General features: G+C 40.5%; 59 protein-coding genes and 1 riboswitch (1 of these 60 running past the window's edge). Of the genes, 30 read left to right on the forward strand and 29 right to left on the reverse strand.

From position 1 onward, the window contains the following. Window positions 1-187 precede the first annotated feature (187 nt). Genes ACFO3P_RS11205 through thrB form a run of 3 tightly spaced genes read left to right on the forward strand, consistent with a single transcriptional unit; the run spans window position 188 to window position 3418 of the window. Window positions 188-1483, forward strand: a complete 1296-nt coding sequence (locus ACFO3P_RS11205) for a homoserine dehydrogenase (protein ID WP_368901514.1) — start codon at window positions 188-190, stop codon at window positions 1481-1483. A 1-nt stretch (window position 1484) separates the two neighbouring features. Further along, a complete protein-coding gene (thrC, locus tag ACFO3P_RS11210; protein WP_042532064.1) occupies window positions 1485-2546 on the forward strand; it encodes a threonine synthase in 1062 nt (353 codons plus the stop codon). Next, window positions 2543-3418, forward strand: a complete 876-nt coding sequence (gene thrB / locus ACFO3P_RS11215; protein WP_379542416.1) for a homoserine kinase — start codon at window positions 2543-2545, stop codon at window positions 3416-3418. Before thrC ends, thrB begins: the two co-directional genes overlap by 4 nt. A gap of 46 nt (window positions 3419-3464) precedes the next feature. On the opposite strand, the gene ACFO3P_RS11220 is transcribed toward thrB, so the two are convergent. The 3 genes from ACFO3P_RS11220 to argF all read right to left on the reverse strand — a co-directional run bounded on the left by ACFO3P_RS11220 (window position 3465) and on the right by argF (window position 6829). Next, window positions 3465-3848 (reverse strand): hypothetical protein, encoded by a 384-nt coding sequence (locus tag ACFO3P_RS11220; protein ID WP_052484982.1) that lies wholly within the window; start codon window positions 3846-3848, stop codon window positions 3465-3467. A 51-nt stretch (window positions 3849-3899) separates the two neighbouring features. Next, window positions 3900-5411, reverse strand: coding sequence for a BCCT family transporter (locus tag ACFO3P_RS11225; protein WP_379542418.1), 1512 nt, complete (start codon window positions 5409-5411; stop codon window positions 3900-3902). A gap of 458 nt (window positions 5412-5869) precedes the next feature. Beyond that, window positions 5870-6829 (reverse strand): ornithine carbamoyltransferase, encoded by a 960-nt coding sequence (gene argF, locus ACFO3P_RS11230; RefSeq protein ID WP_042532058.1) that lies wholly within the window; start codon window positions 6827-6829, stop codon window positions 5870-5872. Between the two features lie 314 nt (window positions 6830-7143). Between argF and ACFO3P_RS11235 the strand changes: the two genes are divergently transcribed. The 3 genes from ACFO3P_RS11235 to ACFO3P_RS11245 all read left to right on the forward strand — a co-directional run bounded on the left by ACFO3P_RS11235 (window position 7144) and on the right by ACFO3P_RS11245 (window position 11018). Next, window positions 7144-8325 carry a hypothetical protein gene (locus tag ACFO3P_RS11235; RefSeq protein WP_379542420.1) on the forward strand — a complete coding sequence of 394 codons (1182 nt, stop codon included), beginning with the start codon at window positions 7144-7146 and terminating at the stop codon, window positions 8323-8325. Window positions 8326-8440: 115 nt separating this feature from the next. Continuing rightward, a complete protein-coding gene (locus ACFO3P_RS11240; protein WP_052484980.1) occupies window positions 8441-9376 on the forward strand; it encodes a hypothetical protein in 936 nt (311 codons plus the stop codon). Window positions 9377-10109: 733 nt separating this feature from the next. Further along, on the forward strand, window positions 10110-11018 hold the full coding sequence (locus tag ACFO3P_RS11245; protein WP_379542421.1) for a glycine betaine ABC transporter substrate-binding protein: 909 nt from the start codon (window positions 10110-10112) through the stop codon (window positions 11016-11018). A gap of 97 nt (window positions 11019-11115) precedes the next feature. Here the strand turns inward: ACFO3P_RS11245 and ACFO3P_RS11250 are convergent, their stop codons facing one another. Genes ACFO3P_RS11250 through ACFO3P_RS11265 form a run of 4 tightly spaced genes read right to left on the reverse strand, consistent with a single transcriptional unit; the run spans window position 11116 to window position 13712 of the window. Then, entirely contained in the window at window positions 11116-12300 is a 1185-nt protein-coding gene (locus tag ACFO3P_RS11250; RefSeq protein ID WP_341172576.1) for a class I SAM-dependent rRNA methyltransferase, read from the reverse strand. 10 nt (window positions 12301-12310) lie between these two features. Next, on the reverse strand, window positions 12311-12889 hold the full coding sequence (locus ACFO3P_RS11255) for a GNAT family N-acetyltransferase (protein ID WP_042532052.1): 579 nt from the start codon (window positions 12887-12889) through the stop codon (window positions 12311-12313). A gap of 28 nt (window positions 12890-12917) precedes the next feature. Then, window positions 12918-13190 carry a DUF3219 family protein gene (locus ACFO3P_RS11260; RefSeq protein WP_193064000.1) on the reverse strand — a complete coding sequence of 91 codons (273 nt, stop codon included), beginning with the start codon at window positions 13188-13190 and terminating at the stop codon, window positions 12918-12920. Between the two features lie 12 nt (window positions 13191-13202). Then, window positions 13203-13712, reverse strand: a complete 510-nt coding sequence (locus tag ACFO3P_RS11265) for a GNAT family N-acetyltransferase (protein ID WP_042532047.1) — start codon at window positions 13710-13712, stop codon at window positions 13203-13205. A gap of 136 nt (window positions 13713-13848) precedes the next feature. On the opposite strand from ACFO3P_RS11265, the gene ACFO3P_RS11270 reads away from it, so the two are divergent. Then, window positions 13849-14295, forward strand: coding sequence for a YaiI/YqxD family protein (locus ACFO3P_RS11270; RefSeq protein WP_042532045.1), 447 nt, complete (start codon window positions 13849-13851; stop codon window positions 14293-14295). 70 nt (window positions 14296-14365) lie between these two features. Here ACFO3P_RS11270 and ACFO3P_RS11275 read toward each other — a convergent pair whose 3' ends face one another. From ACFO3P_RS11275 to ACFO3P_RS11285, 3 genes are read right to left on the reverse strand one after another with little or no spacing between them, the layout of a single operon-like run. After that, window positions 14366-15376: an NAD(P)/FAD-dependent oxidoreductase gene (locus ACFO3P_RS11275; protein ID WP_379542422.1), complete on the reverse strand. Its 1011-nt coding sequence runs from the start codon at window positions 15374-15376 to the stop codon at window positions 14366-14368. Window positions 15377-15401: 25 nt separating this feature from the next. Beyond that, window positions 15402-16424: a FecCD family ABC transporter permease gene (locus tag ACFO3P_RS11280; RefSeq protein WP_042532041.1), complete on the reverse strand. Its 1023-nt coding sequence runs from the start codon at window positions 16422-16424 to the stop codon at window positions 15402-15404. Then, window positions 16421-17437 carry a FecCD family ABC transporter permease gene (locus tag ACFO3P_RS11285; RefSeq protein WP_042532039.1) on the reverse strand — a complete coding sequence of 339 codons (1017 nt, stop codon included), beginning with the start codon at window positions 17435-17437 and terminating at the stop codon, window positions 16421-16423. Before ACFO3P_RS11285 ends, ACFO3P_RS11280 begins: the two co-directional genes overlap by 4 nt. 201 nt (window positions 17438-17638) lie before the next feature. On the opposite strand from ACFO3P_RS11285, the gene ACFO3P_RS11290 reads away from it, so the two are divergent. From ACFO3P_RS11290 to ACFO3P_RS11315, 6 genes are all read left to right on the forward strand, one after another. Beyond that, window positions 17639-18601 (forward strand): iron-hydroxamate ABC transporter substrate-binding protein, encoded by a 963-nt coding sequence (locus tag ACFO3P_RS11290; RefSeq protein ID WP_193064003.1) that lies wholly within the window; start codon window positions 17639-17641, stop codon window positions 18599-18601. 202 nt (window positions 18602-18803) lie between these two features. Further along, window positions 18804-19694 (forward strand): ABC transporter ATP-binding protein, encoded by an 891-nt coding sequence (locus ACFO3P_RS11295; protein ID WP_084612916.1) that lies wholly within the window; start codon window positions 18804-18806, stop codon window positions 19692-19694. 116 nt (window positions 19695-19810) lie between these two features. After that, window positions 19811-20095, forward strand: coding sequence for a YesK family protein (locus ACFO3P_RS11300; RefSeq protein WP_193064004.1), 285 nt, complete (start codon window positions 19811-19813; stop codon window positions 20093-20095). Window positions 20096-20923: 828 nt separating this feature from the next. Continuing rightward, entirely contained in the window at window positions 20924-22513 is a 1590-nt protein-coding gene (locus ACFO3P_RS11305; RefSeq protein ID WP_332093867.1) for a Vga family ABC-F type ribosomal protection protein, read from the forward strand. A 75-nt stretch (window positions 22514-22588) separates the two neighbouring features. Further along, window positions 22589-23332: an ABC transporter ATP-binding protein gene (locus tag ACFO3P_RS11310; RefSeq protein ID WP_332093868.1), complete on the forward strand. Its 744-nt coding sequence runs from the start codon at window positions 22589-22591 to the stop codon at window positions 23330-23332. Then, window positions 23329-24096, forward strand: a complete 768-nt coding sequence (locus ACFO3P_RS11315) for an ABC transporter permease (RefSeq protein ID WP_379542423.1) — start codon at window positions 23329-23331, stop codon at window positions 24094-24096. The genes ACFO3P_RS11310 and ACFO3P_RS11315 overlap by 4 nt, the downstream gene beginning before the upstream one ends. Window positions 24097-24125: 29 nt before the next feature. Here ACFO3P_RS11315 and ACFO3P_RS11320 read toward each other — a convergent pair whose 3' ends face one another. Then, the gene (locus ACFO3P_RS11320; protein WP_193064009.1) at window positions 24126-24290 is read right to left on the reverse strand and encodes a hypothetical protein; all 165 of its coding nucleotides are present in this window, start codon (window positions 24288-24290) and stop codon (window positions 24126-24128) included. 247 nt (window positions 24291-24537) lie between these two features. Here ACFO3P_RS11320 and ACFO3P_RS11325 point away from each other — a divergent pair, with 247 nt between their 5' ends. Beyond that, window positions 24538-24981 (forward strand): MarR family winged helix-turn-helix transcriptional regulator, encoded by a 444-nt coding sequence (locus ACFO3P_RS11325; protein WP_319022550.1) that lies wholly within the window; start codon window positions 24538-24540, stop codon window positions 24979-24981. A 24-nt stretch (window positions 24982-25005) separates the two neighbouring features. Then, complete coding sequence (locus ACFO3P_RS11330; RefSeq protein ID WP_042532024.1) at window positions 25006-25605, forward strand: alpha/beta hydrolase; 600 nt, start codon at window positions 25006-25008, stop codon at window positions 25603-25605. A gap of 27 nt (window positions 25606-25632) precedes the next feature. On the opposite strand, the gene ACFO3P_RS11335 is transcribed toward ACFO3P_RS11330, so the two are convergent. The 3 genes from ACFO3P_RS11335 to ACFO3P_RS11345 form a co-directional block, all read right to left on the reverse strand. Then, the gene (locus tag ACFO3P_RS11335) at window positions 25633-26583 is read right to left on the reverse strand and encodes a calcium/sodium antiporter (protein ID WP_193064011.1); all 951 of its coding nucleotides are present in this window, start codon (window positions 26581-26583) and stop codon (window positions 25633-25635) included. 87 nt (window positions 26584-26670) lie between these two features. Further along, window positions 26671-27528, reverse strand: coding sequence for a VOC family protein (locus ACFO3P_RS11340; RefSeq protein ID WP_193064012.1), 858 nt, complete (start codon window positions 27526-27528; stop codon window positions 26671-26673). A gap of 127 nt (window positions 27529-27655) precedes the next feature. After that, window positions 27656-28093, reverse strand: coding sequence for a hypothetical protein (locus ACFO3P_RS11345; RefSeq protein ID WP_379542424.1), 438 nt, complete (start codon window positions 28091-28093; stop codon window positions 27656-27658). Between the two features lie 196 nt (window positions 28094-28289). On the opposite strand from ACFO3P_RS11345, the gene ACFO3P_RS11350 reads away from it, so the two are divergent. The 5 genes from ACFO3P_RS11350 (at window position 28290) to ACFO3P_RS11370 (ending at window position 32485) form a co-directional block, all read left to right on the forward strand. Continuing rightward, a complete protein-coding gene (locus ACFO3P_RS11350; protein ID WP_193064013.1) occupies window positions 28290-29132 on the forward strand; it encodes an ABC transporter ATP-binding protein in 843 nt (280 codons plus the stop codon). After that, window positions 29065-29844: an ABC transporter permease gene (locus tag ACFO3P_RS11355; protein WP_193064014.1), complete on the forward strand. Its 780-nt coding sequence runs from the start codon at window positions 29065-29067 to the stop codon at window positions 29842-29844. Before ACFO3P_RS11350 ends, ACFO3P_RS11355 begins: the two co-directional genes overlap by 68 nt. Window positions 29845-29861: 17 nt before the next feature. Continuing rightward, window positions 29862-30848, forward strand: a complete 987-nt coding sequence (locus ACFO3P_RS11360; RefSeq protein WP_193064015.1) for an ABC transporter substrate-binding protein — start codon at window positions 29862-29864, stop codon at window positions 30846-30848. A 195-nt stretch (window positions 30849-31043) separates the two neighbouring features. Beyond that, window positions 31044-31088, forward strand: a riboswitch (PreQ1 riboswitch). Between the two features lie 8 nt (window positions 31089-31096). After that, complete coding sequence (locus tag ACFO3P_RS11365; protein WP_042532008.1) at window positions 31097-31579, forward strand: QueT transporter family protein; 483 nt, start codon at window positions 31097-31099, stop codon at window positions 31577-31579. Between the two features lie 129 nt (window positions 31580-31708). Next, window positions 31709-32485, forward strand: coding sequence for a DUF3891 family protein (locus tag ACFO3P_RS11370; protein WP_226894937.1), 777 nt, complete (start codon window positions 31709-31711; stop codon window positions 32483-32485). 88 nt (window positions 32486-32573) lie between these two features. Here the strand turns inward: ACFO3P_RS11370 and metA are convergent, their stop codons facing one another. Further along, on the reverse strand, window positions 32574-33488 hold the full coding sequence (gene metA, locus ACFO3P_RS11375; RefSeq protein ID WP_332093872.1) for a homoserine O-acetyltransferase MetA: 915 nt from the start codon (window positions 33486-33488) through the stop codon (window positions 32574-32576). Between the two features lie 345 nt (window positions 33489-33833). On the opposite strand from metA, the gene ACFO3P_RS11380 reads away from it, so the two are divergent. Then, window positions 33834-35432 (forward strand): catalase, encoded by a 1599-nt coding sequence (locus ACFO3P_RS11380; protein ID WP_042532002.1) that lies wholly within the window; start codon window positions 33834-33836, stop codon window positions 35430-35432. Window positions 35433-35480: 48 nt separating this feature from the next. Here the strand turns inward: ACFO3P_RS11380 and ACFO3P_RS11385 are convergent, their stop codons facing one another. Both ACFO3P_RS11385 and ACFO3P_RS11390 read right to left on the reverse strand, forming a co-directional pair. Further along, the gene (locus ACFO3P_RS11385) at window positions 35481-35975 is read right to left on the reverse strand and encodes an SRPBCC family protein (RefSeq protein ID WP_042532000.1); all 495 of its coding nucleotides are present in this window, start codon (window positions 35973-35975) and stop codon (window positions 35481-35483) included. A gap of 89 nt (window positions 35976-36064) precedes the next feature. Continuing rightward, entirely contained in the window at window positions 36065-36670 is a 606-nt protein-coding gene (locus tag ACFO3P_RS11390) for a TetR/AcrR family transcriptional regulator (protein ID WP_042531999.1), read from the reverse strand. Window positions 36671-36841: 171 nt separating this feature from the next. On the opposite strand from ACFO3P_RS11390, the gene ACFO3P_RS11395 reads away from it, so the two are divergent. Then, entirely contained in the window at window positions 36842-38548 is a 1707-nt protein-coding gene (locus ACFO3P_RS11395; RefSeq protein ID WP_379542426.1) for an FAD-dependent oxidoreductase, read from the forward strand. A 482-nt stretch (window positions 38549-39030) separates the two neighbouring features. Here ACFO3P_RS11395 and aroD read toward each other — a convergent pair whose 3' ends face one another. Genes aroD through ACFO3P_RS11410 form a run of 3 tightly spaced genes read right to left on the reverse strand, consistent with a single transcriptional unit; the run spans window position 39031 to window position 40908 of the window. Then, window positions 39031-39801: a type I 3-dehydroquinate dehydratase gene (gene aroD, locus ACFO3P_RS11400; protein ID WP_379542427.1), complete on the reverse strand. Its 771-nt coding sequence runs from the start codon at window positions 39799-39801 to the stop codon at window positions 39031-39033. 41 nt (window positions 39802-39842) lie between these two features. Beyond that, window positions 39843-40205, reverse strand: coding sequence for a hypothetical protein (locus ACFO3P_RS11405; RefSeq protein ID WP_042531992.1), 363 nt, complete (start codon window positions 40203-40205; stop codon window positions 39843-39845). A gap of 34 nt (window positions 40206-40239) precedes the next feature. Further along, on the reverse strand, window positions 40240-40908 hold the full coding sequence (locus ACFO3P_RS11410; RefSeq protein WP_379542428.1) for an MFS transporter: 669 nt from the start codon (window positions 40906-40908) through the stop codon (window positions 40240-40242). A gap of 467 nt (window positions 40909-41375) precedes the next feature. On the opposite strand from ACFO3P_RS11410, the gene ACFO3P_RS11415 reads away from it, so the two are divergent. From ACFO3P_RS11415 to ACFO3P_RS11435, 5 genes are read left to right on the forward strand one after another with little or no spacing between them, the layout of a single operon-like run. Then, complete coding sequence (locus ACFO3P_RS11415; protein WP_042531990.1) at window positions 41376-42254, forward strand: ATP-binding cassette domain-containing protein; 879 nt, start codon at window positions 41376-41378, stop codon at window positions 42252-42254. After that, window positions 42251-42946: a hypothetical protein gene (locus ACFO3P_RS11420; RefSeq protein WP_042531988.1), complete on the forward strand. Its 696-nt coding sequence runs from the start codon at window positions 42251-42253 to the stop codon at window positions 42944-42946. Before ACFO3P_RS11415 ends, ACFO3P_RS11420 begins: the two co-directional genes overlap by 4 nt. A gap of 30 nt (window positions 42947-42976) precedes the next feature. After that, window positions 42977-43354 (forward strand): GntR family transcriptional regulator, encoded by a 378-nt coding sequence (locus ACFO3P_RS11425; protein ID WP_042531986.1) that lies wholly within the window; start codon window positions 42977-42979, stop codon window positions 43352-43354. Continuing rightward, on the forward strand, window positions 43351-44232 hold the full coding sequence (locus ACFO3P_RS11430; protein WP_193064022.1) for an ATP-binding cassette domain-containing protein: 882 nt from the start codon (window positions 43351-43353) through the stop codon (window positions 44230-44232). Before ACFO3P_RS11425 ends, ACFO3P_RS11430 begins: the two co-directional genes overlap by 4 nt. Next, window positions 44229-44936 (forward strand): hypothetical protein, encoded by a 708-nt coding sequence (locus ACFO3P_RS11435; RefSeq protein ID WP_193064023.1) that lies wholly within the window; start codon window positions 44229-44231, stop codon window positions 44934-44936. The genes ACFO3P_RS11430 and ACFO3P_RS11435 overlap by 4 nt, the downstream gene beginning before the upstream one ends. A 76-nt stretch (window positions 44937-45012) precedes the next feature. On the opposite strand, the gene ACFO3P_RS11440 is transcribed toward ACFO3P_RS11435, so the two are convergent. Beyond that, window positions 45013-46746, reverse strand: a complete 1734-nt coding sequence (locus ACFO3P_RS11440) for an ABC transporter ATP-binding protein (RefSeq protein WP_289584797.1) — start codon at window positions 46744-46746, stop codon at window positions 45013-45015. Continuing rightward, window positions 46747-47559, reverse strand: coding sequence for a MerR family transcriptional regulator (locus ACFO3P_RS11445; RefSeq protein ID WP_042531980.1), 813 nt, complete (start codon window positions 47557-47559; stop codon window positions 46747-46749). A 385-nt stretch (window positions 47560-47944) separates the two neighbouring features. Here ACFO3P_RS11445 and ACFO3P_RS11450 point away from each other — a divergent pair, with 385 nt between their 5' ends. The 3 genes from ACFO3P_RS11450 to ACFO3P_RS11460 are packed head-to-tail and all read left to right on the forward strand — an operon-like array spanning window position 47945 to window position 50096. Further along, entirely contained in the window at window positions 47945-48397 is a 453-nt protein-coding gene (locus tag ACFO3P_RS11450; protein ID WP_139089064.1) for a helix-turn-helix transcriptional regulator, read from the forward strand. Then, the gene (locus ACFO3P_RS11455; protein ID WP_042531976.1) at window positions 48394-49311 is read left to right on the forward strand and encodes an ABC transporter ATP-binding protein; all 918 of its coding nucleotides are present in this window, start codon (window positions 48394-48396) and stop codon (window positions 49309-49311) included. Before ACFO3P_RS11450 ends, ACFO3P_RS11455 begins: the two co-directional genes overlap by 4 nt. After that, window positions 49311-50096 carry a hypothetical protein gene (locus ACFO3P_RS11460; RefSeq protein ID WP_193064025.1) on the forward strand — a complete coding sequence of 262 codons (786 nt, stop codon included), beginning with the start codon at window positions 49311-49313 and terminating at the stop codon, window positions 50094-50096. The genes ACFO3P_RS11455 and ACFO3P_RS11460 overlap by 1 nt, the downstream gene beginning before the upstream one ends. A gap of 137 nt (window positions 50097-50233) precedes the next feature. On the opposite strand, the gene ACFO3P_RS11465 is transcribed toward ACFO3P_RS11460, so the two are convergent. From ACFO3P_RS11465 to ACFO3P_RS11495, 7 genes are all read right to left on the reverse strand, one after another. Further along, window positions 50234-51445, reverse strand: a complete 1212-nt coding sequence (locus ACFO3P_RS11465; protein WP_193064026.1) for an MFS transporter — start codon at window positions 51443-51445, stop codon at window positions 50234-50236. 223 nt (window positions 51446-51668) lie between these two features. Beyond that, a complete protein-coding gene (locus ACFO3P_RS11470; RefSeq protein ID WP_052484976.1) occupies window positions 51669-52598 on the reverse strand; it encodes a prenyltransferase in 930 nt (309 codons plus the stop codon). Window positions 52599-52712: 114 nt separating this feature from the next. Next, entirely contained in the window at window positions 52713-53330 is a 618-nt protein-coding gene (locus ACFO3P_RS11475) for a DUF6944 family repetitive protein (protein WP_052484975.1), read from the reverse strand. Window positions 53331-53614: 284 nt separating this feature from the next. Next, window positions 53615-53866 carry a hypothetical protein gene (locus tag ACFO3P_RS11480; protein ID WP_042531969.1) on the reverse strand — a complete coding sequence of 84 codons (252 nt, stop codon included), beginning with the start codon at window positions 53864-53866 and terminating at the stop codon, window positions 53615-53617. A 381-nt stretch (window positions 53867-54247) separates the two neighbouring features. After that, window positions 54248-55918, reverse strand: coding sequence for a dihydroxy-acid dehydratase (gene ilvD / locus ACFO3P_RS11485; protein ID WP_042535996.1), 1671 nt, complete (start codon window positions 55916-55918; stop codon window positions 54248-54250). 380 nt (window positions 55919-56298) lie between these two features. After that, complete coding sequence (locus ACFO3P_RS11490; RefSeq protein WP_042531967.1) at window positions 56299-56610, reverse strand: hypothetical protein; 312 nt, start codon at window positions 56608-56610, stop codon at window positions 56299-56301. Between the two features lie 272 nt (window positions 56611-56882). Further along, window positions 56883-57671, reverse strand: the 3' portion of a protein-coding gene (locus ACFO3P_RS11495; RefSeq protein WP_042531965.1) for a CitMHS family transporter. It continues 549 nt past the right edge of the window; only the last 789 of its 1338 coding nucleotides appear in the window; the start codon falls outside the window, past its right edge; it ends in the stop codon at window positions 56883-56885.

The following is a 57671-nucleotide window of genomic DNA, read 5'->3' on the forward strand; positions in this document are numbered from 1 at the left end:
CACCAAGGGGAACAAGCGATAGCGCGTTAGTCTAGGCAAGTGTACATTTTGATAAGACCTGAAATATTGGTGGGAAAACTATGTCGAGAAAAACTTGACACATACTTCTAAAAATTCGCTATTGCCTTACTCTCTTTTTCATGTTTAAATAAATTCAATATACAATAGGAAGCGTAGAGGTGGTAAGATGGAAGAGAAGGTTTCAGTAGGTTTATTAGGTCTTGGTGTCGTTGGATCAGGAGTTATTCACTTGATTGAAGATCATCAGGAAAAATTAGCCCATCAATTAGGCTGTAAAGTCGAAGTGGATAAAGTACTTGTGCGTAATATCGAAAAGGCTCGGAATATTGATGTGGATCAAAGCCTTTTAACAACCAACCCCGATGATGTTCTGGAAAACCCGAATATCGATCTTGTTATTGAAGTAATGGGCGGTATTGATCATACAAAGGAACATATTTTAAAGGCCTTTTCCAATAAAAAACATGTTGTTTCAGCTAACAAAGACTTAGTGGCTGTTCATGGTCCTGAGTTACAGGCGGCTGCAGTAAAAAATAATTGTGATTTTTATTATGAAGCCAGTGTTGCCGGTGGCATTCCTATCCTTCGCGGAATTAACGAGGGTTTATCCTCTGATCATATTCAAAAAATTATGGGGATTGTCAATGGAACAACAAACTATATCCTGACAAAAATGGACGAAGAAGGCGTAAGCTATGAGGATGCACTTGCAGATGCACAGCAGCTCGGTTTTGCTGAAGCAGATCCGACATCTGATGTAGAAGGCTTAGATGCAGCCCGAAAAATGGCTATCCTTGGCCGGCTGGCATTCTCTACACCTGTTGATTTGCAGGACGTGGAGGTAGAAGGTATCCATGGCATTGAATTAAAAGATCTTCGTTATGCTGCACAGTTGGGATATACTATGAAGCTTATCGGATTTGCAAACTTTTTCGACCATGAATTAGAAGTAAGTGTCGAACCTACCCTGCTGGCGAAAAATCATCCGCTGGCAAGCGTTAAAAATGAATATAATGCAGTATACGTGTATGGTGAAGCAGTTGGGGAGACCATGTTCTATGGCCCGGGCGCCGGCAGCCTCCCGACAGCGACTGCTATTCTATCCGATGTTATCGCAGCTATCAAAGCGATGCGTTTAGGCGTGTCAGGAAAGCAGTTAAATGACATGCAGTTTCCAAAAACATTACGTCCAAAAGAGAAACAGCATGGTCAATATTATGTGCGCCTATGCGTGGAGGACAAAACGGGGGTATTCTCAGAAATCTCATCGATTTTCCATGAACAGGATATCAGCTTCCAGCGTATTTTACAGACACCTGTGGATGAAAAAGATTCTGCAGAGATTGTGCTGGTTACACATGATACACCATACTCTCATTTTGAAGAAGTACTGAATCAATTAAAATCATTTGATGCAGTAAACGAGATAAAAAGCTATTACAAAGTAGAAGGAGATGCGTAAGATGGCTTGGAAAGGGTTAATTGAAGAATATCGTGACTTACTTCCTGTCACAGATAAAACACCCGCTTTATCATTATCAGAAGGAAATACACCACTTTATCATTTTCCAAATCTGTCAAAGGAATTGGGAATTGAATTATACGGGAAGTTTGAAGGCTTAAACCCGACCGGCTCATTCAAAGACCGCGGCATGGTCATGGCTGTTGCCAAAGCCATAGAAGAAGGCAGTAACTCTGTTATTTGTGCTTCTACCGGAAATACCTCTGCATCGGCAGCAGCTTATGCCGCTCGTGCAGGTCTGCGGGCGATTATCGTTATCCCTAAAGGAAAGATTGCGCTTGGAAAGCTGGCTCAGGCTGTCATGTATGGAGCAGAAATCGTAGAAATTGAAGGCAATTTTGACCAAGCGCTGCAGCTGGTTCGTAAAATCAGCGAAAAATCGCCTATTACTCTAGTAAACTCTGTGAATCCATATCGTTTGGAAGGACAAAAAACAGCAGCCTTTGAAGTTTGTGAGCAGCTTGGAGAAGCTCCTGACATCTTAGCAATCCCGGTCGGCAACGCTGGAAATATCAGTGCCTACTGGAAAGGTTTTAAAGAATTTAATGCATCCAAAGGTACAGCCCTTCCAAAAATGTTTGGTTTTGAAGCTGAAGGTGCAGCAGCTATTGTCAGAGATGAAGTAGTTGAAGATCCGGAAACGGTAGCAACAGCCATTCGAATTGGTAACCCGGCGAGCTGGGATTTAGCAGTTCAGGCAAGAGAAGAATCAGGCGGAATGATTGGTTCTGTCACAGATGATGAAATTGTATCTGCATTTAAGCTTCTTCCGCGTAAAGAAGGTGTATTTGCAGAACCGGGCTCAGCGGCTTCCATTGCTGGCGTTATCCAACAGGTAAAAGCAGGTAAAATTCCACAGGGAAGCAAGGTTGTAGCTGTATTGACAGGCAATGGCTTAAAAGATCCGCAAACAGCTATTGACCAGCTGACCATCGACCCTGTATCCCTGCCAAATGACGAAACGGCTATCCTTGAATATTTAGAGAAGATGATTACGTCATGATGCCGTTTCGCATCTCTGTACCGGCAAGCAGTGCTAATCTTGGCCCTGGTTTTGATTCCATGGGCCTTGCATTAGGTCTGTATATTCATTTGGACGTAGAAGCTTCTGATCATCATGCATTTTTCGCACACGGCTCTGAAAAAAACCAAGAAAATCATTTTATTTGGAACATTACAGAGCAGGTAGCTGCACGATACGGGACTGCCTTGCCTCCCTGCAAGGTGCAGGAGGTCAGTGAAATACCGCTGGCCAGAGGTTTGGGCAGCAGTGCTTCTGCGATTGTTGCAGGAATTGAACTGGCTAATCAGCTGGGAAACCTGCAGTTAACAAATGAACAGAAATTAGCATTTGGGACAGAAATCGAAGGGCATCCTGATAATATTGCCCCGGCTTTATTTGGAGGATTAACGATTTCTACTATGCTCGATGATGATATTCCTTCTGTCCGGCTTCATGATATTGAATTAGATTTAATTGCGTATATACCAGAAGTAGAGCTGAAAACAGAAGTTGCCAGAGATTGTCTGCCAGATACATATGAACGTAACTATGCAGCAAGAGCTAGTGCAATGAGCAACCTGGTTGTTGCTGCACTCTATTCCAAGGATTATCCATTGTTTGGGAAAATGCTCGAGAACGATTTATTTCACGAGCCTTTTCGTAAAACACTCATACCTAATTTTGATGCTATTCGTGAAAAAGCGAAAGAGCTTGGAGCATTTGGTACAGCTTTAAGCGGCGCCGGACCAACCATGCTTTCTTTTGTAGCAAAAGGAAATGGGGAAACAGTGAAAGAAACGATGGCAAAACAACTTGAAGGGTATCAAGTAAAGGTTTTAGAGATTGATACAAAAGGGGTTTCGATTTCTTAAAATAGTAAAAATGTGCAAGCGCGGATGGGAGACGCTTGCACATTTTTTATATGGTTTCATTATAGATCAGACCATTATCATTTTGAATATCAATGATTTTTAAGCGGTTATCGTCTTTGACAAAGATGGTTTTATAGTATTTCTCTCCATCGATTTCATAAAACATTACACGCGTTCCTTTATTATCTGTTTCGACAACCACATCATAGTCTCCCTCATCAATCTGTCCGCCAATGACTTCCTGCTCTTCATATTCATAGGAGGTGTCTGTATTATTATCAGCGGAAGTGCCGGTATCTGATTCATTCTCTTCTGTCGTCTCTTGATTCTCATCAGCATTATTATTTACTTCCTGCTCTGTATCAGCTTGACAAGCACTGACAATAAATAGTATACACAGCAGACCAATGATTTGTAATGTTCTTGTCATTTTATCTCCTCCTCCTCTTTTTTATTTCCTTTATCCAGTCATCTAAAACCCCTAGCCTTCTTTCTTTTTCGTTTGCTTTTTCCAGTAAACTTGTTCCTGGTGGGCCGATTTAAAAAATGAAACACCCATGAGGATAACTACGATGGAGAACGGAAGCGCCGCAATAATCAGCATATTTTGCAGACCTTGCGTACCGCCGAAGTAAACAATAATTGCTGCAACAGCTGATTGCATCATTCCCCACATAATTTTAACAGAATTGCGCGGATTAATAGTTCCTCCCGTACTTAACATTCCCAGTACAAACGTAGCCGAGTCAGCAGATGTAATAAAGAAGACGGCTACTACAATTATGGTAATGATAGACATCATCATTCCAAATGGATATTCATTTAAAACTCCAAACGTGGAGGTTTCCAATGCAAATTCCGATATTTTAGCAATTCCATTCTGTTCCAAGTTTAAAGCGGAAGCACCAAAAACAGTAAAGAAAATAAAACAGACAATAGCTGGAACAAATAACACGCCCAGCATAAATTCCTTAATCGTTCTCCCTTTAGAAATGCGGGCAATAAAGATGCCCACAAATGGCGACCAAGAAATCCACCATGCCCAATAAAAGATCGTCCAATCATCAATCCAGCCTCTCTGTTCTGCATTCTGAGGAGCCATTCGCAGACTCATCTCAAAAAAGTCTGATACATAGCTTCCTAATGTATGTGTGAACATATTAAGAATGTATAAGGTAGGTCCAATGATAAATAGCAGGAGTAATAATACAAATGCCAGACCCATATTAAAATTACTTAAGTATTTTATTCCTCTGCCAATCCCGGACCAGGCTGAAACAATAAACAGGACAGTTGCTATGACTAAAATGAGCAGCTGCACTGGAAAAGTTCCAGGTGTACCAAATAAATAGGATAGCCCGCCATTAATTTGCGCAGATCCAAACCCTAAGGTCGCAGCAACACCAACGACAGTAGCAAATACAGCCAGGGTATCTATGATTTTTCCCGGAAGACCTTGCATTGATTTCTTGCCGAACAGCGGGACTAATGTAGCGCTAATGAGCCCCGGGGTGTCTTTATGGAATTTAAAGTATGCTAATACCAGAGCCACCATGCCATATACAGCCCAGGCATGCATCCCCCAATGAAAGAAAGCATATTTCAAGCTGTCGTTAAGCGCTTGCTCTGAGCCCAGCTCTGCTCCAGGAGAACTGATAAAAGCATGGGAAATTGGTTCGGAAGTTGTCCAAAATACTAATCCCATCCCCATTCCCGCACTAAACAGCATAGTAAACCATGATAATAAACTAAACTCAGGTTTATCATGTTCTTTCCCTAATTTAATATTTCCATATCGTGAAAAAATAAGATACACACATAATACCAGCGTTAACATGACTAATAATAAGTAATACCAACCAAATTTTTCAGAGATAAACGTAGTAATCTCTAATGTAACCACTTCTAAATTAACAGGAGCAAAGGAGCCCCAAAGAACTACAATAATACATAAAGCTAAAGCGTACCAAAACACGCTTGTTACACTTTTCATGCCTACACCTCTTCTATTTATTTGTTTTTATGTACAAGTATTCTAACTATTCCCCGGGTCGCTATACTATCAAACCTTTGTATATCTCCTTCTTATTAAATCTTTTATTATAAGAAGCCCTCCCGGGAGACGGTTTGAAAACAGCAATTAATAGAGAATTACCGTGTTCCAAGCTATGCTGAAATTCCAATGTAATTAGTGAATAATACCTGTTTTAAAAACAACTTCCCTTAGTGTAGATAAGGTAGATTTTTCTTCGAATCCATACCCAAAGACTGTGCAGATGCAAGTAGTTTAAAAAGCGGTTTTACAGCGAAGATAAGCGGCCATTAATCGTATCATCCTTGTAATCGAAGGGAGGAAAAATTTCTAAAAGAGGATATTCAAAAAGTATTTAGAAATAAAAAAACAGGAAAGTCTGTCTTACTGACTTTCCCGCTTCATTATTTCTTCTATATTTATCCCATTAACGCTGTCATCAAAGCTTTTTGTGCATGCAGGCGGTTTTCGGACTGCAGGAAGACAACAGAATGCTTCCCGTCAATCACTCCTGCAGATACCTCTTCTCCCCGATGAGCTGGCAGGCAATGCATAAAGGTGACATCTGCTTTTGCATTGGCAAGAAGTGCTTCATTTACCTGAAACTGCTGAAAGTCCTGCTCACGCTTTGTTTGCTCCGCTTCCTGCCCCATGCTTGCCCATACATCTGTATAAACGACATCTGCATTTTTCACAGCCTCGGCTGGATCATTACTCCATTCAATCGTTGCACTGTGTTCAGAAGCAAATTGTTTCGCTTTTTCCGTAACCTGCTCCTCCGGCTTATAATCATCTGGTGTTACTGTAACAATATGCATGCCCATTTTTGCAGCACCAATCATTAAAGAATGCGCCATATTATTACCATCACCGATATAAACCAGTTTCTGTCCCTGCAGCACACCTTTCACCTCTTTGATGGTCTGTAAATCTGCTAATACCTGACATGGGTGATAAAGGTCTGTCAATCCATTGATGACAGGGATACTTGCATACTTCGCCAGCTCCACCACATCATCCTGATTATAGGTACGGATCATAATTCCATCCAAATAGCCTGAAAGCACCTGTGCTGTATCTGCAATCGTTTCTCCCCTGCCAATCTGTATATCCTTGGAGCTTAAGAAAATACCTAAACCGCCCAGCTGATAGATACCTGTTTCAAAGGATACACGCGTTCTTGTCGAAGCCTTTTCAAAAATCATTCCTAACGTTTTCCCCTTCAAGGGTTCAAAAATAATCCCTTCTTTACTTTGCTTCTTTTGATAATCTGCTAATTCGATCAAATAGTCGATTTCATCTTTTGTATAATCAGCAAGTGTCAGAAAGTCTCTTCCTTTTAACTCCTGCTGCTGAAATTGGATTTGATTTGTTGTCATTCACGTACACCTCTTCAATAAGTTGTTATGAATTATTATGCAATAAAAAGAATATTTATTCAATAGTTTTTGAGATTTTTTTTATTCCATCATATCTTGCTTAATTACTTTTAATATCTTGTATACTCTTTACTAACTTTTTAATCTATATACAAGTAAGAGAGCTCCCTTAAGATATAAGGTAATTTCACTGTTCAGCCTTAATTTTAAAAATTTTTAAATTAAATAGGTATTTTTACTTCATTATTTCTTAATCCGACCGAAATAAAGGATAGATATACTTATTTTCATATATAATAAAGAGAGGATTATCAATGACCAATAAGAAAATTAGATTTTTAATGATGTTAAGCATCGCGATTTTATTATTTTTTAGCACAATAAGTACGGAGAATATTGTATATGCAGATGAATTTGATGAAACATCAAGTACTGATTCTGAAAACCTTGAAGAAATTAAAGAAATTCAAAAAAATTTGCAAGAAGCAGATAGTGACAATAACTTAGATTCAAGTGAAATTAAAAATGCACCTGTTAATTTAGAGAAAACAGGAGACACAAAAGAAATTCAGCAGGATAATGATGACCTGAGTAATAAAACAAAGGACACTATCCAGCCAGTTCAAGATTCAGATACAGTTCAGCCACAAGCACTCTATGAAATAGATGGTTTAATTATGAACGCAACAAGTAATCTATCTCAAGCCGACCCTACAGATATTTTTTTCTTTAGTCCTACTTCAGACAGAGGGTTACTGACAAGACTCTCGTCTGATAATGCAAATTATGAAGTAGAATTGTATATTGTTGATTGGGACAGCATGATTATGTATAACACTGGAATTATAAAAGGTACTGATCAATGGCTACTTGTTCCTAATCTTCCAGCAGGAGATTATGCATTAGAAGTAAGGTCTACAGGAGAAGTAGGCGATAATTATAATCTGAGAATGAATGCTTCTATTCCACCTAACTATACGAATATCATAGAATTTACAAGTTCACTTAGTCATGTAGTAGCTGAGTATGCAGATAGTTCGGTTTATGCAAACGGTACTCACGTATTGAATTGGAGCAGTAGTAATTCAAATTTAAGTTGGAAAAGAGAATTCTATTTTTCAGACAACGGTGGTTATAATCGGCGTACTCATGAGGTTTATAATGTTCAAGTAAAAGATATATTACCAAATGTTTATTCGTATAATTCTAACTATACAAGTTCACAGCAAGTACTTTTTCTTGCTTTAGACATAGACACTGGGTTTATGTACAATGAATCACAGTATCAATCTGGTACAAATCCAATTTACCATAATTCATTTGTTGACACCTTAGGTAAAAAAACACCACGAAGATTAGATGTACACGATTTCAATTATGGAGAGCATATTTTAGTCTTTGATATCAGCACAGGTAAAACAATAGATTTTTTTAGCGGTTTAAATTTTTATTATGCAGCAGGTATAGAACCGCTTCCTACCTATTCACCTCGTTAATTTATATATACCGAAGAATTATCATCCGTTATCCTTCCATTCTAAGATTATTGGAGGAAGAAAGTTTGGTGGATGTTTCTCAATCATAATTTTTATACTAAGAAGAGGTGAAAATATGCAAATTGATGGTTATTATACGGGAGTCGGCACCCCATATGTATCAAAAGAAACTTCTTTAGCAAATGTCAAGAAAACCAATGCACATTTAAAAATGTCAGATTCCTTACTACTCTCTGATGAAGTAAAAACCTTAAGAGAGCAAATGGATAAAGGTCACGAAATCATGGTAAACTCCATTGTAAATCCAAATGCTGATCCTTCTGACCTTTTTTCTTATCGTCCGTATCATCAATATTTGGTGTTTAGTCAATATTTAAATGAAACAGGTTTCTATGAGGATCACGACAAAGATACTATTCAGAATATGGAAAATATATTGATGCAAGTAACGGAAGCCCTTGATAGTTTAGGACACTATCATGTTAATGGAAGAATGGGCAGTGGAGGTCGCGGCGGTGGAGAATTAATGTTAAGTTCAGCTGAAGCACAGCTGGAATTTGCTTCTTCCGTATCTGCACTTCACGTATTCAGCGATAAATTTCTAACAGATAATTCTAAGGTGAAAGAAGGTTTTGACCAGCTTATCGACCAATATACTACACATAATAAAGATGCTGTTACGAATCATCGCTCTGTTCATGAAAAATTTTTTGAAGCTCGTGCAAAAATGACTAATTTGCCACCTGTTTCATTAGATGCAGAACAAAGAAAAAATCTAACTATCACGAATAAGCTTGGCGTCACAGAATATACATCTGAAGAAATTATGGATATGGTAGACAAATATACTAAACAGTTTAATGAACTGAAAGATGCTTCTGAAGTTGATTTGCTTATGTTTCAATTACAAGAACAATTGGTGAATTATGTGACAAAAGGATTCTCATCAAAAGATTCAAATTTACAAACAGCAAAAGATTCTATTAAAGAGCAAACAAATAAAACAATTAGTCATATTTCTGATTATTGGAAGATATTATTATCGTCCTAAAGATATCTATTGTAAAAGCAGCAAGTAATGAATTCATTGCTTGCTGCTTTTATTTACATTTGATGAGATACATTGTTCTCATCACAATTAAAACTACTCACCCTTTACCTGAATCATAACCACTACCAAATAATTCCTCTGCTTAAAATGCTTATTTATTCAATAGTTTTTGAGATTTTTATTAGCATTTTTCTGAAATAATTATAAAGGGAAACTTCATCCATAAAATCAGATTGTATTCTTTTTCTTACCTACGCTTTAATATTGAATAATATTGTCTCTAAAGCATGCAAAGCCATATGACGGTACTTTGCTTATATTTATACTTTGTGTTAGGTTGTATAGAAGCGAGTAAAATAATTTTACTTAACAGAATATTTCAGAAACGGTACGATATTTTTCAAAGTCCTTAAAGATGTTCTATGCCATGGGCAATCTTAAAACTTACATTACTCGCGGGACGGTGGTGATGAAATGAAAGAATCAGATTCATCAGGGTCTAAGCGAATGTGAATGATACGATTATCGGATTTTGAATATATACTTAAAAATGACTTAAGATATTTCAGCAGCCATTTTTCAACATTTTGCTGCTCATATCATTAAGTGCTTACTTACCGATATCAACGACTCTGAGAATTTTGAAGATACCTGATAGTGGATGATTATATGGACTTTGATTCGATTAAAAACGTAGTACCAAACGAACAATTTCAGAAAGGTGTTGTCATTTGTGAACGCATTAAAAACATTGTCAGCAGTAGGTATAGCTTCTATTTTTCTGCTTGCTGCATGTGGTAATGATTCAACAGAGGAAGATTCAGCAGAGGCTGGAGGAGACATTAATTATAGTGAAGAAGTGGACTACACAATTACAGGTATTGAACCTGGTGCAGGTGTTACAGAAACCGCAAATAATACGCTTGATACTTACGATAATCTTGATGGCTGGGAGCTTGAAGAAAGTTCAACAGTAGGAATGCTTGCACAATTGGCTGATGCAATAAGTAATGAAGATCCAATTATTGTTACTGGCTGGATACCACACCATAAATTTCTCCAATACGATTTAAAAATGCTCGAAGACCCGGAAGGTACGATGGGAAAGAGCGAATCTGCCCATACAATCACACGCTTAGGCTTAGAAGAAGACATGCCGGACGCTTATAAACTGCTCGATGCATTTAACTGGGAGTTAGATGACGTAGAACAAGTAATGTATGAAGCAGAAGATTCAGATGTTGAAACTGCTGCTTCTAACTGGGTGGAAGATAATCCGGATAAAGTGGATGAGTGGACTGAAAATATCGAAGAAGCAGATGGAGAAAAAATCGAGATTGGTTCTATGCCTTGGGAAGCAGAGCAAGCATCTGCAGCAGTTATGGAACAAGTACTCACCGAGTATGGCTATGATGTTACCGTAACAGAAGTCGACCCTGCCATTTTATTTGAAAGCATTGCCGGCGACAGTGTTGATGCAACCGTTGCTCCGGCATTACCAATAACACAAGGGCATTTGTATGATCGCTACGAAGGTGAATTTGTTGACTTAGGTCCAAACTTGGATGGTCTTCAAAATGGTTTTGTTGTTCCTGAATATATGGATATTGATTCGATTGAAGATTTAGAACCAAAGGAGTAGCCTTCTATCAAATACTTTAAAAGGACTGTTGTATCATCGATTACTTGACGATACAACAGCCTCTTTTTTTGTTTTTGCATAACTACAGTGTTATGCATCAATCTTTTACTTGAATCACGATCACTTTCAGATAATCTCCCTGCTTAAAATGCTTATTCACCGCAAAATCACCCGGCAATGAGAATTCTTCCAGAATCGTATATTTCTTTTGTTTAGCCTGAAACCCGCGCTGGATCATCTCTTTGAATTTCTTCATTCCAAAAGAAGCAGTATTGGTGGATGCAATAATCACACCGTCCTTTTCCAGCAAGTCAATGGAATTCTCTATCAGCTCCGGATAGTCCTTTGCTGTCCGGAAGGTTCTTTTCTTAGAACGCGCAAAGCTTGGCGGATCCAAAACAACGACATCGAATTGCAGCTTCTTCCGCTTCGCATATTTGAAATAATCAAATACATCCATCACGATAATATCCTGCTGTTCAAAATCAACCTCATTTACACTGAACTGTTCAATGGTTTTACTTTTACTCCGTTTTGCTAAGTCTACGCTGGTGGTTTTTGCTGCTCCTCCAAGTGCAGCGGCTACGGAGAAAGCGCCGGTATAGGAAAAGGTGTTTAATACATGCTTTCCTTTTGCGTATTTATCGCGTAATGCTTTACGGACATCGCGCTGGTCTAAGAAAATGCCCACCATCGCTCCATCATTCAGGTAAACCGCATAGTTCATGCCATTTTCCTTTACGATAAGCGGGAATTCGCCTCTTGTCCCTTTTACAAAATCGTCACCCTCTACATACTGTCCTTTCGTGTCAAAGCGTTTCTTTTCGTAGATTCCCTGATAGTCACCCAGTTCATCAAAGACTTGTATAACCCAGTCTTTGAACGCATAAATCCCTTCACTGTACCATTGGATAACATAGTAGCCTTCAAAATAGTCAATAATCAAGCCGCCGATTCCGTCTCCTTCTCCGTTAAACACACGAAAGGCAGTTGTTTCTTCTGCCTGATAATAGGAGCGGCGCTTATTTATCGCTGTGAGCAGCTTTTGTTTAAAGAAGCCTTGGTCAATGGTGTCTTCTTGTTTAAACGTTAACACCCAGCCCATTCCTTTATTTTGGCGACCTGTATAAGCCTGTGCCAAAAATTCTCCCTGCTGTGTATGAAGGGCAATGATTTCTCCTTCATGAAGCTTATCCGCTCCATGAATAGCTTCTTCTAAAATCAATGGATTTTGCTGTTTGATATGTTTTACATGCGTTTGTTTTACCGTTACCCGCTTCATTGCTTCACCCTTATTTCTTAACTATATTCGGGTCTTCAATCACTGCAAAAATGCAGGTATCTCTCAGTTCCCCGTTTTCTTCTATAACATCATTTCTCAAAATTCCTTCCAGTTCAAAGCCGGATCGTTCAGCAACTGTTTTACTTCTGCTATTTTTAGGATCACATCGGATTTCTACCCGATTTGCAGCGAGCTCCCGAAAAGCAAAGGAAGTCAGTCCTTTTACCAGCTCTGTGACATAGCCTTTTCCACTATGCTTTGTATCAACCCAATATCCAATCTCAAATTTTCTTACATCCCAATTAATGCGATGCAGACCGCTGGAAATCATAAATTCTCCAGTTTCTTTATCAAAAGCATGGAAACGTAAATCTTCTCGCGAAAGAAAGTTCAAATAAGCTTCCTTTGTTGTTTTTTGCACATCCTGCTCCGTCTGCTCCTGACGTGCAAATGGAAGCCAGGGCTTCAATTCATTGATAGAAGCCTGCATTGCAGTATAAATAGGCTTCCAATCTTCAGGCTTTGGCGCCCGGATAATTAAACGCTCTGTTTCAAATTGGTCTGGAAAGGATAATAAGATTGGTTCCATTGTATTGTTCTCCCCCACATCATAAAAATTATTTTTCACGCAGCTTCAAATAAAATTCACTTGTATTACCTTTTTCATATAAATTTGTCATAGAAGTAGAATATTCGTTGATAGTCGCGGAAAAAGCTATGGATTTCTCCGGGATTTCCACCTCAAAATCATTTTTATAAAGCAAGGATGTCACGTCATGATAGGTTTCACTAATTACATCAAATGAAAATGCAACCTGCTTTTTGTCAGCTGTTTCATCCAATTCAACCTGTTTCCCCTTAAACGATTGCCCATTAATTTTGATTTCCATGTAATCTCCTCCCTATTTACATCCTACGCGTTGGCTTCGACGTTCCACAAGTACAACATCGCGCCATCTGCCGTCTTCCATTTGTCCGATTTTTTCACGAAACCCGACCTTGCGAAAGCCCATCTTTTCATGCAGCTTCAGGCTTCCTGTATTTTCCGGAAAGATTTCGGATTGCAGTGTCCACATTCCTGCTTCTTCACTTGCTTCAATCAATGCTTGCAGCAGCTTTGTTCCAATGCCTTTTCCCATAGCATCTTTATGCAGGTAAATACTTACCTCGGCAACGCCCTGGTATGCTTCTCTTGCAGAAATAGGCAGCAGCGATGCCCAGCCAAGAATTTTCTCTCCCTCGCGGAAAACCAGCCGGCACTGCGGTAAATGATCTCGGTCCCAATCATCCCAGGATTTCCAGTCAGGTTCATTCATTTCAAACGTTGCATTCTGTGTTTCCATTCCATGATAGTATATTTCCAATACCTGTTCCCAGTCTTCCGGCTTCATTTGTTCAATGAAAAAACTCATACATCCAAGCTCCTTTTTCACGATAGATAGTGATTCATATATTACAGGCTTTTGATATGAATTTCTAGTGGATAAGACAAGTTACATAATTATTTGCTACAATAATTAGAAACGTTGAAAAAAGGAAGTGAATCAAATGAAAGTCTATGTCGATGCAGATGCCTGCCCTGTCAAAAACATTATTATAGAGGAAGCTGGTCACAAGAAGGTTCCTGTTGTGCTGGTAACGAGTATCTCACATTTTTCTTTACAGGAGTATCCAGAAGGGGTGGAAACCATTTATGTAGACACAGGTGCAGATGCTGCGGATTACCGGATTATGCAGCTGGCGAAAAAGAATGATATTGTCGTTACACAGGATTATGGACTGGCTTCGCTTGCACTTGCGAAGGGCTGTTATGTACTGCATCATAAAGGGTTCGCCTATACCAATGATAATATCGATCAGCTGCTGCAGTCCCGTTACTTGAGTGCGAAAGAGAGACGGAGCGGGAAGCACACTAAGGGCCCTAAAGCATTGACCGGAGAAGACCGGCAAAAGTTTCTTGAGCTTTTTCAAAAATATCTGCCGGAAAAGGGCTGAAAAAAACACTCTTTCTGTTTTCTTAACCTTCATTACCTGTTAGAAAACGTTAGAGTGCTTTTTTGTTACATTATTCCTCTTCCGTAAAAGCTGCATAATTTGTGGAGAATAAATGCTTTATCGGATCTTCCGGGTCAGCGATTTTTTTCGCATGATTGACTGCAATCGGTCCTTCATTAAACGCTCCGGCAATCAATCCAAGCTTATCCGGGTAATGCGCGATATCACCGATTGCAAATACTCCTTCAACCGATGTCTGCATGCTGGAATCCACCGCAATCATGCCATCAATCATTTCCAATCCCCACGTCGTGATTGGTTCCAGATTGATTTGAAAACCGTGATTAACCACCAGCCGGTCAACCTGAAGCTCTTTTTCCTCCGCTTCATCCTCTAAATGACCAAGGACCGCCTTTTCAAGCTGGCCATCTGTGCCATGCAATGCTTTTATTTCATATGGTGTCATGATATTCACACTTGAATTTTTCAGCTTGGTCACACTGCTCTCCAGCCCTTTAAACTGATTGCGGCGATGAATGAGCGTCACACTCTTTGCTATATTTTCAAGCTCCAGTGCCCAATCTACCGCACTGTTGCCGCCACCGGAAATCAGGACATGCTTATCATAATAATCTGCCAGCTTTCTTACCGTGTAATGCAGGCTTTTCTCTTCGTAATAGACTGCTTCCGGATGGTCCAATTTTACAGAATGTAAGGTTCCAAACCCGGTTGCCAGCATAACTGTTTTCGAATAATGAACATTTCCGTTGCTGCTTACAAGCTGAAAAATTCCATCTTCCATTCGCTGCATATCCACGACCTGTTCTCCTAAAACAATTGCCGGGTCAAATGTCATCGCCTGTTCTACCAGCTGTTCTGTTACTTCTTCGCCGGTAGCCTGCGCAATACCGCCAATATCGCGAATTACCTTTTCCGGATAAAAGTAAGGCACTTTTCCGCCAAGGTATGGCAGATATTCAATAATTTTGGTCTTCATTTCCCGCATTCCGCTATAGAAGGCGGCAAACAATCCGGCAGGTCCGCCGCCAACAATCGTTACGTCATAAATTTCTTCCTTCATGATTACCTACGTCCTTTCCCCATTTTTATTTTGTCTTCATCAGTAGATAAACAAAATAAGGTGTACTGACGATTGATACCACAATTCCCACTGGTATCGTAGTCGGTGCTAAAATATTACTTCCAATCATATCAGCTGTCATTAATATAAATGCACCCAGCAAGGCGGAAATCGGAATCACATAATGGTGCAGCGGTCCAACCAGCTTGCGGACAATATGTGGAACAACTAATCCTAAAAAGGCAATCGCTCCGCCTGCCGCAACGGATGCTCCTGCTAATGCGACAGCAATTAATAATAAGACGCCCCGCTCTCTCTCTACATGCGTTCCAAGACCAGAAGCAACATCATCTCCTAAATGAAAAACATTTAAGTTTCTTGCTTTTTTTATAGCAACTGGAATCAGAATCAGCATCCAAGGTAATAATGCTAAAACAAAGCTCCAGTTCTCACTCCAAATCTCGCCAGATAGCCAGATGGTTACCTGACGATAATTTTGTGGATCCATTCTTAGCTGTAGAATAGTCATAAGTGCGCCAAATGCTGCGTTTACCCCGATTCCGACCAGCACAAGCCGAATCGGTGATACTCCTTTTTTCCAGGCAATGGCATAAATCAAAACGGCCGCCGTAAAAGCTCCAATTAACGCAACAAAAGGAAGCATGTAAGTGCTGAGCGCACTGGTTGCCGGAATAACTCCCTGAAAGAAATAAAGGAATAAGACAATGGCAAAGCCCGCGCCTGAATTAATTCCCAATATCCCCGGATCAGCAAGTCCATTTTGGGTAATGCCCTGCATAATGGTTCCGGAAACAGCCAAGCCGGCTCCAATTAATAATGCTAAAATAATACCCGGCAGCCGAAATTGAAACAAGACAAGCTCCTGCCTGTCTGATCCCTGTCCCATTAACGTTTGAATGACTTCTCCCGGAGAAATCGAAATGGCACCCAGATTTAAACTGATAAAGGAAAAAACAATCGTTCCGATAATCAATATGCTTATTATCATCCAAAACCGAAATCTCTTTTGCTTTTCTACTGTATTCATTTTCTGTCACCCCCGCTGCCTCTGGCTAAATAGAGGAAGAATGGAACACCGATAATCGATGTAATCGCTCCTACCGGTGTTTCAAAAGGGGCATTGATGATTCGTGCAATCAAATCTGCATTTACCAGCAATAAAGCTCCAAACACTGCGGAGGTCGGAATAATCCAGCGGTAATCTGTGCCAATAATAAACCGTGTGATATGCGGGATAATCAGCCCCACAAACCCGACGGAACCCGCAACCGAAACCGCCGCACCAGTTAATATTAAAACAACCGCAATCCCGGCAATTTTAATAAAGGTGTTATTCTGCCCCAAGCCAGTAGATAAATCATCACCAAGACTTAAGACCGTAATTGATTTTGCAATGGATAATGCCAGTACAATCCCTATCACTCCTGCAACAAGGAGGAGGCTTATCGCATTCCAGCCCGCTCCATCTAAACCGCCTGCAAGCCAAAAGCCGATATCTCTCTCCAGCTGAAAATGCAGAGAAAGTATCGAGGAAACAGATCGTAATAATGTACCAATTGCTACTCCAGCCAGTGCCAATTTAACCGGTGTTAACCCGCTGCTGGAAAAAGAGCCGATTAAAAATACCAGTGTTACTGCGATACCTGCCCCAATAAATGAAGCAAACATTAAGCCCACATTCGAAACTGCCGGATAAAAAGCAAGAATGATTACAAGCATAAATGCAGCACCGTCTGTTACCCCCATAATCGATGGAGAGGCAAGCGGATTCCGTGTCATCCCCTGCATCACAGAGCCCGATACAGCTAAAAACGCCCCTACCAGCACTGCAGCCAGAGCCCGAGGAATCCGGAGCTCCCAAATAACCTGATGCGCCTGCTCTCCTTCACTAAACTGGAAAACAGCCTGCCAAACCGTATGTAAATCTACTGTGGTTGCACCATAAGAGATAGACATGCCAACCGAAAAAACAACGAGACAAATGCCTATCATATTTATCAATACTTTTCTTAATTGAGAAGAATGTGAAAACAATCTCATTTCTTGTATACTCCTATTATTTCTTCATAGAATATGATTGTGCTATGATATCACTTTTTAAAGTGCAAAACAAAAGTCCTTTCCTATTTCTACGTACTAAAAACAATGTATCTCTATTGTGCTGTAACGTATTGACTTTCTAATTGAAAGTGATTATCATTATCGTTAGACGTTCATTATAACATAAAAGGAGAAAAAGAGATGAACAAATTAATGCAAAAAAGATATTTATTTATATTGATACTTACTGCCCTCTTACTTCTTGCTGCTTGCAGCAACAGTAATGATGGCGAATCTGATGATGCAGATACATCCGGCGATACCGACGAAGCAGCTGAAATTACTGTTGATTCGGAGGTGGGGGAAGTTACTATTCCTGCAAATCCCGAAAAAATCCTTGCTTCCTATAATGAGGACACGTTGATCGCGCTTGACGAAACGCCTGTCGCAAAATGGGCAATCGGCGAAAGTGTCCAGGATTATTTGGAAGAAGATCTTGCCGATGTAGAAACCATTGAATGGACACTGCCTTTAGAGCAAGTACTAAGCATAGAGCCTGACCTTATTATATTGGACCATACCTTAGATAACTATGAAGGCTCTTATGAAGACTACGCAGCAATCGCTCCAACCTATGTACTGTCCGAAGAAGAAGTAAATGATTGGAAAGTACGTTTACAAAAATTTGGAGAAATCCTTGGAAAAGAAGATGAAGCGGAACAAGCATTGGCAGATTACGATGAAAAGGTAAACCAGGCAAAGGAAGAGCTTAATGACACATTAGGCGATGAATCTGTTGCAATGATGTGGGTTGTCGGCGGCAAATATTTCTTGTTTGAAGAAAACCGTCACACGGCAGATATGATTTACAATGAATTAGATGTAGAAGCTCCTGAGATTGTAGAAGAACTTGGAAAAGGCGAAGAGGCTTGGAACCCAATTTCTTTAGAAAAGCTTTCTGAAATGGATGCCGATCATCTGATTATTTTAGGCTACGAAGACGATGAAGGCATCGAAGCATTGAAAAACAGCAACGTCTGGAATAATACCGACGTTGTTCAAAATGATCAGGTCTACTACATTGAAGACGAAAGTAACTGGACAAACAGCGGTCTCGTTGCTTCAGAACAAACCATTGACATGCTTGTTGATTTATTTAAATAAGACATCAAGTTAAATAAAACAACATGCTTTATCATTTAGAACCCTTATGAAATCAAATGTATTCTCATTGATTTCATAAGGGTTTCTTTTTTTAATCAGGTTAATATAAGGTTCTCTTCGCCTCCTCTTTCTCATATATTTTATTAAATTGTCACCTAATTGAAAACTATTATCATTGACTATTTACCCTTCTAGCAATAAAATGAAGTTAGTAGCTATACGCACCTTTTTAGGTCAGGAGGCGTTTTCATTGAACTCATTAACAGCAAGCAACTTAACACTTGGGTTCGGAGATCGGATTATTATAGATGAATTAGACATTGCTATCCCTAAAGGGGAAATCACTGTTTTTATTGGCCCAAACGGCTGTGGAAAATCAACTTTATTACGTTCTTTGGCACGTTTATTAAAGCCAAAGCAGGGATCTGTTATATTAAATGGACAAAATATCGCTAAAATGCGTACACGAGATGTTGCGCAGAATATGGCTATTCTGCCTCAAGCGCCGACCAGCCCCGAAGGATTGACGGTTTATGAACTTGTCAAACAAGGCAGGCACCCTTATCGCAAGGTGATGAAGCAATGGTCCAAAGAGGATGAAGACGCGGTACAAAAGGCATTAGAAGATACAAATATGTCCGATTTAAAAGATCAGTCTGTCGATTCGCTTTCGGGCGGACAGCGTCAGCGTGCATGGATTGCCTTAACGTTAGCACAGGATACAGACATTATTTTATTGGATGAACCGACTACTTATCTTGATTTAACCCACCAAATCGATGTGCTTGACCTTCTGTTTGAATTAAACGAAAAAGACGGCCGTACAATTATTATGGTACTGCATGATTTGAATCTGGCAAGCCGCTATGCGCATCATATTATTGCGATTAAAGATAAAAAAGTATATGCACAGGGAAAGCCGGAGGATACCATTTCCGCTGAGCTTGTCTCCGCCGTTTTCCGGATGCGGTGCAATATTGCATGTGACCCGATTTTTGGTACGCCAATGTGTATACCGCATGGACGCGGAAACTGTTTGATTAAAGATGCTGTACAGGAGAATTCCATCCATAAGACACCAAGAGCTTTATAATAAGACTGGAAAAACCAGACAATGATTTTATCAAAATCGAAGTTTGTCTGGTTTTTTCTTTGTTCCTGCAGGGATGATTATTATACAAGGAATCATGGTTCAAGGAGGAAAGAACAATGAACGGATCAGCGGAAGGATATATAGAATTTTTTGTATATGTTATCGGAATGGGAATCGTTATATTCCTGCTGAGTATGCTCCTAAAGGAAAAAAGAATTATTCTTCCTTTGATTACTTGTCTTTTAAGCTTTTTACTCATCCTGGCAAGCTTTTTTGTTACAGACGGCTGGCAAGGATTAGGACTGCTATTTATAGGAGCTTGCGCTTTGTTAGCCTCCATCTTAAATATCTTACTAATGGCTGGAACCACATGGTATAAATCGAAAAATGAGAAAGAGTAATTACTGGCTGTATATATTGAAGTAAGAAGTTACATTTTTGTATTACTCATTAAAGTGAATGATGATTGAAGCAGTAACCAGCGGAAGAAAAACACGGAGACTCCTATGGGAAAGCGCAATGGTTTTCGGTGGGGCGAGTAATCGCAAAAGCTCTTCACACTGGGACGAGTAATCGCAGTCCCAGTGTGAAGACCCCGCAGAAAAAAAGCGTACTTCTTTTTTTCTACCCGCGGGGCATAAGTGCGACTATGCTTCTGTCTGCGCCTGCCGGCTTGCCATTCAGCAAGTCTTCTTTTCACCCGCAGGGCATAAGTGCGACTATGCTTCTGTCTGCGCCTGCCGGCTTGCCATTCAGCAAGTCTTCTTTAAAGGAGATGAGCTCGGGTCCATGGAAAGCGTAGTGTTTTTCTGTAGCGTAGCTTTTAATATTAAGTTAATATTAATTTCAATTTATGTATCCATTTTCTTTTAATGACAAAACTTCTTATTTCCGCTATACTGTAATCAACAATAATCGAAAGGGTGAACAAAGGGAACATGAAGTACTAATCCTGTTTTTTTAAAAGAATGAATTTCATAAGAGGATGATAACAGCAGATCGGAAACTCAGAATCCGTGTGCCCTCTTGCTGTATTATTTTTCATGCTCTCATGGAACGATTTCAGAACAGGATTAGCCTTTTATCCTTTGTGATAAATACCCGTATGAAATGAGCGATACGTATGCCCATTTCCTTTTTTGGCGACTCCTGTTCTGAATGCAGAATAGGGGTTTTTTTATGCAATTAACTCCCCTATTCCCATCCTTCATAGATACGGAGATGATTTTATGAGAATTTTAGAAGCACATCATATCAAACACAGTATCAAAGATCGGGAATTATTTTCGATAGAGCATTTGGTTGTTCATGCCAAAGACCGGATTGGTTTAGTCGGAAAAAATGGCTCGGGCAAAACAACGCTGCTCAACCTGCTTGCCGGTAACATTCCACCGGAGCAAGGTACGATTCATATGCATACTTCGGTGGAATTATTGCCACAATTAAAAGAGAAGCGTGATCAAAAAAGCGGCGGCGAAGTGACGCAGGCGTATATTGTAGAAGCTTTACAGAAACAAACCGGTCTCCTCCTTGCTGATGAACCGACAACCAACCTGGATACTGCTCATATTGAATGGGTTGAAAAGCAGCTGTCCCATTGGCAGGGGGCATTAATTATCGTCTCTCATGATCGTAATTTTTTAGATAAACTATGTCAGCAAATTTGGGAAATTGACGAAGAGCACATCCAAATTTATTCCGGCAATTATACAGCATACCGGGAGCAAAAGGATAAAGAACTCGAAAAACAACGGCTGGATTATGAGCATTATCAGCAGAAAAAAAGGCAGCTTGAGCGTGCGATAGAGAAAAAAGAACAAAAAGCACAGCGGGCAACCAAAACACCGAAAAGCAAAATTGGCTCTACGGAAGAATCCTTAAAAGGGGCGAAACCCTACTTTGCGAAAAAGCAGAAAAAGCTGCAAAAAACATCCAAAGCTTTAGAAAGCCGGTTAGATAATATGGAAAAAGTGGATAAGGTAAAAGAAGCTGCTCCCTTGAAAATGACACTTCCCCATCAAGAGAAATTACAGCAGAAAATTATTTTACGGATAGAGGATGTAGAAGGTGCTGTTCCCGGAAAGCAACTATGGGAAAAAGCCAGTTTAAATATCAAAAATGGAGATAAGGTTAGCATCATCGGTTCAAATGGAGCAGGCAAAACCACGTTTATTAAAAAAATAATGCGTAAAGATGCCGGTATCACCTTAAATCCGGCTATAAAAATTGGTTATTTTCAACAGGATTTATCTACCTTAAACCAGGAAAAGTCGATTCTGGAAAATGTCAAAGAAACATCTAAGCAGGATGAAACTCTGATTCGGACGGTTTTAGCGCGGCTGCATTTCTATGGTGATGATGTTTTTAAGCCTGTCCATGTACTCAGTGGCGGAGAGCAGGTTAAGGTGGCATTTGCAAAGCTTTTTGTCAGTGATATCAATATGCTGATTCTTGACGAGCCGACAAACTACCTCGATATCGAGGCGGTCGAAGCATTAGAAGATCTGCTTCAAGCCTATGAGGGCACTGTTTTATTTGTATCCCATGATCGGCAGTTTATCAATAATATCGCAACCAAGGTCATTAAAATAAGCCAGCAGCAGCTTACCTTTTTTGATGGAAGTATCCAGCAGCTTCATGAAGAATCAACGGAAAAAGAAACGCAGGAAGATCCAATCGAACAGCAGTTAATGATTATTGAAACAAAGATAACAGAAACATTAAGCAAGCTCAGCCTCGAGCCGTCGGATGAACTGGATCAGGAATTTCAAAAGCTTCTCCAGCAAAAACGTGCGCTTTTAAATCAACAAGAGGAATGATAGAATAAGATTTGTTCAGCAGGAGGTTCTCTCTCCTGCTTCTCTTCTATACCCATTTCAGAAAGGAACTTCACCATGGAGCAAACAATGAAATCAACCGATAAAGCAGCCATAGAACTAAACCATATCAGCTATTCTGATGAAGATTTAGATATTATTAAAGATATATCCGGCTTCCTGTCTGAAGGAAAAATCACCACCTTTGTCGGCCCCTCCGGAGCTGGAAAGACAACGATATTCCGCTTATTAAACGGATTGATTTCTCCAACCAAAGGGGACATCTATCTATTTGGAAAAAACATTCAAACCATGGAACCGACTGCGTTACGGCGTACCGTTGGCATTGCACTTCAAGATGCGACGATGCTGCGGGGGAGCGTTTATAAAAATCTGGCTATGCCAAAAACACTTCAAAACCAAGAATTAGAAAAAGAAGAGGCAGCGCATTTGCTTACACAGGTTGGACTGGATGCTTCTTTTCTCCACCGGGATGTTACAGATTTATCCGGAGGCCAGCGGCAAAAGGTGTCCATTGCACGTACGCTTGTCAATCGTCCAAAGGTCTTGCTGCTGGATGAGATTACCTCCTCCCTCGACCGGGTATCCACATCAGATATCGAGCAGTTAATCCAGCATATTAATCAGAAATTCTCTGTGACCATTGCCTGGATTACTCATAATTTAGAACAAGCTTTACATATCGGCGATGATACATGGGTCATGATGAACGGCGAACTCGTTGAGGCAGGCAGGAAAGACTTATTGAAAAATCCGGCTGACTCCCGGGTACAGGAATTTGTGAAGGGGGAATGGCAATGAGCGTCCTAAACTTGAGCTTATCGCTTATTTTCGTCCTGATTCCTTTAATCCTTTCTAAAACGTTACGTCTCGGCTTGGAAAAAGATACGTTTATCGCAACCATTCGATCGATTATTCAGCTTATAGCTGTCGGCTTTATTTTAACCTTTGTCTTTGAATCAAACAGTTATCTTTTTATTATCTTAATGGTTGCTCTCATGATTGGCGCAGCCACACATAATGCACAGAAAAAAGGCGCATCAATCAAGGGAATCATATGGAAGCTGATTCTGACATTTGTTTTTATTGAGCTGCTGACACAGGGTATTCTATTGGGATTTCAAATTACACCGCCGACTGCACAATACATTATCCCTATCAGCGGAATGGTTGTCGGTAATTCCATGGTGCTTGCCATTCTTTTTCTGAACCGTTTCACATCAGAAATCCAAACACAGAAAAAAGAAACAGAGCTCCTGCTTTCTTTAGGCGGAACACCAAAGCAGGCTATCCATTTGCCCTTGATTCATTCTATTAAAGCGAGCTTGATTCCCACGATTGAAAGTCAAAAAACAATCGGTCTCGTTCAACTGCCGGGAATGATGAGCGGGCAGATTATTGCTGGAGCTGACCCAATCCAAGCAGTCCAATTCCAGCTGTTAATTCTCTTTCTATTATTGACAACAGCTGCTGTAACCAGCATTATGCTTGGTTTTCTCTCCTATCCGACACTGTTTAATGAACGGATGCAGATGCATAAGATTAAAACGGATGAAGAAAATTAAAGCTCTAAAACTGTTATGTCATTATATCTCTATAATATCGATGATAAAATAGCTGGAAAATACAAGGGGTTTTCAGCAAATACATCCTTGCTGAAAATTCCTGCTAAGTTAGATACAAATATAGGCAGGAAAAGAAGCAAATCAAACGCAATTCCTGCTGCATCTAGATGTTCTTCAAATTTATTCTTGCTCACATTAACTCTCCTTCATTTCTCAATCATCAATCTTTCTTATCGTTTTCCCTACCATGTGTTCCGCGACACTTTTTCTTAGGTTAAACAGCCGCCCTGTAAAGAACGCTGTAATGACTGTAACACCAGAGGATTTTTGATGCCGCAAAGCACATACCTCTCCCTCGCTCACTTGACAAATTAGTTATCATTCATTATTATTTAATTACATATATCTTAATTAAATATATTTTTATATCACAAAAGAGAGGTGATTATTTTGGCTGAAAATTTATCATTGAAAGCTTTCGTCATTACCATGAAAGCTTCTAAAGCGTTAGAAGAATTAACAAAAAAAGATATCAAAAATCACGGCATGCGCGCATCTGACTTTGCTATTTTAGAAGCATTGTATCATAAAGGCAGACAAACTATCCGGGAAATTTCGGAATCCGTATTGATCAGCACAGGGTCGATAACCTACGTCATTGATAAGCTTGAAAAAAAAGAGCTCTTAATCCGGACAAATTGTCCTGATGACAGAAGAGCAGTTTATTTAGAAATTACAGCAAAAGGAAAACAAATGATGGATGAGATTTTCCCGAAGCATCAGCAGGTGATTGAAGAGATGTTCCAAGGAATTTCAGAGAGCGATAAAGCGACTGTTATCGAGGTATTGAAAAAGGTTGGCCATCAAGCCGCTGAAAAAGAATAACGCAAGTGGGAAGGATGAACATCAATGAAGTATATCTATGAAGAAAAAGCGGGTCCGACTGGTCCTACCCTGCTTCTCCTGCATGGAACAGGCGGTACAGAAAATGATTTATTACCTTTAGCGAATATCATTGATTCAGAGGCAAATGTTTTGAGCGTTCGCGGAAACGTGTTGGAAAACGGCATGCCCCGTTTTTTCCGCCGTTTGGAGGAAGGTGTTTTTGATGAAGAAGATTTAATCAAACGCACAGAAGAATTACATGATTTTTTAAATGAGGCTAGCCAAAAAGAAGGTTTTGACCGAAAACAAGTTACAGCAATCGGCTATTCGAACGGAGCTAATATTGCCGGAAGCCTTTTATTCCATTATAAAGACTCCCTGCAAAAGGCAATTCTTCATCATCCGATGGTACCGAGAAAGGGCATTGACCTTCCGGATTTAACTGGTACAGACGTGTTTATTGCTGCGGGTAATAATGATCCGATGTGCCCTCCGGAAGAAGCGGAGGAATTGCAGCGTTTGCTGGCAAATGCCGGGGCTAAAGCTGATATCCATTGGGAGAGTAATGGACACCAGCTGACGATGAGCGAAGTTAAAGCAGCTGCCAGCTGGTATGCAAAGTAAAAGAAGGAGACCGGGTCTCCTTCTTTTTTAATTTCTTATAATAATGTAGACGGTATATGCTACATATATAAGAGCAAGTATAATCCCTTCTCTTCTTCCAATTCGAAAGCTTGTTCTGGAAAAAATCAATAGAAGGATGGTCAGCACAATCATTATCCAAATATCTGTGAAGATAACAGGGTTGATGGATAAAGGAGTAATCAGCGATGCTGCACCAAGAACAAATAAGATATTAAAAATACAGCTGCCGACCACGTTTCCTAAGGCAATTTCACTTTCATTTTTAAGCGCTGCAGATATCGAGGTAACTAATTCGGGCAGGGAGGTTCCTACTGCGACGATGGTCAGACCGACCAGCGCCTCACTCATCCCCCATGACAGAGCAATTTCTGTTGCATTGGTTACAACGAATTGCCCTCCCAAAATAATGGCAGCCAATCCGAGAAGCGTAATGAAGGTGCTCTTTCCCCATTTTACATTGGAATCTCTGACTGCTTTGGTTTCTTTTCTGCTTTTCAAACCGACCTCAATGATGTAATACATAAAAATCGCTAAAAACAGAAAGAAAACGATTCCATCGCCTCTGCTGAGGATATCTGCTCCCGAACCTTGCAGCAGCACATCGCTACCTAAGGCAAACAAGGCTACTGCCGCCAGTAATGCAAAAGGAATCTGTTTGACTATCATTTCATTTTGAACCCGAAGCGGATAAATTGCAGCTGCCAAACCGATAACAAGCGTAATATTAAAGATATTACTTCCCACGACGTTTCCAACTGCTACATCGGCTGTTCCTTGCACTGCTGCAATAATACTTACCGTTGCTTCCGGTGCACTTGTCCCTAAGGCAACAATCGTTAATCCGATTAAAATCGGGGGAACGCGCAGCAGCTGAGCAACATTAGAGGAGCCGTCAACAAACCAGTCTGCCCCTTTTACTAACAATCCAAATCCAATAATTAATAAAATATATTCCATGGAGGTGCTCCCATCTCTCGCTGTATATTGTGTTTTTATTCTACCTCAATTGGATTTACCTATCCACTTTTTTCAAGCAGATGTTTTTTATTTTGCTGCAGCAGTTAGAAAAATATGATTTCCTGCAGGGTCCTTTACCATTCCTTCATCAGCCGGATAACCTAATGCTGCCAATCTTTGAACCACTTTGTCTATCTCCTCTTTATTCGGGTACGTTATTGTAAAAAACTGCATCCCAGCCGCTTGTAAATCTGGAATCGGCGCTCCTTCCCCATTCCATGTATTAATCGCAATATGGTGATGATAACCGTTGTCAGATAAAAAAGATGCTCCAGGAAATCCAGTTACCTCTTGGAACCCTATTCCCTTAATGTAAAATTCCTTTGCTGCCGGCAAATCATTCACATGGAGATGCACATGTCCAATACGTGTTTCCACAGGCATCCCCTGCCAATCACCAGCAGCCTCTGCCAGTAGTCCATCTGCATCAAGCGGATCCGTACTCATTTGCACGGATTCATCTATCCACTTCCAGCTTTTAGACAATCGGTCTCTGGCAACTTCGATTCCATTTCCATCCGGATCAGAAAAATAGAGTGCTTCACTGACAATATGATCGGCAGCCCCTAATTGCAGGCTGTATGCTTTCCCTGCCTGCAGAAGATGTTTTAAAAATGCCGCCAAATCCGCTCTTTGAGGCAATAAAATGGCAAAATGATAAAGCCCTGTGGTTTTGCCTTGTTTCGGCAGCGCTCCTTCCGGCTGTTCCAGTATGATTAAAGCCTTCTTTCCATCAGCAGAAAGGATGGCCTGGTTTTCTGTCTCCTCCATCACTTGAAAGCCTAGAAAAGTATGATAAAAATCGAGGGAACGCTGTAAATTCGCTACTTGAATGGTTATATCTGATACATGCATTGTCGGAGATTCAAAAAATTTATTTTCCATATAGTATTAGTCACCTTTCTTAATTGATTTATAATTAACTAAAAATAATAAACTTACTTTATGTAACTTATTATAAATAAAGTAAGTACGATGGTCAAAATATTTGCAGGTTTTTCTTTTTGGCTCTTCACCAAAATCTATGGGTGACATAGTAGATATATATTTGCTGTAAGCGACCGCTACGGAAATACACTACGCTTTCCATGGGCCCCGAGCCCATCTCCTTTAAAGAAGACTTGCTGATTGGCAAGCCGGCAGGCGCAGACAGAAGCATAGTCGCACTTATGCCCTGCGGGTGAAAAGAAGACTTGCTGATTGGCAAGCCGGCAGGCGCAGACAGAAGCATAGTCGCACTTATGCCCTGCGGGTGAAAAGAAGACTTGCTGATTGGCAAGCCGGCAGGCGCAGACAGAAGCATAGTCGCACTTATGTCCCGCGCCTTCCCATAGGAGTCTCCGTGTTTTTCCTCCGCTAGCTTGTTGCTTTTATCACATTTAATTCTATTTTCCAACCATAGATTTTGGTGTTGATTCTTCTTTTTTAATATTTTTTCAAACGGAAACATTTTTTTAAAACTGCCGTTGAGAGAAAACGCATGAACCCTTCCCTTTATGCCTGTCATTTGGGCAAGATTTTATAATTCATTTAATAAAATACCAAACGTATCACAATACAAGTTCCCTTGACGCTTTTTTTTGCATAATATATAATCCTTATAAGTTTACTTATATTTATTTATTATTTTGAAGGAGAGGTTCTTTATGAAGGTAAAACTGGAGCAGGTAAATAAAAGCTTCCCCAAAGGCAAAACGGATTCGCTCCATGTCCTGCATGATATCGATCTCCAAATTGAAGCTGGCGAATTTGTTTCTTTGCTTGGACCTTCCGGCTGCGGCAAGTCTACGATTTTGAATTTAATCGCCGGTCTGGACAGCCCGACTTCTGGAGAAGTATATGTGAATGATAAAAAAGTTAAAGGACCGGGGACTGACCGGGTCGTTGTTTTTCAACAAGGCGGTTTATTTCCATGGATGAATGTCATGGATAATGTTACATATGGACTGCTGTTGAAAAAAATGAGCAAAAAAGAAGCGGAAGAAAAAGCAATGGAAGGGCTTCGAATGGTGCATCTCGGAAATTTTGCGCATGCTTTTCCCCATGAATTATCGGGCGGCATGCAGCAGCGTGTAGCAATTGCGCGTGCTCTCGTGATGGATCCTGACGTTCTTTTGATGGATGAACCATTTGCAGCCCTTGATGAACAGACACGGCTTATTTTGCATCAGGAGCTGCAAGAAATTTGGCAAAAAACCGGAAAAACCATTCTCTTTATCACGCATAATATTCGTGAAGCACTCACGCTTTCAGAACGGGTATTGCTTATGAGCACGAGACCTGGAGCAATCAAAAAATCTTTCAGAGTACAGGCGGCGCGCCCGCGTAACCCATCAGATAGTGTAATTGTAGATTTAGAAACACGTGTGATGAAGGAATTGGAAGAAGAAATGGAAAAAGTGTTGAAGGAGGAGTTCGGGGATGATTACCGCCTTAAGACGAGTGCTGTTCGTGATCGTGATCGTGACTATATGGGAGATCATATCTAAAACCAACCTGTTTCCGACCTTTATGTTTCCCCCTTTGCTTATCCCGAATGATCCCGGCGGAGTCACGGTGTTAAGCACATTAGTGAACGGTCTGATTTCCGGGCAAATACTCGGAGCTACAGGAATGACGCTCGGGAGACTGCTGCTCGGTTTTTCCATAGCAGTAATTTTAGGTCTGATTTTTGGGTACTTAATTGCCCGTTATAAATGGGTGGATGATACGCTTGGATTTTTTGTGACTGCGTTACAGTCCATTCCGAGTATTGTCTGGTTCCCTCTGGCTATTGTCTGGTTTGGACTTGGGAATGTAGCCATTTTATTTATTGTGACTATTGGAGCAACCTGGACAATGACAGTAAATGCAAGCACCGGATTTAAAAATGTGCCCAATCTTTATTTAAATGCTGCACGTACATTAGGTTCGTCGGGTACGCATCTTGTGCGAACCGTGATTCTTCCGGCATCCGTACCGCATATTATCTCTGGTCTTCGTGTTGCTTGGGCTTTCGCCTGGCGCGCAATCATGGCTGGGGAGCTTCTCGGTGGAAACGGCGGCCTCGGGTATCTGTTAGATATGGGACGCTCCTTGCAATCAATGGATTTAGTACTCTCTATTATGATTGTGATCGGTATCATCGGTACGATTATGGATAATCAGGTATTTCTTAGAATGGAACGCTCTGTTGCAAGAAAATGGGGCGTTGGAGCTTAATAGAAAGGATGAGGGATATGAAAAAAATATTATTCGGCCTGGGTGCGCTTCTTTTATTAGGAGCGGCAGGCTGTGGTTCAGAAGAAGCTGCCGATGAAATACACATTGGATATTTCCCTAATTTTACACATATTACTACGGTAGTTGCGCTGGAAAATGGTTACTTTGAAGAAGAAATGGGAGAAGAGGTAAATATCGAAACCTCCACATTCCCGGATGGCAGTGCCTTTATGGAGGCTATGTCCACACAGGATATCGACATTGGTACTGTTGGCCCGTCTCCGGCAACAACAACTTATTTAAGAAATCCGGAGCATGAAATCATTGCCGGAGCGGTGAATGGCGGGGCAGTCCTTGCCACTCGTGAAGATTCAGGTATCGAAAGCGTTGAAGATCTTGATGGCATGCGCGTAGCCATCCCGACTATTGGTTCCACGCAGGACATCATGTTGCGAGAAGCATTAGATGATGTCGGTCTGAAAGTAGATGACGAGGGCGGAACCGTAAGCTTGGTACCGCAGGCTCCTGCTGACACATCCACGCTGTTCCTGCAGGGAGACGTCGATGCTGCGGCCACGCAGGAGCCTTGGGGCGTATATTTGGAAAATCAGGCAAACGCCGACATTCTCCTTGATGAAGAAGAATTTGCTTGGGGAACAGAATCAACAACAACTGTTGTTACTGCGCGGAAATCATTTACGGAAAGCAATGAGGAATTAACACAGGCCTATTTACGTGCCCATGCCCGTGCTGTAGAATTTATTGAAGAGAATCAGGAAGAAGCAGTTGAATTATTTGTCAATCACATTGAAAAAACGACAGGCAACGAGTTGGATTACGAGGAAACGCTGGAAGCAAGCGAACGTCTCAATCCAACGTATGAAATCAACGAAGAAGTGCTGCAGCAAATGGCAACAATCAGCTACGAAGCAGGGTATATGCAGTCAGATGAAATTGAAGGATTGGTTAATCGGACATTTTTGGAAGCTGCTCTGGAAGAATAAACTGATAACGACGAACTCCCGGTTTGACAGCCGGGGGTTTGTTTTTAGTTTCGTTTCTTTTCCATGATGTCACTTCATTTATTTTGTCCGCTCCCTGTTAAACTTGTTTTTATGTTTAAAAGCTTCGCGTTTTCCAAATCATTACATATACAAAACGATTGTTTTCCTTCTTCGATACTGGTATGATAGGCTAGGTTCAACGTGGTTCGTAACCATCCCACGCTAAAAAACTAGGAGGAAAACAGGATATGAATATAAGGACACTTGTGATTAACGGGATTATTGCAGCATTGTATGTCGCCGTATCCCTACTGGTCTCCCCAGTTGCATTTGGGGCGATTCAATTTCGAATATCAGAGATGTTTAACCATTTGATTATCTTTGATAAGCGTTACTTTTTCGGCATTACGATTGGTGTATTTGCATCTAATTTATTTTCAATGGCAGGCGGATTGGATCTTTTATTCGGGACAGCACATACCGCCATATCTTTAGGAATTATTATTTTCTTAAAAAAATATATTAAAAACAAGCTGACACTGCTATTTCTAAATACATTGATTTTCAGCTTTAATATGTTTATTATTGCCTTTATGCTAAATATAGCTTTACAATTACCGTTCCTGCTGACATGGCTTACAACCGGAATCAGTGAATTGATTGTTTTACTGATCGGCATTCCGATCTTCTATACTTTATATAAACGGATACATTTTGATAAAATGATATAATACAGAGAAAAAGACGGTGGAGAATGTAATCCATCGTCTTTTTTAAGAATGGAGAAGTAATTTTTTTAATGATATGAAAAGCTTCCTGGGGCTCTTTCGTTCTCCATGCAATCAATCACAAGGAAGGGAATGAGTAAAATGATTATCCGAAATCAGAACGGCCATTTTATTTTTATAACACAGGTAGACCATGCTTCTGTATCTGGAGAAATAGTTAAAAATCTGGCCTCGGGTTATTTCGAGCATACGCCTTATAAAGATTCTGTTATCTATGCAGCTTATCAGCATGACTGCGGCTGGGAGGCCTTTGACAAGCAGCCTTTTTGGAATGATCAGGCAAATCGTCCCTATTCCTTTATCGATTTTCCAGACATACCAAAAACCGTCTTGTACACGCAGGGTATTGAGCAGGTCCAGGAAAAGGACAGGTATGCCGCATTATTATGCAGTGAACATTATAAGCGTTTTCTCGTAACATCCACGCTCCCTGAAGCAAAAGCGTTTGTTCAGCAGGAAGCAGAGCGGCAGGAATGGCTGATCAGCAGGATGGATCATTTTAATCAAGCGACGTTTGAAATGGATTATACGCTTTTACAGTTTTCCGATAATCTATCTCTGTTCGCATGTATGAATGAGCCGGGAGCCGCGGATAAAGACCTTCATCCTTTTTTTAAAAACGGGATATCCGTTTCAAACACCGCATCCTCCTTTCCATCTGCTTTTTCTGTCAGCTGGGAAGATAAGGAGACAATAACCATGGAACCTTTTCCATTCTCAGCAAACTTTCCAATTACTTTGCTGTATAAAAGTATTCCTAAAACAACCATTCAGCAGCAGGGATTGATGAATGCTTATGAGCATGCCTCTGTTTTATCAAAAACGATTAGGATAAACACCAAAAAATAAGGCTGGCAGCTGCTTCAGCCTTATTTTTTGGTGTTTTAAAAAAGGACCAGACGCATCCAGTCCCTTCTCTGCTTCATTCAATCTATTTTTACTCTTCTCCCCATACATAAGGGGTTTCTTGATACACATAATAATTCAGCCAGTTGGAAAACAGCAAGCTGGAGTGACTCTTCCAACGATGCTTCGGCTGTTTTTCCGGATTATTATTGGGATAATAATTTTCCGGCATAGCTGTATCGATTCCTCGTGCATGGTCTCTTTCATATTCTTCCTTCAATGTGTTTGCCATGTATTCTAAATGCCCGGTTGCCATAATATGCTTTCCATCCTTAGAAGCAAGTAAAAAGACTCCTGCGTCATCGGATACAGCAATCAGCTGCAGTTCAGGATGATTTTCGATTTCTTCCAAAGAAACCGTTGTATAGCGGGAATGCGGGGCTAAGAATACTTCATCAAACCCTCTTACCAGGCGTTCTTTTGGTGTTAACACATCATGTTCAAAAATCCCAAAGCATTTTTTCGGAAGCGGATGCTTATCAATGCCATAATGATGATATAAAGCAGCCTGTGCTCCCCAGCAAATATGCAGGGTGGATGTCACATGATCATTCGTCCAGTCCATAATTTCCTGCAGTTCCTCCCAATAATCCACATCGGTAAAAGACAGATGCTCTACCGGGGAGCCCGTAATAATCATACCGTCAAATGTTTTATCCCGTACCTCCTCAAAGGTCTTATAAAAAGTATCCAGATGATTCTGGTTTGTTGTTTTTGATTCATGTGAAGCCATTCGTAAAAAAGAAATGCGCACCTGTAACGGTGTATTTCCTAAATATCTTAACAATTGCGTTTCTGTTTTTTGCTTTTCCGGCATTAAATTAAGAATAAGAATACTAAGCGGACGAATTTCCTGTGCATCCGCGCGCTGTTCATCCATCACAAATATATTTTCCTCTTCCAGAATTTCTTTTGCAGGCAACTCTCTCGGAATTTTAATCGGCATTGTCTGACCTCCACTTTTTAAGCTTAACTTATTTCAAACGTTCTATTATCAATATGGAATATAACCGTACTGAATGTACAGCTTTTCCAAATTATTCGTCTATTTCTATTGTAATAGCTGGCAAGAAAAGTTCAAGTCCTCTCCCTTATTTTCCTTTAGAAAATCAAAAATGAATTGGATTTGAAAACATCAGGAGGAGCATTTTGTTCTTTTTGAAAATAGTCCAAACTCCCTTACGCTGCATTTTTTCCATCTCAGATAATAATCCTCCAAAGATACGATTAATTTTATTTGGATTGGCAATGCTAATGAGAAGAAATTTATAATGGAAATGAGGATAAATCTATGGCTGATAAAGAAAAATCCACGCACCAAACCAACATGGAAAATGATAAAACCTTAACTACCCGTCAAGGGCATCCGGTAACCAACAACCAAAATATCCGGACCGTCGGCAATCGTGGTCCTGGAACGCTGGAAAACTATGATTTCATTGAAAAAATTAGTCATTTTGACCGTGAAAAAGTTCCAGAACGTATTGTTCACGCACGAGGCGCAGGAGCGCACGGCTATTTTGAAACCTATGGAACGGTCGGTGATGATCCGGTTTCCAAGTACACCAGAGCAAAAGTTTTTCAGGATAAAGGGAAGCAGACCCCTGTATTCGTCCGCTTTTCAACAGTGGTACACGGCAATCATTCGCCGGAAACCGTTCGTGATCCGCGTGGTTTTGCAGTCAAATTTTACACAGAGGATGGCAACTGGGATCTGGTCGGCAACAATATAAAAATATTCTTTATTCGTGATGCAATGAAGTTCCCGGATATGATTCACGCTTTCCGTCCAGATCCCGTAACAAATATTCAGGATTCCGAGCGTTTCTTTGATTTTTGTTCCAATTCTCCAGAGTCCTTTCATATGGTGACCTTTATTTACTCCCCATGGGGCATTCCTGCCAACTACCGCATGATGCAGGGATCTGGTGTAAACACCTATAAATGGGTCAATGAAGCAGGTGAAGCAGTGCTGGTCAAATATCATTGGGAGCCGAAGCAAGGGATTAAAAATTTAACCGCCAAAGAAGCAGCGGAAATTCAAGGTGAAAATTTCAACCATGCGACACAGGATTTATATGACAGCATTGAAAATGGAGATTATCCAGAATGGGAGCTGCTGGTGCAAATCATGTCAGACGATGATCACCCGGAGCTTGATTTTGACCCGTTGGATGATACCAAACTATGGCCAGAGGATAAATTCCCATGGCTGCCAGTCGGGAAAATGGTATTAAATAAAAATCCGGAGAATTATTTCACCGAGGTAGAGCAGGCGTCATTCGGCACCGGTGTATTAGTTGACGGACTGGACTTTTCGGACGATAAAATGCTTCAGGGACGGACCTTCTCTTATTCAGACACACAGCGCTATCGTGTCGGAGCGAACTATTTGCAAGTGCCAATCAACGCAGCGAAAAAACGAGTGGCAACCAATCAGGAAGGCGGACAATTACGTCAGGAAAATGATAAAGCCCCGGGACAAAACCCGCATATCAATTACGAGCCGTCTGTACTCGGCGGTCTGGAGGAAGCAGAGCAGACCGGAAAAGAATATAAACCTTTTGTAGAGGGTCATCTTGTACGCGAATCCATTGACCGCAATGATAATACAAAACAGGCAGGCGAAACCTTCCGTCAGTTTGAAGACTGGGAAAAAGATGAATTATTGTCCAATCTGATTGGCGATTTATCGACCTGTGACAAGCGTATTCAAGATAAAATGATTGCACTCGCAGAAGATGCAGATGAAGAATATGGACGCCGCCTGCGAAAAGGATTAGAACAGGCGAAAAAGCATGGCACCAGTCAAAATCCATTAGGAGCAACGGATGCCGAGCAGGCTCCGAAGCACGCAGAAGAGTTAGGACATGACGCCGACCCTTATTAAAATAAAACAACAGTACCTCGACAATTTCAGTTTTGAGGCACTGTTGTTTTATTTCTCTTCATTCAAAAATGGATTAATCTTTTTTTGATATGCTTTATAATGTGCTTCCCATGATTCCTTTGGAAAATCCATTGGTTTCCCTTCCAGCGCTGCCTGGAACATCTCTAAACATACCTGCCATCCGGCTAAATCCTTCGGGATATGATCGTTCAGATCCGGAACATATTCCTTTAATAAAAGAACACATTCATTTTCTACTGGCTCCAGTTCAAACCGGACAGAACCGTCTCCCCATTCAAATTGCCAATAGGACTGCGCCTGAAAATCTAGAATAGCAATCTCAAAGGAGTTACCTGTTCCATCATTCATATTGAATTTCATTGTTCCGTTTTTACGCAGGTCTACCACTTCTAAGTTCGGCATCCACTGCTGCAGTTTATCATTTTGTGTTAATGTGCTCCACACTGCTTCAACAGAGCTTTTAAATCTTCGTTCAAAGGTTGCTAAATAGCCTTTTTCTGTTTTTTCTACAATGGCTAACATCTATTTTCCTCCAGTAACTAAGTATTAATTCAACTTGTATATATTATAACCGTTTTCCAGCTGTCTAACGATATGCTTCACTCATTTCATCAGGAATCCCCAGTAATAAATGATTCCGCCGGATAGTAATTGATTATTTTACAAAGCTGATTTGCCATATAATCCGGCGATTGTTCAAAATCGTTTTTAATCCAATCTAAAATAATGCCTAAAATCCCATAAGCGTAAAACGAGGTATACATATTATTATCCAGCCCATCATGACACGGGGTAATCAGATTAATATCCTGTTTGAAAAATTGCGTGATAGATTCCAAAAAAGTTTCATAGAATCCTGGAATATCCTCAAATTCCTTCCAAAGCCCATAAAAATGCTTGTTTTCGAGAATATGGTTAAAAATAACAATCTCTGAAGGAGCTAAGGAACTTAAGTGAATATAGTTATTTTTCTTATAAGGAATGCTGAAGGCTTGAATAAGCCCATTTGTCTGGTCCGTGATTATTTCCTTCACTAAATCTGCCTTTTGATTATAATGCCGATAAAAAGTAGCCCGGTTATAATCCGCATAATCAACGATATCTGTCACTGTTATTTGCTCATAATGCTTTTGCTGCATCAATTCAAGCAGCGCATGCTTCAGTAATTTTTTCGTTCTTCTTACCCGCCTGTCCATTATCATATCCTTCGTAACCACACAAACCACCCCAAATCCTTTTTGTTTTTAAACATATTGCAGCAATCTGTTGTTTATGTGTACAGACCATAATATATTACTGATTGAAAGCGCTTTATTAAAAATTTATACTTAGGTTAACTCGTACTTATAGCTTATCATAATTTTAAGATTGATTGGGAGGTCATAACATTGGAAAATCAGTGGAATGAGCAATATGATGTCGTTGTTGTGGGTTCAGGCGCTGGCGGATTAACAGCTGCTTTAACAGCTTGCTTGCGCGGATTATCAGTAATTGTCATTGAAAAAACTGCACTATTTGGCGGCTCCACTTCCAAATCCGGCGGAACCATCTGGATTCCCAACAACCTTTATCTGGAGGAGGCCGGGGTGAAGGACACGTATGAACAGGCAAAATCGTATCTGGATGCTACTGTCGGAGACCGCGTTCCAGATGTATTAAAATCGGCTTATCTGCAAAAAGGACCCGAAATGGTAAAGTATCTGCATGAGAATACAGCACATTTCCGGTGGGAATACACTCCTAAATACTCCGATTATTATCCTGAATCACCTGGAGGTTTAGCATCTGGGAGAGCCGTAGAAGCTCAGCTTTTTGACCTTCGCAATTTAGGAGATGATTTGAAATATTTACGTACTTCCGGCTTGCCAACAAAAGGGATGGTACTAAAATCAAGTGAATTCCACAAAGTAAATATGATCATGAGAACGTGGATTGGAAAAGTAAAGGCAATGAAAGTAGGAATGCGCCTAATTCGCACACTCCTTTCCGGGTATAAACCTACTACCTTAGGAGAAGCTGTTGTTGCCCGCCTGTATACCTCGCTCAAAGAGGCTGGCGGGGAAGTTTGGCTTAACACCCCATTTAAAGATTTGATTTATGAAAATAATCGCGTTACAGGGGTTATCGCCGAAAGAGATGGAAAGGAACTCAACATTCAGGCCCGGGAAGGTGTGGTTTTTGCTTCTGGCGGGTTTTCCCATAGTCCGGATTTACGGGAGAAATATTTACCGCAGCCTTCCAATACGGAATGGACACTGTCAGCTGAAGAGCAGACAGGTGATATTATTGCAGCAGGAGTCAAACTGGGCGGACAATTGGATTTAATGGATAAAATGTGGGGAACTCCTACATCAGCACCACCTGGAGCACCTGCATTTATGCCGGTCGCTGAACGCGCCACGCCCGGCTTGATTATCGTCAACAGCAATGGCGACCGCTATATCAACGAATCAGTTCCGTACCATGAATTTGTTGATCAAATGTATGAAAATAATCATGAAAAGAGCTCCACGATACCATCATGGATGATTTTTGATCAACGGGTGAAGAATCGTTATCTGGTATTCGGAATCATGCCGTTACAGCCGCTTCCTAAAGAATGGTTTGAGACAGGATATGCCAAAAAAGCAAAAACTCCGGAGGTATTAGCCGAGCAGATCAATGTGTCTCCAGAGAAGCTGGCTAATACCATTTCCAGATTTAATACATTTGCAGCCCATGGGCAGGACGAGGATTTTGGACGCGGGAATAGTGCTTATGACAGATATTATGGTGACCCGACACTGGATAACCCTAACCTTGCTCCGCTGAACAAAGCACCATACTATGCAATCCCAATCTACCCGGGCGATATTGGCACCAAAGGCGGTCTGGTCATTGATGCAGCAGCCAGAGTCGTCAGAAAAGATGGCAGACCAATTACAGGATTATATGCTACTGGAAATTGCACCGCTTCTGTCATGGGAGAAACCTATCCCGGACCTGGCGCAACGATTGGGGCATCGATGGTATTTGGTTATGCGGCTGCAGTGGATATAGCTGAAAATATGGGAAAGCAAGACAGCCAAATCCCTAAAGTAACCATGACAGTTTAAGTGTATTTCTGATTTCAAGATGCAGATACAAGATTTTTTGAAAGGTATCCTAACTGAATTACAGTCTAATGTAAAAAGAGGATTCCGATTTACAGATTGCTAAATCGACATCCTCTTTTTTCCTGTATTTCATTCTACTTCATCTCTCCCTTCAAACGAGCAGCGGAAGTTTTCCAAATCTTTTCTTTCTTCTTTTTTGGTTTATTTTTACAAAGCTTCCCTGACTTCCTTACATCCTCCATCCGATAATCAATATGACTTTTCATAGACTCATACGTAAAAAACATGGGATAAATCAGCTCCTGAGAATAAGTTATTTGATACATTTATTGTATCGGCTTACCCTCTCCCGCACATCGGGTCGGTGACTGATTTATCCCTTGAAATTTCCGCTGCTTCAGATGGAAGAAAAACTCCGACTTCCGGCTGAGGGCAGATCCATCCTTCTCAAATTCACGTAGATCTACCTTTCATTAAACCAGTTAGCTTACATCCATCGATTTCTCAATTACCTCCAACACCTGTCGCAGTTCCTGAACTGGAACCTGCCCGGGTGCTGAAGTTCTTTCCCCTGCCCCAAAGGTTAAAACAGATCCGAAAACCTGGCCGGACAGCCGGCTGATTACACCAAGCGGCCCCATCGCCATTGTAATCATGGGCTTCGTGGTATATTCTTTCATCTCATTAGTTGCTGTGAGCAGCTCTAAAACATCCGCAGTCTGATTCGGCATCACGGCAATTTTTAAGATATCACCGCCAAGCTCCTCTGCCCATTTTAAACGGTGGACAATTTCCGATTTAGGCGGTGTTTTTTGAAAATCATGATTGGAAACAATCACATATGTATGCTGCTGATGCGCTGCAGAAATCAGATTTTTAACTGCATCCTCTCCCTGATACAATTCCACATCTACCAAATCTGCAAGCCCTGTCTGGATCACAAATTGATTCAGAGCGATATAATCCGCCTTGGAAATCTTCTTCTCTCCTCCCTCTTGATGGCTTCGGAAGGTAAAAATAAGCGGAATTCCCTTTAAAACTGCCGTTAAATCTTTTAACATCTGTTCCACTGCTGTATGATTTTCCACTTCTTCAAATATATCGGCACGCCATTCAACAACATCTGCTCCTTCTTGCTGATAACGCTCCACCTCTTCCATAAGTGCTGCTTTGTTAGAAGATGTTAAAGGAATACAAATACTTGGTTTCCCCTCTCCTAAGGTTACGTTTCTAATTGTTAATGCTTCTGTCATCATACAACCTCCATTCTTTATTAATTAAAAACCCGATTCTATCACGCAAGATAGTTATCTTTTTTCTTCCCAAAAAAGTGAAAAACTCCCCATGCTCCTCCTACAAATAACATAACCATACTTGAAAGATAAAATACGGCAGAAATTCCATTTAAATCAATAATAATAAATGACAGTAAAGGACCAATTGCTGCGCCTAAATCAACAGCTACTGTATGCAGCGTCATCATCTTAACAGGATTTGTTTTAGCTGCAGCATCTCCTGCCAAAGTATCTGTTATCGTTATAAAATCGTTGTTATCACTTGAAAAAACATGATGATGATTAACAAAGAAATAAAAGATTCCACACTGCCTAACATTAAAAAAGCAGCGCTGCCAAGGAATAATGGAATAAGAATCCAATGATACTTTTGCTTTTGTTTATCGACAAAGCTTCCTATAACAGGGGCAAAAAAGGATCCCAAGCCCAGCGAACTGCTTGAATGATTCCAGCCAGTGTTGCTGCCCCGATAACCATGCCAAATACGGACCAATGCAGATGATACGACTGTTCAATCAAGGGGCTCAAGGTAGAGTTAAAAATACCCATGGTAATATAACCCATCGTTCCTCCGTTAATAATGATGAGAATAATATATGGCTGACGTATCGATTGCTTCTCCTTTTCCGGCACATGACGATTTACAGCAACCGTATCTTTCTCTGCAGTCGTATTGTTTTTAGGCACCAGTTTGAAGATAAAAGGAAAAACCGCCACAGCTGCCAGCGCAAACAATGTCGTCACAAAAGATATCGGCAACTGATCTGCTAAAAACCCTCCTGCCAGCATACCGGCTAAACCTCCTAATCCCCACAAACCATTATACAATCCCATATACTTTCCTCTCGTTTGTTCCGTAGAAAACGATACAACGGTAAGCATCCCACCCAGCTTCACAAATGACCAGGCGATTTCCCATAAAATTCTGGCAAGCAGAAGGAGCCAAAATCCTTGAAATTGGCCATAGAAGAACGTGCTTAATGCTGCAAAAACCACAGAAATCAATACACCCGAACGGATATCGAACTTGTTGTAAAATATTCCTACAAATGGGGTAATCGGCAAACGGACAAAACGATTAATAGATAACAGGACACCGATTTGCCAAATAGCTGTTAATCCAAAATCCTGTCAGTGTAAGGGCAAGACGATAAAAAGCATGGCATCCCCCAGCAGCGTGATTGCTGTAATCAGGGCAATCCCGATAACTTTTCCTTTATCACTCATGCAAATTGCCCGCTAAGATTAAATGACAGCGACCTTTTTTCATCATCCGTCCCTCCTGCCTTTCTTTTAACATTTCTGCTTCTTATATGTTTAACTTATATTCCAATATATCATAAGTTCCAAAAAAATTTCTTTGTAAATTTATTATTTTTAGAAAAGCCTCGTTTCGTTTTATCGAAGCCTATTTTTCAGAAAGATTTCTATATTTTATTGACAACTAACTGTAACACTGTTATGGTTATACACATAAGTATATAACCATAACACAGTATGACTTAACTATTAATTTATAAAGGAGAATGTATATGGCTTATCCCATTGAAGTACGCCATTTAACGGTACATTATAAGAAATACAAAGCGTTAGAAGATGTAAGCTTCACGCTGTCTCCAGGGAAAGTTCACGGAATACTGGGAAGAAACGGAGCCGGAAAAACAACCCTGTTAACATATCTTGCTTCTTTCCACAAGGTAAAGCGGGGCACGATTGTCATTGACGGCGAAGACCCTTTTGAAAATGAACGAATTTTGCAGGGAACATCTTTTATTTATGATAAAGATAATACCTATGACTACGATAAAATCGCTAAAATACTCAAGGGTATGCTTTATTTCCGTCCGAATTTTGACGAAGCTTATGCCAAAGATTTAGCAGCTAAGTTTAACATTCCGATGGATAAAAGTGCCGACCAATTATCCAAAGGGCAGTATTCCGCTCTACAGGTTACCATTGGCCTGGCAAGCAGAACGCCGCTCACCATTTTTGATGAAGCCTATCTCGGAATGGATGCGCCGGCAAGAGAGTTATTTTATAAAGAAATCTTATTAGAACAGGAGAGACATCCGCGTACAATTTTATTTTCCACCCACCTTGTTTCCGAAATGGAGTACCTTTTTGATGAAGTGCTTATTATCGATAACGGGAAGGTTTTATTGCAGGAAACAAGTGAGCAGCTTCTGGAAAAAGGCTTCTCTATTACAGGGCCTGAAGAAGATGTCGATTCATTTACAGAAACATTGGAAGTGATTCATGAGAAGTCGCTCGGCGGCACTAAATCTGTAATGGTGTATGGAACGTTGACAGAACAAGAACAGCGGGAAGCGGCTGAGCTTGGCTTAGAGGTTGGTACATTATCTTTAAATAATCTATTTATTCATTTGACAAAGGAAGGTGAGGAAACATGAAACAATCTCAATTAGGCTGGTCTTTATTCGTAGAACAGCTAAAATGGGCAGCTTGGTTTTTTGGTATTATGATTATTTTGACGATTGGAATTACGGCATCAACTCAATGGGGTTTCTTGGATAATCTCGATGTCAGCAATACAACTTCGAATGTATTTTTGTTGATTATCGGATTGCTTTATTCTTATGGTTTTTTAGACTACTACTTTAAATTGGGGATCTCCCGGAAAAAGTTCTTTAAAGCTTCCTTATTCGCGTCCGTGTTGCTTTCCGTTATTTTAGCTTTTGCCATGAGTCTCATGATTGGTTTATTTGAGACACTTGTTCCAGCTTTAGGCTTTACTGTCCCATGGTCAGATTTATTGAGCAGCGGCGGCGTATTATCTTTTATAAAAAGTATAGCCGATTATTCTGTCAGTCATTTTTTCTATCTTTTAATTGGCTGGTTTATGGGGCTTGGTTTTTATCGTTTTCGCTGGAAGATTGGATTATTGTTTATCCTTCTTTCCTTTCCATTTTTCGGCGTATCCGCATTGTTGCAGGATCAGGATGACATTGCACATACGATTAACTTTTTCACCTCTAACTCGCTCATTATCAGTATGGGACCCTATGTTATTTTCTTTATCATGATAGTCATTTTAATTATCTGTAACTACCGTCTGACCAAGGACGCACCAATTCGATTATAAAACCCTGCCAGAAAGGAGGCTATACACACGATGTCTACACAATTTCGAAGTGATAAACCTATCTTTGTTCAAGTTCGTGAACAGATTGAAGACCAGATAGTTAATAATCAGCTAAAGGAAGGTGAACAGGCTCCTTCCACCAATCAGCTGGTTCAATTTTACAAAATTAATCACGCCACCATCTCCAAAGGCGTCACACAGCTTGTAGATGAAGGCATTCTATACAAAAAGCGAGGTGTCGGCATGTTTGTCGCAGAAGGAGCAAAACAAAAACTCGTTCAAAAACGGAAGCAGGCGTTTATGAATGATTACGTTATCGGTTTAGTCCAGGAGGCAGAAAAGCTTCTTATCACTGAGGACGAAATTATTGATTTAATCAAAAAAGCAAGAAAGGGGGATAAAGCATGAGTTATGCCATCGAAGCAAAGGATGTCAGTGTACGATATAAAGATTTCACCGCCATCGATCAAGTCAGTTTTCAGCTGGAATCGGGAAAAATCCATGGTTTGCTAGGTAGAAACGGAGCGGGAAAAACCTCCTTATTATCGGTTCTATCCGCTTTTCGAAAAACAGATACAGGCAATCTTATCATCGACGGCGAAGACCCTTTTGAAAACCCAAGAATCATGCAGGACACGATTTTCATATTTGATCAGCACAAGGATTTGGAATACAGCTATGATAAGGTTGGGGAAACATTAAAGGAAATGGCTTACTTTCGTCCAAATTTTGATGAAACCCTTGCCCTTCAGTTAGCTGAAAAGTTCAAGCTTCCTTTAAATAAAAAAGTGAATCAGCTGTCAAAAGGAAAAAAATCAGCATTTCAGGCTATTATCGGCTTAGCGTCTAGAGCTCCTCTAACTATTTTTGATGAAGCTTATCTCGGTATGGATGCGCCGACAAGAGAAACTTTTTATAATGAAATTTTAAATGATCAGGAAAAGCATCCAAGAACGATTATCTTTTCAACCCATCTCGTTTCGGAAACCGATTATCTTTTTGATGAGGTGCTGATGATTCATAACGGAAAGGTTTTATTGCAGGATACCAATGAGCAGGTTATTTCCAAAGGATTCTCCATTACTGGTTCATTGGAGCAGGTGGATGATTTCACAAAAGAATTAGAAGTCTTAAACAGTCAGCTCCTTGGCGGAACAAAATCTGTCATGGTATACGGCGAACTCTCTGAACAGCAGAAAAATGCAGCAAATCAAGCCGGGCTGGACATCGGTCCCCTCTCTCTTCATGATTTGTTTGTGCATTTGACAAAGGAGGAAAAGGAATGAGTGCGATTATCTTATCACCTGCAACAATGGCTAGATTCTTATTTATGGAACAATTGAAATGGACCATGTGGTTTCTTTCCTTTATGTTTGTAATTTATATTGTTGTCGTCAGCTTTGCTTCTGGCCCCCATTCCAGTTTTATTGATTTGGTAAACTTTTCTAATGGGTCATCATCTATTTATATGTTCGTCCTTGGCATTCTGACAACATCCTCCTTCTTTTATTATTACATGCAGCAGGGAATAACCAGGAAAAATTTCTTTCTCGGTACGATGTTATCATCTGTTCTGCTCTCTATTGCCATAACGATCATCCTGGTTGTGTCAGGCTTTATCCTTCAATTCATTTCTGGGTGGGCAGGCTGGAATATCCATACACAGGAATTTGATTATACAAGCAGCTTTTCCGCATTCCTTTATGTCTTTGGCAGCCTGGTTATGTTGCACCTTATTTACTTTTTAATCGGCTGGATGATAGGTCTGACTTTCTATCGTTCAGGCTGGCGATATGGACTGCTCTCTATTGCATGCAGCATTCTTATTATCGCAATAGCAGGCATTTTTATAGAGGCCACTCATTTTTCCTTTTTCACAAATATCATCACGGTGCCGACGTTTATAGCGATGCCAGTGAGTATTGTATTAATTGTTCTGCTTCTTGGCGTTAATTATCGTTTGATTAAAGATATCACGATAAAAATATGATTTGGTACCTGTTTAAATACAGCACTAAAAAGAACAGCGCATTTCTTCGATGAAGAACTATGCGCTGCTCTTTTTTCTATTTCAACTGCTGTTCCGCAAAAGAACGATACAGTTCATGTGACTCCAGTAATTCCTGATGTGTTCCTTTCCCGGTAATCTCTCCATTTTCAATAAAGATAATTTGATCCGCATCAATTATCGTTGCTAAACGATGGGCAATCACAAATGTCGTTCTTCCCTCCATTAATCGCTGCAGGGCTTTTTGAACCACCTGCTCCGATTGACTGTCGAGACTTGCCGTTGCTTCATCAAGCAATAAAATCTTCGGATCACGTAAGAAGGCTCTGGCAATATTAATACGCTGGCGTTGTCCGCCGGATAATTTCGTACCGCGCTCGCCGACTTGCGTGTCCATTCCATTTGGCAGCTCTTGAATAAATTGTGCGGCATAAGCCATTTCCGCAACGGCCCAAAGCTTTTCATCAGCAATTTCTTCTGCATCTTCCAGGCCATAGGTTAAATTATCTCGAATCGTACCAGACATCATCGAGCTTTCCTGGGACACATATCCGAGCTGGGAACGCCAGGACGCCAATGAAATATCCTGAATTGATTCGCCGCCAAGCAGGATAGCTCCCTCATTGGGCTCATAATAGCGTTCAATCAGACCAAATACAGTAGTTTTTCCTCCGCCGCTCGGTCCGGCAAATGCCACCATTTCTCCTGGTGCCGCAGAAAATGATATATTGTTTAAAACCTGCTCGCCCGCTTCATAAGAAAAGCTGACTTCTTCAAATGCCAGCGGAAGCTCGCTAATTTGTTTTGCAGAACCAGGCAATACTTCTTCCTCTTCTTCCTGCAAAATTTCTGAAATTCGTTCCGTAGCACCTTTTGCTTTTTGCAATTCTGTAAAGAACATCGCAAATGTCGTAATCGGGAAAACGATTTGGAATAAATATAACAGAAAGGCAACAAGCGATCCTGTCGTCATGGTTCCCTGCTCCACACGGATGCCGCCGTAGCCAATAATCATGACAATTACAAGCATTACAATCATATACATAAATGGTGCAATGACTGAGAAAATCTTTGCTTCTTTCAAACCTGTCTGCAATAGCTTGAAAATCCCCTGTAATCCCCGCGTTTCTTCCTTCTGTTCTGCCGTGGAAGATTTCATCAATTTAATTTCACTGACGGTCTGCTGAATCTCCCCTTGAAAATTAGCTGTTTGATCCTGCAGACTCCGGGATACTTTTGCCATCTTATTCCCAAGCGGCAGCATGACAATCAGCGTAATCGGAACAGCGATAAACATAATCAATGTCATTTTCCAGTCCATAAACAGCAGGATAATGACCGCTCCAATAATGGAAATCAGACCAGAAATAAATTGCGGAAAATGCTGAGAAACCAAATCCTTTACAATTCCCGTGTCATTGATTACACGACTGACGGACTCCCCGCTCGGCTGCTTTTGAAAATAAGAAACCGGCAGGCGAATCAGCTTTTTCCATAATATTTCTCTGAGTCTTGCCACTACTTTTTGCCCGACATAAGCTAGTGCATAAGCTGACAGCCCATCCACCAGCGCATGTACGATAAATACGCCGATGATCAGAACAATAAAGCGCCAGTCTAAATCGGCAATGGAAAATCCGTCCACGAGCTCTCTGGTCAACAGCGGAATGGTCAGCCCTACCAGTGTCGTCAGCACACTTCCAATTAACCCTAAAATTAATACAAGCTTCGGTATCCTAGTAGATAGTAACAGCTTGATAAAATTACTTGATGATTGTTTCGATGCTTTCATTTAATTCTCTCCTTCTTCCTCATCCCATAATGGACCCATATAATCTATTATCATTTGCTGCAGCCAAGCTTCTTCCTCTTCTGTGATTGGTGTCGGGACAAGACGCTCTATCTCTTGAATATACGTATTTATGCGTTCTTCATTCTCTTTGTCCCCCATATCCAAGGAAAAGATATCCGCAAGTTCTTTCAACGAATTCACATCCGTTACCTCCATGATAAAGCGGTAAAAATCATCCAGCATTTGTTGGACTTCAGGATGATTTGCCGGTTTTCCACAATGTTTCCTGACTCGTTTGTAAAATGTCAGTAATCTTTGTTCAAAGAGCATTTTCACCTTCGCTGTCTGCGGAAACATTTTCTTTATAATATCATCCTTAATAATTCCTTTAGCCAGCTCTTCCTGCTTTCTCTCATTTTGCATACTTGCCAGTAAGCTGATGAGAACAGCCTGATCCACTTCTTTTTCATTTTCCAGAAGATGCACCGTGCGCTGGATGGCCTCCAAAGCAATATCAATCTGTTCCCTATCCTTGATCAGCTTCGATTCCTGCAGCCTTAACGTGTCGATAAAGCTTAAATCGAACGTATCTGGCTGCATATGATGCTTGATGTCATCCAAGCTCATCCCTAAAAATTTCATCGTCATGATTTTATGCAGCTGGATCATATCCTCTTTTTCATAAATACGATGACCTCTATATTCATCCCGTTTTGGCTTTAATATATCCTTCTCATCATAATAATGCAGTGTCCGCACAGATACGCCTGTTGATTTAGCAAATTCGCTGATGGAGAATGTTTCGTTTTTCATTTCCGCTCTAATCTCCTCTCACTTGATAGCTCTATCATACCACCTCACGTAACGTCAGGCGCAAGCATAAAATAAAACTTCATTCAGTGGGAATTTTTGCTTTTCTCCCGCTGAATGAACCTGAATGATTCAGGGAGCTAGCTTACCTGATCTCCCGCCTATATAAATTTATTTTTACGCTTTATTTTGAGGCGGGAGTTTTACGGACGATTCTCCGTGATAAATTTTTTATTATAAAGAATTGGCGGGAAAACTGCTCGAGAAGGAAGTTCGTTTTATTTATAATACGCAACTAACGTTAACATAAATCGTTACCCTGCGTTGGTTGTTTCCTTTTCGTTAACGGGTAAAATAGAAGTATACCCAAACGAAAGGGATGCATGAAATGAATAAAATCACTTTATCACGAAATCTTTCTTTTTTAAGAAGAGAAAATAATTACTCTCAAGAAGAATTAGCAGAAAGAATTGGCGTTACCAGACAATCCATTGCGAAATGGGAAAATGGAGAATCTTTACCCGATATTATCAATTGCGATGCGCTTGCCTCTTTATTCGATGTTTCTTTGGACAATTTCATTCATTACGATCAAAAAGACAACGGCTTTCCCATCCCTCCGAAGGGGAAGCATATGTTTAATACAACCCCTTTAGAGAAGGATGGTTATGTCAAATTACCGAAAAAGGCTTTGGATATGGTTCGCATGCAGGAAGGCGACCAGTTTATGGTGTTAGGCGATGAAAATCCAGAAAGTATTGGCATCGCCTTAGTCCCGGCAGACTTTTTTACCACCATGGCAGCTGGCATTTTGAATCGTACAGAGGATACTAAAAAATGACGAAATATATTCTGGAAGCAAAAAATATCTCCAAAGCCTATAACAGCTTTCAAGCATTGGAAAATGTATCAATATCCTTGGAGAAAGGGAAAATCTATGGATTGATTGGTCAAAACGGAGCCGGTAAAACAACATTTATGCGGATTATTACCGGCCTTTCCTTCCCTACTTCAGGAGAGCTATATCTCTTTGGTCAATCCAGCCCAAAAGCATTGCTGAGCGGCCGGAAACAAATGGGGAGTATGATTGAGAACCCGAGTATTCTCGGGCATATGAGCGCAAAAGATAATCTCCGTGTCCACAAAACGATGAAAGGAATAAAAGATGAAAATGCGGAACAGCGTGTGCTCGATATTGTTGGATTAGCGTCCACTGGCAAAAAGAAAGCAAAAGATTTTTCCTTAGGGATGCGCCAGCGCTTAGGCATCGCTATCACATTGCTAGGCAATCCAGAGATATTGATGCTTGATGAGCCGATTAATGGTCTCGATCCAAGCGGCATTGCTGAGGTTAGACAGTTAATAAAGGAACTAGCAATGAAATACCAAATGACGATTCTGCTATCAAGCCATCATTTAGCCGAGCTTCATCAAACTGCGGATGAATTTATTATTGTAAACGAAGGGAAAATCCTGAAAACGCTCAGCCATGACAAATTAGACCAACAAATCGATAAGCATCTTCTAATTGCTTGCAACGAACCGGAAAAGTTGCAAAAGGTGCTGAGAGAATCGCTTCATACAGAGAATTTTATCTTGCAGCCTGATCAAAGCATTAAATTATATGACTTCACGGATAAAAAAGAGGAGCTGTCCAAATCCCTGATAGAACATGATATTATCATTACCACTTTTACAACACAGGAAGAAACGTTAGAAAGCTATTACCTCCAATTAATAGGAGGTGTAAGCTGATGCAGCTGTTAAAAGCCGATTTCTTTAAATTAAGCCGGTCGATTTCACCATGGGCACTATTTCTTTTAGCTCTTATCAGTGCCATTATTTTTGCTGCCTGCTCCCATTATGTTGCGACAGACAGCTTAAGCATAGAAACTGCGTCCGGCAGCTTGTCTTTATTTTCCGAAACGCAGATGATGGCATTATTAGGAAGTATTGCAGCAGGAATTTGCCTGACGACTGATTTTGAAAATAAAATCATCGAAAATGCCGTTTCTGGCGGACATAGCAGGAACGCGATTATTATCAATAAAATGATTTCCTTTTTTATTTTAATTGCATTATTATATCTGCCTTACGCTGCCATTACACTTCTCTTTGCTTTTACAGATGCAGCATTCAGCGGCTTTCTCCCCACACCGGCCTTAAACATATTATCTGGAGCAGCAGAACAGATATCAACAGCCGGTTTATTCGGGAAAATCTTATTGATAAACGGCTTATCCCTCTTTATTTTTATCAGCCAGCTGATGGTCAGCATCTTCTTTATGTTCCTGTTTAAAAAGGCTGTTCTTGTTATCACTGCTACGTATATGACAAGCTTGATTCTTGGACCAGTCTCCAGTTTGAATGAAACCATTCATTCCGTAATGGCTTATACTCCTTATGGAATTGATTTATCTCAGCTGACATTTCACATGAGTGGTAAATTTATCGGGGAAAGCTTTCTTATCAGTTTCGTATTTATCCTTGTTTTCTATCTGGCGAGTTTTCTTATCTTTCGGAAAGCAGAAGTAAAATGACGTTACTATTTTATCTGCAATCTTTTCATATTTGTTTTCTAGAAATCCGGACATCTGCTTTGTCCGGATTTTTTAAATGGAGCTTTTTCTATTTTCTGAGTGCTTTTGCAATACTGGAATCTATTAAACACGATGCTTTATCTGCCGGAAACCGAAGTTGATTTCTTCATTCTTTTCTGCACCATTGTTACAATGACTAAATAAGCCACAGGCAATATCCCCGCCAGCCAAACAATGGCATGCCAGCCCGCTTGATTCCAAACAGGGCCTACTGCCGTACTTCCGAATGCTACGCCGATATAATAGGAGACAAGGTATAAGCTGGATGCACTTCCTTTATGGTGTGCTGCCTGCTCAGTTACGAAGGTTGCCGTTAAAGAATGCGCTGTAAAAAAGCCGAGACAGATCACACATAAACCGGCAATGATCCAAGGCAATGAGACAATGCCTGTCATCAAAATACCTGCGGACAGGACAATAATTCCCGCAATACGAACTCTGTTCAATCCTAAAGAGCTGGCAAGCCAGCCGGCAATCGGCGCGCCGACGACTCCAAATCCATATGCCAGAAATGTATACGAAATAGCCTGCGACGAAAGAGAAAATGGCTCTCCTTCCAAATAAAACGGCAAATAAGTCCATACGGAAGTAAACGAAACCTGAAAAATAATTCCCATACCAAAAAACAAGAGCATTACCGGACTTTTGATATGAAAAAGCATCCCTTCAATATCTTTTTGGAACGGAAGATAACTGCGTTCAAAAAATTGCGATTTAGGCAGAAAGAGGATTACTGCTATTGCAATTATCAGCCCTATCCCTGCAAAGATATAAAATATCGTCTGCCAGGCTTGCTCTTCAGCTAAAAAACTCGCCAAAAATCTGCCGACCATTCCTCCAAAGGCATTACTTGCTATGTATAAAGCTGTTGCAATTCCAATACTCGAACGGTCAATTTCTTCATTGATATAAGCAAGTGATGCTGCAGGCAGACCCGCCATAGCAAATCCTTGGATAAATCGCATCAGAATGAAAAAAGTAAAGGAATCAGTCATCGGAATCAATAGAAATGGAATAACCGAAATAATTAAGGAACATTTGATAAGCGGGACCCTGCCGATTCGGTCAGAATAAAACCCAAGAATAATTAACCCGAGAATCAATCCAAATACATTCACAGACAAAGGTAACGTGGCTTCTGACACAGACACATCAAAATCTCTGACAAACAATGGGGCTAACGGCTGCACCACATAAAGACTAGCAAATATAAAAAAAGAAGCCGCAGCTAAGCATAAGGTGATTTTCCAAAAGTAGAAATCTTTTTTATTGTACTTTCGCTTTTCCATTCCATAACACTCCCTATATTTTATTATACTAGGAAAATGGAAATATTCACCCTATTTCAAATGAAATATTTATTGAATATTTTTGTATAAGAAGTGTATTTACAGTCTACTATTATGATGAAGTGGTTTACCCTTGTTTTGAAAAACTTTTCCGTAAAAAATCGCATCTTAAAAGCTGAATTTTTGTCCAACTCTTAACATGCGACCAAATATAATCCTTCTTTTAAACAAAGCTCCCCAGCCATATCGCGGTTACAAAAGCAAGAATAAGCAGTTTCTTCTCATCATTTGTTACTTTTTCTACATCGTCAATATCCATTTTTATCACGAGATAAATTGCATAAGTCAGTAGAATGCCAGCTCCTATTGCTCCAGCCGGCCGTGTAAAAGCTGTCCAAATAAGCAGCAAACCAATCAAGATAAAATAAAGCATGGCAGGCAGTTTAGCACCGCTTGCTCCAAACTTATTCTCTGCCCACACCACAGAGGTTTGCTTCAGGGGCACTGCTTTTCTATCCGCATGCCGGTCTGGAATATGATGAACCATTACCCACGCCATACACCAGATTGCATTGATTATTGCATTTTGCCATGTCCAGGCAGCAACTTGTCCGAGTAAAATCCAAGGAGCAGCGATTCCCAGCATCAGCATAGTTGGGAATAAACTGAGCCATTCTCCTGCAAATGGATAGTAGGCTAACTGAAATGGTTTTAGTGAGTAAGATACTGCTCCCCAGATACCGACCAAGGTTAATACAGCAAATTCCGTAAGACCGAGAAAAGCAAACAGGATAGCCATCAGCAATAAGAATATCGTCATCCAAATACCTAATTGCTTGAGCATTCCTACAGACATTGTGCCTGTCTGCAGCACTCTGCTGCCTCCGGAAAGTACACCGGGGCTGTATTGATCTGTGCCTGATTGATAATCTGCAATATCATTCAAGGTGTGAGTCAGCATGCCATGAATAAATACAGCGCCGATTAGTAATACGGAAGCAACGGTCATCACAGCGCCGGCCGACAAATCCGTATAAAATAAAAGCGGCAATACCGTTGATAAAATAGCTGCTATACTGGAAAAAACAACAGCAACAAGACGTAATAACATAACAATACTTTTTCGGGTGATAGCTGGTTGTGCTGGAATCATTATCATCATCCTTTTATAAGAAATCCGTTGATATTCATTTCCTTTTCTCTTAGCATACTAAACTTTTCTATCTTTTATACTAGTTCACTGCTAATAAAACAGCAACGTATCTTCTCAGGTTTCCCTCCCTAACGGAAATTCAAATTTACTGCGCTGGATGTGCATACCCGAAAATGACTTTTCATAATCAATATATGATGTTTTGCTTTGTACCAGAGCTTGGATAAAGGCGCCAATGGTTTGTATCCAGCTGCCAACAAAATCAATATGTTCTCCCCGCTCCCCTTTTAGTTCAATCATGCCTGACAAACCCTGTAACGCATTTCCGATCGATTGAAGCAGTGCTCCATAGATTTCATATAGCGTATCCATAGTTATCTCAGTGGTATCCAATAAATCAGGAAGAGCCATGCTGCTTCCGACAGCTTGAAATAAATTACCTTTGATGGTTACTTTTCTCTTTGTTTCTTCAGTAAATGAAATGACTATCCCGCTAATCACAACGGAGTTTCCAATCGCTTGAACTTGGTTTCCGAATTTGTTTAAAGTGAGCTTTTTTTCACTGTCGGCTGCTAAAGCACTGCCTGTAGCCTGCATGACATTTCCTGCTAAATCCAAATTCGTTTGCAGCGTTTCATTCAGTTTAGAGGAAGGCGTACTGGCTATAGCAGAAAGAAGGGTGCCTATGGCAGCCTCCCACGAACCGAATAACGCTTTCAGATTATTATCCATATTAAACGTCCTGCCTTGGGATTATTTAATAATCTATTCTAATGAACATAATTGGCAACGACAAATAGCAGCTATTTAAGCGGCGCTCCTATCCCCCTTATTTAGGTCCCCGGCTAAATAATTGTCAGCTGTTTAAATCGTAGTCACAAAGCTTCCGAATCATTCACTTGTGCAGTCATCAATAATAAAAAAGAGATGCTGCCGCTTTCTATACATTGTTCCCTGATTAAACATGGCTCGCCTGAAAATTTATTACTCATCCAACTTCTTTAACCGTTCATTTTTCATTCCGTTTTGTTCTGAAATGCATCTAATTTCCTTTCTATTGCAGCCAGTCTTTCCTCCAGCTGCTGGTCCTTCTCATTTTGCTCTTCCGATTCCTGTAAAAATTCATCGATTGCCAAGCTGGCAGCATAGGTGCTGGTAGCATCCCCCAATGTAGCTAACAGACCGCCAATCAAAGCTAATTTTAAGCTATAAGAAACTTGTATATCTTGATCTGAATGGTTAGAATGATTATCCTTTTTTTCATCCATTTCCCCTCAACCTCTCGCTTCAAATCATCTTCCGTTATTTATCGCAGTGTAACTGGCTGGGACTAGGACTGCGGTTACTCGCCCCACCGAAAACCATTGCGATTACTTGCCTCATCGAAGGACTTTTGTAAGGCTTCCACTTTAAGAATAGAAGGAACTGGAAAATTCTAAGTGGGAGACCCAACAGCCAGTAACGGCCCGATTCATTCAGCTAACAACTCTTTATGATGGGGCGGGTAATCGCAACCCCAATCAGTGGGGATGAAAAGAAAACCCCCACTGATTGAAGTTTCACTTTATATTATTCAAACTAGACGTTTATCGTTAACATCCTATCAAGAAAAAACGTCACAGCGATTAAACTGTGACGCAGATTTTCAATTATATTTCCATCACTCCGCCAGTGTTCGCAGAAGTGACAAGTTTAGAATAGCGGCCAAGCCACCCTTTTTTCACTTTTGGCTCAAAGCCTTTCCAATTTGCTTTGCGTTTTTCAAATTCTTCATCCGAAACAAGTAAATTCATTTCACGGTTTTCAAGATCTAATTCAATTATATCTCCATCCTCTACAAAGGCAATTGGACCGCCTTCTGCAGCTTCTGGTGAGATATGGCCGATAGAAATCCCTCTGGATGCGCCGGAGAAACGTCCGTCAGTAATTAAACCAACCTTCGCACCAAGCCCCCGTCCTACAATCTGTGAGGTCGGCGCAAGCATTTCCGGCATTCCCGGTCCGCCTTTAGGGCCTTCATAACGTATTACTACAACATGCCCTTCTTCTACTTTGCCGGATTCAATTCCTTCTAATGCTTCTTCCTGTGAATCAAAGCAGACAGCCGGCCCTTTGAAATACCCGCCTACCTCTGGGTCAATAGCGCCTACTTTGACGATAGAGCCATTTGGAGCCAGATTCCCAAACAATACGGCCAGTCCACCTCGTTCGGAATGCGGGTTATCTAATGTATGAATAACATCTGTGTCCAGAATTTCCGAATCTTGAACGTTTTCCCGGATTGTTTTCGCAGATACACTTAAATTTTCTCCATGAAATGCCCCTGGCTTTTTCAATAATTCATTAATAATTGCACTGATTCCACCCGCTCTGTCAACATCTTCAATATGATAATTTGATGCCGGAGCAACCTTAGCCAAATGCGGCACACGATTTGCGATTTCATTAATACGTTCCAGCGGATAATCTACTTCTGCCTCATGGGCCAAAGCCAATGTGTGCAATACTGTATTCGTCGATCCGCCCATTGCCATATCTAATGCAAAGGCATTATCGATTGCTTCCTTCGTTACGATATCGCGCGGTTTGATATCTTTCTTGATTAATTCCATTAATTGTTTTGCAGAACGTTTTACAAACTCTTTACGTTCTTCTGCAACAGCAAGAATTGTCCCGTTTCCTGGAAGCGCAAGTCCAATTCCTTCTGCCAGACAGTTCATTGAATTCGCTGTAAACATTCCCGAACAAGAGCCGCATGTCGGACATGCATTTTGCTCTAACTCTAGTAATCTTGCTTCATCAATTTTTCCAGCTTGATAGGCTCCTACTCCTTCAAAAACAGAAGTCAGGGAAAGCGGATTACCAGCACTGTCTGTACCAGCCTTCATCGGACCGCCGCTGACAAAAATAGATGGGATATTTACACGAAGAGACCCCATCAGCATCCCCGGTGTAATTTTGTCACAGTTGGGAATACACACCATTCCGTCAAACCAGTGCGCATTTGCCACCGTTTCCACAGAATCGGCAATCAGCTCCCGGCTCGGCAGGGAATATCTCATTCCAATATGCCCCATCGCAATGCCATCATCTACCCCAATCGTATTCATTTCAAATGGTATTCCGCCAGCTTCCCGAATTGCTTCTTTTACAATTTTTCCGAATTCTTGTAAGTGAATATGTCCTGGAACAATGTCTATATAAGAGTTGACCACCAGAATAAATGGTTTTCCTAAGTCTCTTGTTTTTACTCCTGCAGCATGTAGCAGGCTTCGATGCGGTGCACGATCCACACCTTTTTTTATCATATCGCTGCGCAATTCCGCCAATTTCCTTACCTTCTTTCTAAGATTTTTACTAAAAGATTAGAGAATAGCTCTCTTCCCTTGCTTATTCTGGAATGCCTCAGACACATCACTTATCTGAAATAATTTTCAACAAATTAAGTTTACTAACTATTTCAAGCTACTGCTTCTAAAAATGATTGTATCGAAAATAAACATTCTAATTTTTCTTATTTTACTACTTCTGGATAGAAATTTATATACTAAATGACAAATTAAATGAAAATATTAAAAGATTTTGGCAGATTATGTAACAAAATAGCGAAATCTTTACTTTTTATCGCAGTGTAACTGACTGGGACTGCGGTAAAGTAAATATATTCTTTAAAACCTGAATATTCTATCCGGATCAAAATTCAAACAAAATTCTTTATCGTATATTCTATTTCATCTATCCATTTCCGTCTGCCGAAAACAACAAATTGATACCTCTCCCCATTCCTTAAGGTGACTGTTAAGCCATTTGGGATAGGAATAAATAAAAGCTTATTTGCGGTTGCTTCTACCTGCTCAATCTCGTCTAAACCGATTGAGATGACACCGGATTGAATATTTACAGCATGCGGACGATGCGTTAATTCTGTTTCCGATAGAAATAACGTTCCTCCAGCTGCTTCGTACCCTTTCCAAAGGTTCGCCTTTCCTTTTTTGATTATATGTTCTGACATGCTAAACCTCCCATTTTGATTCCTCCATTTATAAAATGCAGGAATTGTATATAACTAAACAATTCCTGCATTCTGAGTAAACTAAACCCTTTCGATTCCCTTTCTTTATCGCTTAAAAAATTTATTAATCAGATAAAATTTTTCGTCTTCTGTTTCGTAATCAACGTCATTCGGTTTCACCTAATAATAAGAGGCACAAACTTCCCCATATAAAAGAGACAATCTTTGGTAAGCGATTGTCTCTTTTATATATAGTGTCAAATAGTGCCTTCCTAAATAACACCCATGAATACTGCAATAATTACTAAAACAATACTTAACCCCCACAACCAAGGAAGAGAATATTTGATATGGCGTCCCATTTCCAAACCTGACAAACCAAGCGCCAGCCAAACTGCAGGAGCAAGCGGACTAACAAAGGTCCCTACGATGTTTCCAATAATCATCGCGTATGCAGTAGATACGGATTCTACGCCAAAGCCTGATGCAATCTGTTCCACAACTGGAAGTATTCCGAAATAATATGCATCTGTACTTGTGAGCAAGTCAAGAGGTACTCCTAGGAAGCCGATAATCAGATGTAAATATGGCCCGACGGCTTCCGGCATGATGGACACACCATCTTCCGCTATAGCATCCATCATTCCTGTCCCTGTTAAAATCCCCAAAAATGTTCCAGCAGCTAAAATAATCGTTGCCATCGTTAAAGCACTTGAGGCATGTGCTTTAATTCTCTCCGTTTGATCATTCATTTTTGGATAATTGATTGGTAATGCAAAACCAAGTCCAATCATAAACGCAAGTCCAGCCGGGATAATCCCAGTTACTAACAGTGCAATAACACCTAATGTAATAATCGTATTTATCCAAAGCAATTTGGGACGCGCGTTCGGATTTTTATTGGGGGAACTTTTCTCCCCGTCAGCGCTGTCAATATCTATATTTTCTGCAATATTCTCCAGTGCTGCAGCAGCCTCCATTTTCCCAAAGCGCCGTTCAATTCTCTTTTTTTCCCTAAATCCAAGAAATATAGCTATACCAATCATTAATACCATTCCAAT

Origin of the sequence: Oceanobacillus aidingensis, assembly GCF_042654105.1 — a bacterium.
In the GTDB taxonomy this organism is placed as follows: Bacteria; Bacillota; Bacilli; order Bacillales; family Amphibacillaceae; genus Oceanobacillus; species Oceanobacillus oncorhynchi.

Excerpts from the sequence above, each read along its gene's own strand:
- ACFO3P_RS11270 (WP_042532045.1), top strand. The coding sequence starts at position 13,849 with ATGAAAGTCTATGTCGATGCAGATGCCTGCCCTGTCAAAAACATTATT.
- ACFO3P_RS11475 (WP_052484975.1), bottom strand. The coding sequence starts at position 53,330 with ATGGATAATAATCTGAAAGCGTTATTCGGTTCGTGGGAGGCTGCCATA.
- argF (WP_042532058.1), bottom strand. The coding sequence starts at position 6,829 with ATGACAACAAATCAAATCCAATTTCAGCAGCAGGAGTTAAAAGGAAGA.
- aroD (WP_379542427.1), bottom strand. The coding sequence starts at position 39,801 with ATGACAGAAGCATTAACAATTAGAAACGTAACCTTAGGAGAGGGGAAA.
- metA (WP_332093872.1), bottom strand. The coding sequence starts at position 33,488 with ATGCCGATTAAAATTCCGAGAGAGTTGCCTGCAAAAGAAATTCTGGAA.
- ACFO3P_RS11465 (WP_193064026.1), bottom strand. The coding sequence starts at position 51,445 with ATGGAAAAGCGAAAGTACAATAAAAAAGATTTCTACTTTTGGAAAATC.
- ACFO3P_RS11310 (WP_332093868.1), top strand. The coding sequence starts at position 22,589 with ATGGAGCAAACAATGAAATCAACCGATAAAGCAGCCATAGAACTAAAC.
- ACFO3P_RS11295 (WP_084612916.1), top strand. The coding sequence starts at position 18,804 with ATGAAGTTAGTAGCTATACGCACCTTTTTAGGTCAGGAGGCGTTTTCA.
- ACFO3P_RS11300 (WP_193064004.1), top strand. The coding sequence starts at position 19,811 with ATGAACGGATCAGCGGAAGGATATATAGAATTTTTTGTATATGTTATC.
- ACFO3P_RS11330 (WP_042532024.1), top strand. The coding sequence starts at position 25,006 with ATGAAGTATATCTATGAAGAAAAAGCGGGTCCGACTGGTCCTACCCTG.
- ACFO3P_RS11455 (WP_042531976.1), top strand. The coding sequence starts at position 48,394 with ATGACGAAATATATTCTGGAAGCAAAAAATATCTCCAAAGCCTATAAC.
- ACFO3P_RS11250 (WP_341172576.1), bottom strand. The coding sequence starts at position 12,300 with ATGAAGCGGGTAACGGTAAAACAAACGCATGTAAAACATATCAAACAG.
- ACFO3P_RS11260 (WP_193064000.1), bottom strand. The coding sequence starts at position 13,190 with ATGGAAATCAAAATTAATGGGCAATCGTTTAAGGGGAAACAGGTTGAA.
- ACFO3P_RS11340 (WP_193064012.1), bottom strand. The coding sequence starts at position 27,528 with ATGGAAAATAAATTTTTTGAATCTCCGACAATGCATGTATCAGATATA.
- ACFO3P_RS11235 (WP_379542420.1), top strand. The coding sequence starts at position 7,144 with ATGACCAATAAGAAAATTAGATTTTTAATGATGTTAAGCATCGCGATT.
- ACFO3P_RS11435 (WP_193064023.1), top strand. The coding sequence starts at position 44,229 with ATGAGTGCGATTATCTTATCACCTGCAACAATGGCTAGATTCTTATTT.
- ACFO3P_RS11440 (WP_289584797.1), bottom strand. The coding sequence starts at position 46,746 with ATGAAAGCATCGAAACAATCATCAAGTAATTTTATCAAGCTGTTACTA.
- ACFO3P_RS11290 (WP_193064003.1), top strand. The coding sequence starts at position 17,639 with ATGAACAAATTAATGCAAAAAAGATATTTATTTATATTGATACTTACT.
- ACFO3P_RS11460 (WP_193064025.1), top strand. The coding sequence starts at position 49,311 with ATGCAGCTGTTAAAAGCCGATTTCTTTAAATTAAGCCGGTCGATTTCA.
- ACFO3P_RS11275 (WP_379542422.1), bottom strand. The coding sequence starts at position 15,376 with ATGAAGGAAGAAATTTATGACGTAACGATTGTTGGCGGCGGACCTGCC.
- ACFO3P_RS11280 (WP_042532041.1), bottom strand. The coding sequence starts at position 16,424 with ATGAATACAGTAGAAAAGCAAAAGAGATTTCGGTTTTGGATGATAATA.
- ACFO3P_RS11355 (WP_193064014.1), top strand. The coding sequence starts at position 29,065 with ATGATTACCGCCTTAAGACGAGTGCTGTTCGTGATCGTGATCGTGACT.
- thrC (WP_042532064.1), top strand. The coding sequence starts at position 1,485 with ATGGCTTGGAAAGGGTTAATTGAAGAATATCGTGACTTACTTCCTGTC.
- ACFO3P_RS11305 (WP_332093867.1), top strand. The coding sequence starts at position 20,924 with ATGAGAATTTTAGAAGCACATCATATCAAACACAGTATCAAAGATCGG.
- ACFO3P_RS11285 (WP_042532039.1), bottom strand. The coding sequence starts at position 17,437 with ATGAGATTGTTTTCACATTCTTCTCAATTAAGAAAAGTATTGATAAAT.
- ACFO3P_RS11420 (WP_042531988.1), top strand. The coding sequence starts at position 42,251 with ATGAAACAATCTCAATTAGGCTGGTCTTTATTCGTAGAACAGCTAAAA.
- ACFO3P_RS11370 (WP_226894937.1), top strand. The coding sequence starts at position 31,709 with ATGAGTAAAATGATTATCCGAAATCAGAACGGCCATTTTATTTTTATA.
- ACFO3P_RS11425 (WP_042531986.1), top strand. The coding sequence starts at position 42,977 with ATGTCTACACAATTTCGAAGTGATAAACCTATCTTTGTTCAAGTTCGT.
- ACFO3P_RS11415 (WP_042531990.1), top strand. The coding sequence starts at position 41,376 with ATGGCTTATCCCATTGAAGTACGCCATTTAACGGTACATTATAAGAAA.
- ACFO3P_RS11205 (WP_368901514.1), top strand. The coding sequence starts at position 188 with ATGGAAGAGAAGGTTTCAGTAGGTTTATTAGGTCTTGGTGTCGTTGGA.
- ACFO3P_RS11365 (WP_042532008.1), top strand. The coding sequence starts at position 31,097 with ATGAATATAAGGACACTTGTGATTAACGGGATTATTGCAGCATTGTAT.
- ACFO3P_RS11255 (WP_042532052.1), bottom strand. The coding sequence starts at position 12,889 with ATGGAACCAATCTTATTATCCTTTCCAGACCAATTTGAAACAGAGCGT.
- ACFO3P_RS11315 (WP_379542423.1), top strand. The coding sequence starts at position 23,329 with ATGAGCGTCCTAAACTTGAGCTTATCGCTTATTTTCGTCCTGATTCCT.
- ACFO3P_RS11385 (WP_042532000.1), bottom strand. The coding sequence starts at position 35,975 with ATGTTAGCCATTGTAGAAAAAACAGAAAAAGGCTATTTAGCAACCTTT.
- ACFO3P_RS11470 (WP_052484976.1), bottom strand. The coding sequence starts at position 52,598 with ATGATTCCAGCACAACCAGCTATCACCCGAAAAAGTATTGTTATGTTA.
- ACFO3P_RS11265 (WP_042532047.1), bottom strand. The coding sequence starts at position 13,712 with ATGAGTTTTTTCATTGAACAAATGAAGCCGGAAGACTGGGAACAGGTA.
- thrB (WP_379542416.1), top strand. The coding sequence starts at position 2,543 with ATGATGCCGTTTCGCATCTCTGTACCGGCAAGCAGTGCTAATCTTGGC.
- ACFO3P_RS11220 (WP_052484982.1), bottom strand. The coding sequence starts at position 3,848 with ATGACAAGAACATTACAAATCATTGGTCTGCTGTGTATACTATTTATT.
- ACFO3P_RS11225 (WP_379542418.1), bottom strand. The coding sequence starts at position 5,411 with ATGAAAAGTGTAACAAGCGTGTTTTGGTACGCTTTAGCTTTATGTATT.
- ACFO3P_RS11480 (WP_042531969.1), bottom strand. The coding sequence starts at position 53,866 with ATGGATGAAAAAAAGGATAATCATTCTAACCATTCAGATCAAGATATA.
- ACFO3P_RS11380 (WP_042532002.1), top strand. The coding sequence starts at position 33,834 with ATGGCTGATAAAGAAAAATCCACGCACCAAACCAACATGGAAAATGAT.
- ACFO3P_RS11240 (WP_052484980.1), top strand. The coding sequence starts at position 8,441 with ATGCAAATTGATGGTTATTATACGGGAGTCGGCACCCCATATGTATCA.
- ACFO3P_RS11450 (WP_139089064.1), top strand. The coding sequence starts at position 47,945 with ATGAATAAAATCACTTTATCACGAAATCTTTCTTTTTTAAGAAGAGAA.
- ACFO3P_RS11430 (WP_193064022.1), top strand. The coding sequence starts at position 43,351 with ATGAGTTATGCCATCGAAGCAAAGGATGTCAGTGTACGATATAAAGAT.
- ACFO3P_RS11490 (WP_042531967.1), bottom strand. The coding sequence starts at position 56,610 with ATGTCAGAACATATAATCAAAAAAGGAAAGGCGAACCTTTGGAAAGGG.
- ACFO3P_RS11360 (WP_193064015.1), top strand. The coding sequence starts at position 29,862 with ATGAAAAAAATATTATTCGGCCTGGGTGCGCTTCTTTTATTAGGAGCG.
- ACFO3P_RS11445 (WP_042531980.1), bottom strand. The coding sequence starts at position 47,559 with ATGAAAAACGAAACATTCTCCATCAGCGAATTTGCTAAATCAACAGGC.
- ACFO3P_RS11335 (WP_193064011.1), bottom strand. The coding sequence starts at position 26,583 with ATGGAATATATTTTATTAATTATTGGATTTGGATTGTTAGTAAAAGGG.
- ACFO3P_RS11350 (WP_193064013.1), top strand. The coding sequence starts at position 28,290 with ATGAAGGTAAAACTGGAGCAGGTAAATAAAAGCTTCCCCAAAGGCAAA.
- ACFO3P_RS11345 (WP_379542424.1), bottom strand. The coding sequence starts at position 28,093 with ATGTTTCCGTTTGAAAAAATATTAAAAAAGAAGAATCAACACCAAAAT.